We start from the raw sequence: 57,671 nt of genomic DNA, 5'->3' as shown, positions 1-57,671 counted from the left end.
AGGCTAAAGAACTATGGTCTCCATCACCAACATCTTCCCTAATGGCATTAACGATAATCAGGTCTAACTCTTTTTTAAATTGAGCTTGAGAAATCATGATTGAAATTTGTATTTAAGCTAAAATACTAAAAAGCTCTTCCATCAATAATAAATCGACTGCAAATACTACATTTGAACAAATATTTTATAATGACCATAAAGCTGATTGCTATTGGTAAAACGGATAGCACAGAACTACAGTATCTAATATCAAATTATTCAAGTCGATTGCGACATTACGTAAAATTTGAATTGGTGATAATTCCTGATTTAAAGAAATCAAAAAATCTTTCTGAAACCGAACAAAAAAGAAAAGAAGGCGAAGCACTTCTAAAATTAGTATCTCCTTCTGATGCACTAGTTTTATTAGATGAAAAAGGAAAACAATTTACTAGTATAGAATTCTCCCAACTACTACAGAAGCGAATGAATAGCGGACTTAAAAACCTAATTCTTGTTATTGGCGGTCCGTATGGATTTAGTGAAGAAGTATATAAAAGAGCAACTCAAAAAATCGGACTTTCAAAAATGACCTTTTCACATCAAATGGTACGTTTGTTTATTATAGAACAATTGTACAGAGGGTTCACTATTCTTAAGAATGAGCCTTATCACCATCAATAAATTCTTCAGATGGCATAATGCTATATTTTTCTAATAGGCCCTCAACCTTTTTTATTACTGCATGGTGAGGCATCTCAGTTTCATCATTTTTTTTAAGTGCTTTCACCATGTTATTTGAAACTTCTTTTAACTTATCTAATTCTTCTGAAATAAACTTTAATATTTCTTGCTGTCTCTCAGGTATCTTCTCAACTTTTAGCACGTATTGTAGGTCTTTAATATTCTTTATGTGTGAACCAAATACATGTGATTGATGCCATGCAATTTCCTCCAATTTTTTCTTCTGCTTCATAATTCTATTGATAATAGGATTCACAATAAAGAAAATCTCAAATAGAACGATTAACACAGAAAAAATAGCTAACTCCATTTCAATAATGCGCATTCCCTTAATATCTTCCTCTGATTTTTTTTGAAATTGCAAAACGATTTCATTCATGATAATAGTGAAACGGTCAACACGATAACGCATATCATTGAACTTGATGTCATCAATATCTTGCAAATCACTCAAATTCCACTTAAACCAGTTCACATAAGGTTCTAACCTTTCAAAATTGGCAGATATGCCCTCATTGTCCAAAGGGTCTATACCAAGATTATAACTTCCTTCTTGTAAAGCGGCATTCATTTGATATAGCTTGTTAAGTGTTAGCTTTAGCTCTGCATAATCACAATTGTGATATCGGCATGAATACACTTCGTTTAGAAGTCGTTGACTAAGCATGCGCTGACGACCTGCCAAATTCACAATCTTTGCCGTAGAACGTTGTTCATTTAGAGAATACTGAATAATGGACTGTATCGCTATGGTTAAGACAATAATGGACACTACCAACAAATAGTATGCTCGAAAACCCTTCTTAAAAACTTTTTTCTTGCCGATTTTCAACTGTAAGTTTCTTTAAATATTAAGAATTATCTTACAATTTAAGGTGAAAAAAATGTCTAAAACTAAAAATGTTGTCAAAGAGTACTATTTGCTTGTGAAAGCTCAGATTACTTGTTTGTTCAATATATGAAGCATGTTATTAATAGAGCACTCTAAACTTTATGGTATTCTTCACATTTTTCAAAGCCTTAATAACATCTTTATTATATTCCTTATCCAAATCAGAGATTACATAACCAACGTCACTATCGGTAGAAAGGTATTGCCCGGTAATATTCATCTCATATTTCGCTAAAACTTCATTGATTTTAGCCATTACCCCAGGTACATTTTTATGTATGTGTAAAAAGCGATGTGCGTTGTTCTGTTTTGGCAACCTTATATTTGGGAAGTTAACAGCATCAACCGTATTTCCTGAATTGATATAGTCCATTATTTTATTAGGTACAAAATCCGCAATATCTCGCTGTGCTTCTTCTGTACTACCACCAATATGAGGCGTTAAAATTACATTATCGAGTCCTTGTAACTCGGTATAAAATTCGCCATTGCTTCTTGGTTCTTCAGGGTATACATCAATCGCGGCCCCTCCCAGTTTACCACTTTTAAGCGCTTCTACTAAAGTAGGAATATCAACTACAAACCCTCGTGATAAATTAATAAGTATAGCACCGTCTCGCATTTGATTGATTTCGCGCTTGCCTATAAAATTCTTATTCGCTTTATTATCATCAATGTGTAAAGTAACTACATCTGAAACTGATAGCAAATCTTCTAAAGTAGCGCATTTTGTAGCATTACCCAGTGCCAAACGATCTGACACATCATAATAATAAACACGCATACCAATAGCTTCAGCTAAAACGGAAAGCTGTTTCCCTATATTTCCATAACCAACAATTCCAAGGTTTTTACCTCTAACTTCTTGAGAATTTAAAGCAGTCTTGAACCATTTACCATTATGAATTTCAGTACTACGCGCAAAAATGCTACGCTTTAGCATAATAATTTGACCCAACGCCATCTCAACTACTGACCGTGTGTTGCTGTATGGTGCATTAAAAGCAACTACACCTTTTTTCTTGGCAGTTTCTAAATCGATTTGCGTGGTACCAATACAAAAGGCTCCTACGACCAACAAGCGGTCCGCTGCTTCCAACACTTTTTTGGTCACCTGGGTTTTAGAACGAATTCCCAATACATGAACCCCCTTAATTCGTTCAACCAACTCTTCTTCAGGTATAGCATGCTTTACCAATTCGACTGAAAAGCCTTCTTCTGAAAGGTTATCAAAAGCATCAGGATGCACATTCTCTAACAACAAAATCTTTATTCTATTTTTAGGGTATGATATTTTTCTTGGTAAATCATTCACAAATAAAAACTCATTTAAATTAGGTGTAATATAATCAGCATTGTTGGCGGCTTTCTCACGATGTACGTTTTCTGTATAAGCAAAAAATTTATCTGCAATGCCCGCTTCACGCATAACATAATCACTATAACCATCACCAATCACCTGTACCTCACCTTCTAAATTAAGGCTTTTAAGACATTCTATCTTTCCATTATGTGATGAAAGTACATTGGCAGTGTCAAAACCAATAATATATCCATCATCATCAAACTCAAAAGTATTGGCATAAACCCGTTTTGAGGGAATATTATATTCTGCTACAATTGGGTCAATAAACTCTTTAAAACCACATGATATCACATAAATAACATCTCCATAATTTTCAAAGAAAGCTTTATTCTCTTCAATAGATTTTGATATTTTTTGCCTTAGCTCAGTTACTAAACTAGGCAAGTCAGTCTTATGGGCATTTAACAGTTGAATTCTTCTTTCTAAGGACTCAGTGAATGAAATATCGCCATCAATTCCCAGATTAGTAATCTCTTGAATTTCGGTTAGAACAGCATCTTTGTTTGACTTACCATTTAAAGTCATCTCTGCCAAAACGTCAAGTGCTTCCACACTTGTTAGTGTACTATCAAAATCAAAGACATATTTTCTAGCTGTCTCAACCATTATTGAAAAAATTTAAGCTTCAAAAATAAACATTAAATCGGTCGGCAATTTATGGTGAAGAAAAAAAGGTGTTTTAAAACATTTTTATCCGAAATCGATATAAAATCATCACAGAAATGGTCAAAAAATTCAGGATATGATATTTTCTAGCAGGTGAAATCAATCTTCAATAAAATCTGCTACCTCTTTTGAAAAAGCTACTGTTTTATAAGTTTCGTTATGATTGCCTAGAACTAATTTTAAAACTGCTCCCGGAATAGCTTTTTGTAATTCTTCTGGATCCCCGTTTTCCAAATCCTCATCTCCAGCTATAACAAGCACATTTAATTTTAATTCGGCCAATTCACTAACAGTTGTAACGGGTTGAAATTTCTGTTGTAAATGAAGTGAGCGAAAGTCGGCATTTATAGAAGTGGCATACGCTACAGCTCCTTCAGTCAATTCATTCACTTTCCCAGCAAAAGCTGCTGCAAACATATGTTTTCTATCCCAATTGGGGTCGGTAAAATCAATACCCATTCCTCCCAAAACTGCTTTTGTAATTCGGTTATCTTGGATTAAGAGTTTAGCCAATACAATACTACCACGAGAGTAGCCAACGGCACTATATTTTCTAATTTTTAAATTATCCATTAACAATATCAAATCTTTGACTTCTACATCATCAGCGTAGCTTTCATCCTTTTGGGGTTTATCAGAATCTCCATTGCCACGCAAATCAGGAATAATGACTTGATAACCATTTGCCAATAATGCTTTTTTCAATTCTGTCTTATGCCATGACTTCCCGTTTTGTATGAAGCCATGAATCAAAAGTATTGGTGCTCCTTTCCCTTCAATCGAATAAGCAATCTTAACCCCATCAAAAGAGGTCAAATAATTGGTTTGGGCAGTTGCTAATTGCTTAGATACAATTAAATGAATAAATAAAAAAAGAAATCCTAGTTTTCTCAAAATTTTTATTTTTAGACATTAAAACCACCTTCTAGTAGCTTTCAAATACAATCGGTATTCTTTTCCAAATAATTTAGTTAGAGCCTCTTCTTCTCTTCTAATTTGAAAATGATTCATATAATACACAAAGGCTGCGGCCGTAATTGTATTAAATGCATTACCGAGTTTTAGGCCAAAACCGATTAAAATCAACAACATGGCCAAATACATTGGGTTTCTGGTATACTTATAAATACCATTGATGACCAATTTTTTGGCTTTTAAGGGTTCGATAGGGTTTGTAGTAGTTCTAGCTTTGCGAAATTTCCAAAAGGCCATCAACATTAAAAAAGCAGCTAGGCTCCAAGCAAAATATTGAAGCTCTCTTCGTCCAAAAAAATCAAATTCCCCTACAGGTAAAAAAGCATCAAGTCCATACATCAATCCCCCAAAAACAAACATTACAATTGGTGGCGGTACTTTTATATTCATAACGGCTAAAATACTACATTAGCTTTCAAATTTTGTTGGATCAAAATGAAACTTGTTTTTGCTACACACAACACCAATAAGTTTAAAGAAGTAAAGCTTCTAATACCAGAACCTATTGAATTGGTCTCATTGGAAATGATTGGTTGTCACGATGAAATTCGAGAAACAGGGAAAACACTTGAAGAAAACGCTCAACTAAAAGCTGACTTTGTGACCAAAAATTATGGCTATCCGTGTTTTTCAGATGATACTGGCCTCTTGGTCGAGGCTTTAAATGGAGCCCCAGGGGTCTATACCGCTAGATATGGGGGTCAACAAAAGGATGCCAATGACAATATGGATAAACTTTTATCAGAGCTTGACCAAGTTTTAAATCGCAATGCTCATTTTAAAACGGTAATCGCGTTAAATATAAATGAAGAAACCCATTTTTTTAAGGGCATTGTAAATGGTCAAATAACGTATAAAAAACAAGGAAATAAGGGTTTTGGATACGACCCTATTTTCATTCCAGATGGTTATGAAAAAACTTTTGCCGAATTGCCGTTATCTGTCAAAAATAAAATTAGTCATCGCGGCCTTGCCATCCAAAAGCTGATTACCTTTCTTTCAGCGCTATAAGTGCCTGAAATGAAGTAATCTATAATTGGTACTGTCACGTAAATAATTAGCAGTACCTTTGCCCCTTAATTAACGCCGCCGGTATGGCAGGTGCTGCGCTGAGCAAGGGTTTATAAGTCAGAATCGCTCTATGCAACACACATATTTGCGAATACTTATAAACATACATGTCAAAATTTGAAAGTTTAGGACTGCAAAAGTCCTTATTGTCTGCCGTTGCAGATTTAGGGTTTAAAAATCCATCCGAAGTACAAGAAAAAGCTATCCCAATTTTACTGGAAAACGAAACTGATTTAGTTGCCCTAGCACAAACAGGTACAGGTAAAACTGCAGCTTTTGGCTTTCCGCTAATTCAAAAAATAGATTCAGCAAGTAGAACCACACAAGGTTTAATACTATCCCCCACTCGTGAGCTATGTCTGCAAATCACCAATGAAATGCAACTGTACTCAAAATATGAAAAAGGAGTAAATATCGTTGCTATCTACGGTGGAGCAAGTATTACAGATCAGGCACGCCAAATCAAAAGAGGTGCGCAAATAGTGGTTGCCACACCGGGTCGTATGAAAGATATGATTGGTAGAGGACTCGTTGATATTTCCAAAATTGATTACTGTATTCTTGATGAAGCGGATGAGATGTTGAATATGGGCTTCTTCGAGGATATTAAAGATATTCTCTCCAATACTCCCAAAGAAAAATCGACTTGGCTATTCTCGGCGACCATGCCAAAAGAAGTTTCTACGATTGCCAAAAAATTCATGCACAGCCCACAAGAGATTACAGTTGGTGCAAAAAATGCTGGAGCGAGCACTGTTCAACATGAGTACTATGTGGTCAGTGGACGAGATCGCTATCCGGCTTTGAAAAGACTGGCAGATGCCAATCCTGGAATCTTCTCCGTTGTTTTTTGTCGTACCAAGCGTGATACGCAACGTGTGGCCGAAAAATTAATTGAAGATGGTTATAACGCAGGTGCGCTACATGGTGATTTGAGCCAAAACCAGCGTGATTTGGTCATGAACTCTTTTCGCAAAAAACAGATACAGATGCTTGTAGCTACAGATGTAGCAGCAAGAGGTATTGATGTTGATGATATTACCCATGTTATTAACTACCAATTACCTGATGAAATTGAAACCTACACGCATAGAAGCGGTCGTACCGGTAGAGCAGGAAAATCAGGTATTTCTATGGTTATTGTCACTCGTAGTGAACTCCGCAAGATAAATGCCATTGAACGGAAAATAAAACAAGACTTTCTTGAAGTAAAAATTCCTACTGGAATCCAGATTTGTGAAATACAGCTATACCATCTAGTAAATAAAATAAAGGATACGAAAGTCAATGAAGATGTCAATGTTTACTTACCGGCTATTAATGACGTTCTGCATGGTATTGATCGTGATGAACTTATCAAAAAAATAGTTTCAGTTGAATTCACTCGCTTTTTCAATTATTACAATAAGACCAGAGACTTAAATTCTGATGATAGATCCAACAAAAGAGAGCGTGGCTCAAGGTCTGAATCCGGTGAATTACCCAAAGATGGTTCTGTACGCTATTTTATTAATGTAGGTGAGCGTGATAATTATGATTGGATGTCGCTCAAAGACTTTTTAAGGGATACTTTAGGTCTTGATAAAGACGATATATACAAAGTTGATACAAAAGATACTTTTTCATTTTTTAATACCGAAGCTAAGTTTACCCCACTTATTTTAGAAACCTTTTCAGACTTTAAAGTAGACGGACGTTTTGTAAATGTAGAAGTATCTAAAAGTCCAGGGGGAAGTCGTGGCGGCCGTGGAGGTGGCGGAAGAAGAGACCGTAATAGAGGTGGTGGAAGAAGAGATCGCAATTCTTCTTTCAAAGGCGGAAGAGGAAGCTCCGGTGGGTCAAGAAAGCCAAAGGGAAAAAGAAAACCTGGATTTTATTAGTTAAGATGTTCCCAAATCATGAGGGATAGCCATTTTGTTTTCTTTGTTTTGTATTTTTAGAATAGAAAATTGCTTCATGAAGAGACTTTTACCCTTTGTTTTTGCACTTTTTAGTGCTTTAGGTATTTCGCAAAACGAAGAAAATTCTCAAATAATTCAAGAGTTTAGGGCTACAGTCATTAATGCGCAAACCAACTTTCCCCTTGAAAGTGTGCACGTAATCAATTTAAATCAAGTAAAAGGTACAATTACAAATCAAGATGGAAAATTTGCTATTAATGCAGCTGTTAATGACACCTTGTACTTAACTTATTTAGGATTTAAACCCCAAAAGGTTAGAGTAACCAATGACATGTTCAAATTTGAAGATACTAAAATCTCATTGACAGAACTTGCTTATGCCCTGGAGGAAGTTATCGTAAGACCCTATCAATTGACTGGTTTTTTAGAAATTGATGTCAAAAACCTACCCATTAATACCTCCTATCAGTATAGTATATCAGGACTCAACAAAAGTTATGAAGCTGGCAATAAAAACCCTAGTGCGGTAACCAAAGTATTGGGTGCTATACTTAATCCTGCAGATTTATTGCGCAATTTATTTGGTAAAAAACCAAAACAAATGCGAAAGCTGAGACAGATGAAAGAAGATGATGATATTAGGGATTTATTAGCTTCTAAGTTTGACCGCGAGACACTTATTCAATTGCTTCAATTGGAAAAAATGGATATTGAAGACATCTTGAACAACTGTAACTATTCTAAATCATTTATACAGACTGCCAATGACCTGCAAATATTAGATGCCATCAGTAGTTGTTATGAAGAATATAAGGTACTGAATAGGAAATAGTTGGCTTATCCTCAAATAGTCAATAAATTATAGTGTTTTCATTAAATTTTAGTCTAAGGAAATAAATTTTATATTCTGACATGCATTTTATAGTTTTAGACAAATTCCTCAAAGATGAAAAAACTACTTATCGCTATGTCGATATTGACCTTTTTTTTTGGCTGTAAAAAAGTGAAAAAAGATGTTACCCAAAATGAAGAAGTTGCTGTTGTAACACCAGAGAATGAGGTCAAAAAAGATGTTCCCTTCTATTGGGAGGGAGCTAATATTTACTTTTTACTCACTGACCGTTTTAATAAAGGTAATCCAGAAAAAGAAGTTCATTTTAATCAAACGGATTCCACAGCTGTTTTAAGAGGGTTTGAAGGTGGCGACATTGCCGGAATATCCCAAAAAATTGATGAAGGTTATTTTACTGATTTGGGTATTAATGCCATTTGGTTTACACCTGTAGTTGAACAAGTTCATGGTTCCACCAATGAAGGTACCGGTAATACGTATGCATATCATGGTTATTGGGCAAAAGATTGGACATCGATTGACCCAAACTTTGGAACACGTAAAGACCTTGAAGATTTAGTAAAAAAAGCACATTCTAAAGGAATTCGTGTGCTATTAGATGTGGTACTTAACCACACAGGGCCAGTAACAGAAATAGACCCAGTTTGGCCAAAAGAATGGGTCCGTACCGACCCTACTTGTGAATTTACCACCTATGAAAACACAACGGCCTGTACATTAGTAGCCAATTTACCCGATATTTTGACCGAGTCTGACGAAGCTGTTGAATTACCCGATGCTCTATTAGCAAAATGGAAAGAAGAAGGTCGATTAAGTCAAGAGCTTGATGAGTTAAATCTGTTTTTTGAACGAACGGGATATCCAAGAGCTCCTAGGTTCTATATTATCAAATGGCTGACCGATTATATCCATGAATTTGGTGTAGATGGTTTCCGTGTAGATACCGTAAAGCATGTTAATGAAAACGCATGGTCGGAATTGAAGAAAGAGGCTGATTACGCTTTTGAAACTTGGAAAAAGAAGCATCCCGACCAAATATTGGATGACAATCCTTTTTATATGGTCGGGGAAGTTTACAACTATGGTATTTCAACAGGTAAGTTATTTGATTTTGGAGATAAGAAAATTGATTTTTTTGATCATGGATTTAAAAGTCTCATCAATTTTGAACTTAAAAATGATGCACAAAAAAATTATGAGTTCATCTTTAAAAAGTACAATAGATTATTAAATACCAAACTAAAAGAAAAAAGTGTTTTAAATTATTTAACATCGCATGATGACGGCAGTCCTTTTGACAAGGAACGTAAGAAACCTTATTACGCTGCCAACGTTCTTTTATTAACACCAGGGGCTTCACAAGTCTATTATGGTGATGAAACTTCACGGCCTCTTATTATTGAGGGAACTGAAGGTGATGCTACCTTACGCTCTTTTATGAATTGGGAAGACTTGGATAGCATTCCAGAAATTCAAAAGATTCATAAACACTGGCAAAAATTAGGGCAGTTTCGTGCAAACCATCCTGCCGTAGGTGCAGGAAAACATAAGCGATTGGCAAAGTCACCATATGTGTTTTCTAGAATGTATCTCAACGGAGACTATAAAGACAAGGTAGTTGTTGGCTTAAACTTGCCAAAGGGGAAAAAATCGCTTTGGGTAAAAGGTTTCTTTGGAAATGGCACCAAACTTTATGACACTTATTCTGATACTGAAGTTATGGTAAAAAACCACAAAGTGATTTTAGAAAATGACTTTGATATAGCTTTGCTTGAACTTATGGAATAGTTCTTAGAATCTTTTTTCTTTTTTATTAATATGAAACGCATACTTACAATCGGTTGCTTTGAAAATTGGCTATAGTACCAATTCTAAAAGCAACCAACTATATTTAGTTTTATACTACTTTTCCATTAAGATTTTAAGGCTAGACAATCCTTCTTCAAAATCTTTCCCCACCATTTTGTCCATACTCATGAATAACATCATAATACTCATTGGAAATTTATTTTTCCCAGAAAAGCCCCAAGTAACCTTGGTCTTACCATTAGATGTCTCATCAGTCTCAAAATAACAATCAGATTCAGACTTAAACGGCTTTAAAAAACGAAGTTCTCCCTCAATGCGTTCACCATCAATAATTTTTGTGATCTCTTGTTCACCTTCACCAACTTCTTTATTGCCCAGCCAATAACTTATTGAGCCCACTTCTCCATCAGAACCTTTAAACTCTTTTTTCATATTAGGGTCTTTTTTTGCCCATGGGCTCCATTCATCTTGTCTTTTAAGTGATCTTAAAACTGAAAAAACCTCATTCTTGGGCTTTTCAATTTCAATAGAACGTGAAACATCGTAAGTTTTCGGAGCCAACATAGCTAAAATCAATACAAGCAAAACTATGCCCGCAATGATATACAATACTGTAGTCATCTTGTTTATTTTTAATTGGTTGCGAATAAAAATACAAAAATCTTATTTGCATGGGTAAAACATAATAATTTGTCCTGCTCTCCAATTAGGCTTTATATTGAACGAGAATGCTTAATTTGTAATTTGTCATTAATGCCAATTCGTCTATGGCTAAAAGAAAAATTGTTGTTTTAACGGGAGCAGGAATGAGTGCCGAAAGTGGCCTTAAGACTTTTCGCGATGCCAATGGGTTATGGGAGGGCCATGATGTGATGCAAGTAGCTTCTCCTCAAGGTTTTGCTGCCAATCCAGAATTAGTACTCAAATTTTATAATCAGAGAAGAAAACAGTTATTAAATGTTCAACCGAATGAAGGCCATAAAGCTTTGGTGGTTCTAGCAAACCATTTTGAGGTGAAAGTGATTACTCAAAATGTGGACAACCTCCATGAACAGGCAGGAAGCACCCAAGTTATACATCTGCATGGAGAACTACTAAAAGTAAGAAGTACAGTAAATGAAAATTATATTTTAGATTGGCGAAATGATTTAAATTTAGGTGATTTAGATAAAGATGGTCATCAATTACGACCTCACATCGTTTGGTTCGGCGAAATGGTCCCTTTATTAGAAACGGCTATTGAGATTACGCAAACTGCTGATATTTTAATCATTATCGGAACTTCTATGCAAGTCTATCCAGCGGCAAGTTTAATCAATTATGTTCAACCTAATACTCCAATATATTTTATAGACCCAAAACCAAACGTTACAACTACAGATTTTGAAAACCTTACCATTATTGAACAATCTGCAACGGTAGGTCTACCCGAATTGGTAAGACTATTGAATCAAAATAAATAACATGACCGAAGACGAGCTCTTACAAAAATTAAATACGGGTCGGTTGTCTAAAAGGCAAATTGTGGGTCTTGTAGAGGAATTGGTAAAGTACCCAAGTTTGACAGAGTGTTTATTAAGAGAGATTTTTAGACAAGATAAATTGAACGAATTTAATGCAAGTTGGGTCTTTGATCATTTAATGCGCAAGCAATTGGCATATATACTGCCTCACATAAATGAATTTACTTCAAAATTAGAAAACTTGACTTCTGAATCTTGCATACGACCAATGGCTCATATTTGTCAAATGCTTTGTGAATCTTATTTCGTAAAAAATGATGCTGTTTTTAAAAATGAAATTAAGACTGCTCATCTTGAGCATCTGGTAAATGCCTGTTTTGACTGGCTTATCGGAGAACATAAAATGGCCGCTAAGGTATTCTCTATGACAAGCTTGCTTTATTTGGGTGAAAAGTTCGAATGGATACATCCTGAATTAAAAATAGTGCTTGAGAATACCATTGCTAAGGGCAGTGCTGGCTATAAACACCGAGCAAAGAAAACCCTATTAGCTCTTAATTCAAAGTCTCGAGCTGTTAACTAAAGTAGTATCTTTACCTTTTCCAAAAAACTAGGTCAATGTCTTTAAACCAACTAAACGCCATATCGCCAATTGATGGGCGTTATCGCAATAAAACTGAAGCTTTAGGTAATTACTTTTCAGAAGAAGCACTTATCAAATATAGGGTGCAAGTAGAAATTGAATATTTTATTGCACTATGTGAAATTCCATTGACCCAACTTTCAAATTTTGACAATTCTAAATTTCAAGATTTGCAGAAGATTTACCAAGATTTTTCTGCTGCTGATGCCTTAGCAATTAAAGAAATTGAGAAGACGACCAATCACGATGTAAAAGCAGTTGAGTATTTCATCAAACAAAAGTTTGATTTTTTAGGTTTACAAGAATACAAAGAGTTCATCCATTTTGGATTGACTTCTCAAGACATCAATAACACAGCTATTCCTTTTTCAATTAAAGCAGCGATGAATTATGTCTATGTTCCTCTTTATTTTGAAGTTTTTGAGAAGTTAAAGTCGTTGACAGCTGAATGGGAAACAATATCCATGTTAGCAAGAACACATGGCCAACCTGCCTCTCCTACAAGATTGGGCAAGGAGATTAACGTTTTTGTAGAGCGTTTAAAACAACAGTTTGATTTATTGAATGATATTCCTTCAGCAGCCAAATTTGGAGGTGCAACTGGTAATTATAATGCGCATAAAGTAGCATATCCAAATACGGATTGGAAAGCTTTTGGACAACAATTTGTGCAAGAAAAACTCGGATTGCATCACTCATTTCCTACTACACAGATTGAACATTATGACCATATGGCCGCATTATTTGATTGCTTAAAACGAATCAATACCATTATAATTGATTTGAACAGGGATATGTGGACGTATATATCAATGGATTATTTTAAACAAAAAATCAAAAAAGGAGAAGTCGGCTCTTCTGCTATGCCACATAAGGTGAATCCGATAGATTTTGAAAATTCAGAAGGTAATTTAGGTCTCGCGAATGCTATTTTTGAGCATCTATCAGCAAAATTGCCTGTTTCTAGATTACAGCGTGATTTAACAGATAGTACGGTATTGCGAAACGTTGGAGTACCGTTTGCACATACGGTAGTTGCCTTTCAATCTACCTTAAAAGGGTTGAACAAACTAGTTTTAAATGCCAATAAATTTGAACAAGACCTAGAAAATAATTGGGCTATTGTTGCTGAGGCAATTCAAACTATTCTGCGCAGAGAAGGATATCCAAACCCATACGAGGCATTAAAAGGATTGACACGTACCAATGAAAAAATCAATCAAAAGTCAATTGCTGATTTCATAGAAACTTTAGAGGTTTCAGATACTATTAAAATGGAATTAAAAAAAATAACCCCAGCGAATTACACTGGGGTTTAACTGGAATAAGATAAATTTTATACTATTTTGCATGCTTGATAACTTCCACTTCATGTGGGTAAGGAATTTCAATTCCTGCTTTATCAAGTGCTAATTTGCACTTTTCATAAGTTGCAAAATAAACATCCCAATAATCTTCAGGTTTTGAAAAAGGTCTAACTGCGAAATTGACCGAACTATCGGCAAGTTCTAAAACATTAACAGATGGTTCCGGGTCCTTTAAAACTTTTGGATTAGAAGTCAGAACGTCTAGCAATACTTCTTTCACTTTTTTAATATCTTCTTCATAAGCTACCCCTATTACAGCATCTACGCGTATCTTTCCTTCAGCGGTATAGTTCACAATATTACCATTGGCCATTGCTCCATTGGGTACAATAATCAGTTTGTTTTCTGGAGAAACCAACTTTGTAGTGAAGATTTCAATTTCCTTTACCGATCCAAGTTCTCCTTGTGCCTCAATTAAATCACCTATCCTGTACGGTTTAAATATCATAATTAGTACACCACCAGCAAAATTAGAAAGTGAGCCCTGTAAAGCTAAACCAACTGCTAAACCAGCTGCTGCAATCACCGCAGCCAAACTAGTAGTTTCAACACCTAAAGTTGAAATGACAGTTATAATTAAAAAGATTTTCAAGGCCCATGAAACAAGGTTCATTAAAAACTTTTGCAAAGACTGGTCATAACTTCCTTTGGCCATTACTTTGCGTAATACTCCAACGAGCTTTTTAATAATCCATGAACCAATGATGTAAATAAGAATGGCTCCGATTACTTTGGGACCATATTGGGTAATAAAATCAATTCCTTTGTCTATCCAGACTTGAGCATCTTCCATAGTTATATTTAATTTATTAGTGTTTTCAAAAAATGAGACACTAATATAATAATTAGGTCACGAACAATCTTAGGAAAATATAAAATCTATGGTGCAAAAAATCCTGAGCTACAAAAGTAGTTCAGGATTTAAAACTTAGTTAAGTTTAGACTATCCTTTTAAAAACTTTCCAATCTCGCCAAGGCCTTCACCTTTATAATCTGATTTTTGAATGGCTTGCATTAATTGCACCACATGGGCTGGGTTCATATCTTTACCTAGAACCCTTACTAAAGCAAAACCCTTGTCATCACTTGCTCCATAAATGATTACCTCGTCAATAGCATTATCATCTCCAAGATATTTAACCACTCCTTTGCCATATTGCGAATTGATTTTCATAAGTTCCACAAAATCATCATTCTTCAAAATCTCTTTTACCTTCGCTTTTTCCAACTTAAAATCTGCTGAATTAGATTCAGTTTTTCTAAAAGCAAGCAGATTAAACTTTTTCAAAGATTCCACCGCTTCCTTTTGACCGTTGGTCAAATCCACTTCATCCATTTTTAAAATACTCGCGGGAATATCTAAAGAAATAAAATTTGGGTTCTCTTGATTATCCACATAATATTCTTGTAGACTTTGTTGTGAAGCGCATGAACCTAGCAAAACTGCTATTAGCAACACCGCACCTTTAATTGATTTTTTCATTTTTATATTTTTTTGATTGACTTATTATATAAGTCATCATTTAAGTTGTTTTGTTACAATTAACTACGATAATTATTTACCTCCTTTAGCTTTTTTAAGTTGCTTCGGTAAATTCATTTTATTCGTTATCGTTCCAATTTTATTCAAATCAATATCACCGGTCATGGTCAACAAAACAGTTTCAAAATTAGGCCTGTTTTCTTTCTTACCCTTATCATCTATACCAGTAACAAACATTAACAATTCGGAAACATGATTAGAATTTCGGCCGTTTTTGATGTAAAATCTAACATTGGTATCGCCATCTTTCACTCGCATCATTTCATCAAGCGATGCGGATTTTACATATTTCTTCATTGTTGCCGCCATATCAGCTGATGCTGAAGCATCTTCGGATACAAAAATCTTGATATCATCAATACTCTTTGCTAGTTCTATAAATTCTAGGGTTTCCTTGTCCTGCTCATCGGCGGACATGCTAGCAACAATTCCTAACAGGCCTTTGTTGATAATAACCGTTCCTACATTTTCAGAATCTTGATATTTATCAAATATAGATTGTGAAATACCTATAAAGGGCAATAAACCGACTAATATTAAAGCTAAATATTTTTTCATGATGTTGTTTTTTGATTAATGAATCAGTGAGCAATTATTATTGACAATTGCTCACTGATTTCCTGTTGATTGATGATTGATTATTGCTTTTTACCTGCTTTATTCAATTCGTCAGGCAAATTCATTTTTTTGGTCAATGAATTGATTTTATTTAAATCAATATCGCCTGTTAATGAAAGTAATACAGTTTCAAACTTTCTATCGTTAACTTCTAAGTCTACATCTTTTAAACCGGTAACAAACATCAACAGTTCACTTACATGATTACTATCTTTACCCTCTTTGATATAAAACTTAACATTGGCGTCTTTGTCCTTAATACGCATCAATTCGGTAAGAGATGATTTTTTCAAATAACCATTTACGGAAGCCTTCATGTCTGCCCCAATAGACTGGTTATCTGTAGTAAACACCTTAAGGCTTTTTAAACTAGTGGCAATATCCACAAAGTCTTGCGCTTCTGGATCATCTACCTCAACATCAATCTTAGCCAATAGATTGAACATACTCTGGTTCACCACTACTGATGTTACGTCATCTAACTCTTCATACTTATCAAAAAGTGACTGTGAAAAACCAGATAATGGTAATACTGCTACTAATAGAATTAAAATATTCTTTCTCATTTTTTTATTATTAATTATTACTATAAACTTTTTGTTTTGCAACTTCAAATTCTTTTAGCAAGGCTACTTTTTCAGTGCCCTTTCCAAAATTTTCTGCTAAAAGGTTTAAAGCCTCTTTTGTTTGTTGATAGGCAACTCTTGCCTGTCTTTGCTCTTGGTAATTTTGATACGTGTTATTACCGAAATACACTCCAAAGGCTAACACTACTGCCGCCGCAACGGAAACCCATCTATAATTGAATTTTCTTCTAGGTTTTACGAGCTCCGAAAAGGGCGCTGCTTTTGTAAACTGCTCTTCTTTGGCTTTAGAGAAATATGTAAACATCGGTTGATATTGTTCAAGATGCGTTGCTACGCTATCTTTATTGAAATATACCCGCAGTACCTCTTCTTCAGCAACTGTTGCAGTCGCTTCAAAATACTTCTCTAATAATTCTTCTATGTGCTTATGCGATTCCATAGTTATGCTTTTTCATTAATTTTTCTCTTACCGTTTTTCTTGCTCTTGACAATGTTACACGCACTGCCGTCGGTTTCATATCCAACAAATCCGAGATTTCTTCAAAGTCATAGTCCTCAACATCTCTAAGCTGCAATACCATTTTTTGTTGTTCGGGCAATTCATCCATAATACGCTCTACCCAGCTAACACTATCTTCAGTTTCTAACTGTTTTTGTAACGAGGTATTTTCATCTTGGTAATTACTATGTACCAGTTTCAAATTACCCGCCTGCTTTGACTTTAAACGATCTAAGCAAAAATTCTTAGTCATTGTCATCGCAAAGGCTTCTATACTTTTATATTGAGCCATTGCTTCATTTTTTGACCATAGTCTCAATAAAATTTCTTGTGTCGCATCTTCAGCCTCTTCACGCGATACCAATAACCGCTTGGCCATACGATAAAGCTTATCCTTAAAGGGCATCACAAGATTTAAAAACTCTTTCTGTTGCATTTGGTGGTTGAATTGCTATAAATCATTTAATGGGCTACAACTTGAAGACGAAACATAACGAATATTGTTACAAATAGCATTAAAAGTTTATGAGATGTAAGTATTTTAGGGTTTTCGAAACTAAAGTTGTTATAGTATAACTACTAGTTTGGAATACTAATTGCTACTGAAATAAATAAAAGCTATGAGAAAAACTCTTTTTTTATTCATTGGATTAGGATTGCTGCTAAACGCATGCAACAACGACGATGATAATGGTTTAAATCCTACTTCTGCCGAAGTTACAGTTCAAAATTTTATGTGGCAGGCTATGAATGAATGGTATTTTTGGCAAGAAGATGTAGCTGATTTAGCAGATAATCGTTTTGTAAATAATCAAGAATATACAGAATACCTTCAAGCTGGCGGAGACCCAGAAAGTTTTATAGAAAGTCTACTTTTTGCAGAAGACCGCTTCACTTTTTATAATAAAGATTTTGAAGTGCTGCTGAATTCTTTATCAGGAATTCAAAAAAGTAATGGTCTTCAAACATTTTCTGTAGATCTCTTGTCTGATAATAGTGATGATAATCGCTTTTTATTTGTCCGAAATGTAATTCCTGGTTCTGATGCTGCAAATCAAGGAATTAAAAGAGGTGATGTTTTTTATGGTGTGGATGGAGTTCAGTTTACCTCTCAAAATATTTCTGATCTGCTTAGTCCAGATACATATACTTTAAACAGAGGCGAATTAGATGTTGTAAATAGATTGGTCAATACAACTTACGAAGAAGTGACTATTACGAAAGAAGAAAACTTTTTAGAACCCCCAATTAGATTAGCTACCACATTAGATATCAATGGAACAAAGATTGGGTATTTAATGTACCAGCGCTTTAATAGCGATTTTAATGAAGAGTTGAATGATGTTTTTGGGCAATTTGTTGCAGATGGGGTTACAGATTTGGTTTTAGACATGCGATACAACCCAGGTGGTTCTGTAAATACATCACGTCTTTTGGCAAGTATGATTTATGGTACAAATACTAACGAACTATATATTCGACAACGCTGGAACAATAAACAGCAAGCACGTTTTTCAGATGCGCAACTTGAAGACTTTTTTGCTGATCAAGTAAGTACGGGTATGCCTTTGAATTCTTTAAACCTAAGTAGGGTATTTGTACTAGCAACCGGGAGTTCAGCTTCGGCAAGCGAGCTAATCATGAACGGTTTAGATCCTTATGTAGAGGTTGTTCATATAGGAACAACTACTAGAGGTAAAAATGAGTTCTCTATTTCTTTAGTAGATGACCCTGATAATAGATATAGTTATACACCATCAAGAGTGGATAATATTAATCCAGATAACAAATGGATTATTCAACCCCTAGTGGGTAGAAATGAAAATTCTGTTGGATTTATTGATTATACGGCGGGGTTCTCTCCTGATTTTGAATTAAGAGAAGATGTTTTTGACCTTGGCTCTTTCGGTGACCCTAATGAGCCTTTACTTGCAAGGGCCATTGAAGAAATAACAAATGTTAGTAGCAAAAGTCTAACCAAAGAACAATTTTCCAAATCTCCAAATGAGGTTATCGAAATTGATTCTCAAGAAAGGGGAATCATGATTTTGGATAAGTCATTACAATAAATCGAAATTGAAATCGATTAAAAAGGCAGCTTGGTGTACCAAACTGCCTTTTTAATTATAAACTTACATTCAGTCCTAAATTGTAGTTTCTACCTCTAGTACTATAACCAATAATTTCTTGATAATCTTCATTAAAAATATTGGTGATGTTTATAAACAACTTCAATTTGTTGTTTTTAAATTGATGTCCAAAGTAAAAGTCAATTAACGAATAGGCATCAAGCGCTACATTTTGAAAAGTGCTGAAATCGGTATCTTCTCTGCTTCCAACATACTGATAAGTTATAGCGGTATTCGTTCTATCTGAAATCTTATAATTAAGGTTTGCATTAGCTCTGTGTTTAGGCAAACGAACTCGATTTCCTTCATTTAGCTCGGTAAAAGTATAATTTGCGGTAAAATTTAGGCCTAAAAACAATTCTGAAGCAATTTCAAACTCGACACCTTGTATTTTTGCTTCACCTTCTGCGTTAGTATACTGTGAGATGAAATTAGCTGGATCAATTGTTGTAAAAAGTACTGTATTCATCTCATTTCGGTTAAAATAAAGTCCACTAAAGCGTAACTTCTTTCCGAGGTTCCATTCAAAACCACTTTCCAATGTTCTATTCTCTTCTGCTTCTAGGTCAGGATTTCCAAACGTACCATCAAACAATTGAAATAGACTTGGTGCTATAAACGATGTGCTGTAGGAGCCTAAAAATTTGCCATATCCACTCCCTAGCCCAAAAGTATAAGAAGGATTAAAATTGTAGGTCAGTTGGCTGCCGTATTCACTATGCTTATTTAGTCTAGCACCGGCGTTTAGATTTAATCCAAATTCTGATACATAGACCATATTTGCATAGGGATCATTATTTGTATACGTCACTTCTTCTGCAAACAGAGTTTCGTTTTTTTGATAATTAAAACCAATAATGCTATATAACTGTTCACCAAAGACATATTTGTTAAAAATATCCACATTATATCCTTTTGACTCAAAGACTGATGGAAAATCTGAAATCGTTTCTCGGTCAATATTTGTGATACTGGCATTCATGGAGATACTTCCGTTTTGATATTTAAAACTCGGAGCTATTGCAAAACGAAGCTGTTCAGAAACAGATTTGTCATTAGTATCGGCAAACTGAAAAAGTGGAGCAGGAAAACCATCAATGTCATTCTTTATCTTATCAAAACTTCCAAATACTTTCAAATTGAATGCCTCAGAAAATCTGTACCCAAGCTTAATATTGGTATTAATTCTTGAAAAGGTATCTTCTTCTGTATTGACACCAGAAGCTGCTGATAGCCCATCGGTATATTGGTTTGCAAAACCAATGACATAACTAAACTTTTCTAATGTTCCATTAATGTTCAGTCCATTATTAAAATTAGAAATGGTTTTGTTATCATCATCTTGGCTAGCATTTGTACCTAGTATAGAACTCAGACTAAGCGCTACCTTTTCTTTAGATGCATTTTTTGTGGTAATGCTAATTACCGCTGTTGCCGCAGCATTACCATAGAGCGTACTTGCTGCACCCTTAATAATCTCAATGTTCTCAATAGTATTCAAATCTAACAACCTTAAATCAAAGTCATTGGCAATTTGTGATGGGTCATTTACTTGAATACCGTCAATTAGCACAAGTACCTGTCTATTGTTACCACCTCGAACAAAATAACTCAAATTTTGACCGGCTACACTCCTACTCCCATTAATTTCAATTCCGCTTTTTGAATTAATAAGTTCTGCTATCGATCTACCCTGATTTTGAACAATCTCAGCTGCGGTAATTTTAATTATTGTTTTACCTGAATTTTCACGTTTTAATGCAAAACGCGAATCACTTACCACCACTTCATCCAATTGCTGAATTGCCATCGAATCTGTTACTTGTTCTTGTGCTTCCATTTGTGCACAATAAAGAACTAGGGTAAAAAACCCTGCTACTACTTTTTTCATTTTTACTTTTAATTACTCGGAAGAACCATAGGTATCCCTACGCAAACTTTTATCCCGAAAGTTTAACATTTGTCGTTTGAATATGGCAGGTCTCCTGGCTCGTAATTTGCATTTTACCTTCCCACTAGAAAACTTTCTAGCAGTGGTTTGAAGTAAATACAACTTGCTTATACAAGAAAGATGCTGACTGATTCAGCATATACTCACAGTTGCGGGAACAGCTCTAGTTTTTCACTAGATTCCCTTTTAATCATATAAATTGAATTATATGAACCAAAATTCGCTGCGAATCTAATGATTTTGTTTAACCTTTCTACAAAAGTTAAATACCCTATTTTTGAAACCATGGAAAAAATGCTCTTAAAAGCAGTTCGTTTTTGTCTTATTCTGATGACGGTGGCATCTTGTAAAAAAGAATCCAAATCAACAAATACAGTAGTTGAGCAGAATGATGAACTAGTGCAATATGCAGTTGGTTTTGATATTGACAAGTCTGGAGATTTTCCTGTTATTCATGTAACGAACCCATGGCCAAATGCGAAACAACGTTTTACCTATGCATTTATTCCAAAAGATAGATTGTCCAAAATTACGTTTCAAAAAGAAGCGTACGATGCAGTTATAAGCACACCTATTCAAAACCTAGTTGTAACCTCAACTACACATATACCTGCTCTCGAGAGTTTAGGCGGCTTGAACAAATTGATAGGATTTCCAGACATAAGGTATATCTCGTCAATGCCAGCAAGACAACTAATAAATTCAGGTAAAATCAAAGAATTGGGCAGTAATCAATCACTAAATACCGAAATGGTGCTTGAAATGAGTCCCGACGCCGTGGTGGGATTTGCTATTGACAACCAAAATTCGACCTACGAGGTACTACAAAAATCGGGTATACCAATACTTTATAATGGGGATTGGACAGAGCAGACACCTTTAGGGAAAGCCGAATGGATTAAGTTTTTTGGAGTATTATTAGGAAAGGAAAAAGAAGCCGATAGTATTTTTAAGACGATAGCATCTTCTTATAATCAAGTTAAAGAACTTGCCAGAACAGCCAAAAAAAGACCTACAGTTTTAAGTGGTGCCCTATATAAAGATGTATGGTATTTACCCGCTGGAAAAAGCTGGGCTGCACAATTTTTAGCGGATGCCAATGCAGATTACCTTTGGGCTGATTCGGAAGGAACAGGTAGCCTCTCTTTGAGTTTAGAAACAGCTCTTGAAAAAGGGCAAGATGCTGAGTTCTGGATTTCTCCATCTCAATTCACTACATACGATGATTTAATTAATGCCAATAATCATTATTCTGAATTTGAAGCTTTTAAAAATAAACACTTATTCACCTTTTCAGCTACTAAAGGACCTACAGGAGGGTTACTCTATTATGAACTTGCCCCACAACGTCCAGATTTGGTACTAAAAGACCTAGTACATATTTTTCATCCAGAAGTACTGCCTAATCATGTCCTATACTTTTTCACCCCTTTGAAATGAAAATAGTAAAAGGTTCATATTCAGCATGGTTTTTTGCATTGCTTTTGATGCTAATTTTAGTCATGCTATTAAATATCAGTTTAGGTAGTGTTTCCATTCCATTTAAAGATACCATAAAGGTCATTTTTGGCGGCGAACTAGAAACGGCTTCGTGGGAATATATTGTTTTAAACTATCGCATTCCAAAAGCCTTAACCGCAATTTTGGTGGGTGGTGGATTAGCGGTAAGTGGCTTACTTATGCAAACTTTATTTCGGAATCCATTAGCAGGGCCTTTTGTCTTGGGAATAAGTTCTGGAGCAAGCCTTGGAGCCGCTCTTTTACTCATGGGAGCTTCACTTTTATCTGGTTTTGCACTAATGCAGTTTTTAAATGATGTATCATTGGTTATTGCTGCAAGCGCAGGCAGTGTATTGGTGCTTTTAGTAGTTATGGTAGTTGCGAACAGGGTTCGCGATACGATGACCTTACTTATTATCGGGTTGATGTTCGGAAGCATAACCGCAGCAATAGTTAGCGTGCTTGCCTATTTTTCTGATGCTGAACAGTTGCAACGTTTTATATTCTGGTCGTATGGTTCGGTAGGTAATTTATCGTGGAACCAATTGTCCATTTTGTTCAGTATCGTACTTATAGGATTACTATTCGCCATAGGAACCATTAAAAGTCTAAATGCCTTTTTACTTGGGGAGAACTATGCCAAAAGCCTTGGTATACCTCTGAAAAAGTCAAAGTATTTGATTATCACAGCAACAAGCTTATTAGCTGGAGGAATTACGGCCTTTGCAGGACCAATTGCTTTTATAGGTCTTGCAGTTCCGCACTTAACGCGACAGTTGTTTCATACCATGGAACATCGCATCCTTTTACCTGCAGTATTTTTGTATGGAGGCATTTTAATGCTTTTATGTGATTGTATCGCACAATTGCCAAATTCGGCAAATGTATTACCTATCAATGCCATTACCTCAATTATTGGTGCCCCCATTGTAATTTGGTTATTGGTAAAAAAACGAAAGCTTTTCTTTTAACTATGGCGTCAAAAGTTAACATCTCGGCACGAGAACTTCATATTGGCTATGGTACTCAACAAATAGCAAATACTATAAACTTCAAATTGAATGAGGGCCAATTATGCGGTGTTGTGGGAATCAACGGAATAGGAAAGTCCACCTTATTAAGAACCATGTGTAATCTACAGCCCGCTCTAAAAGGGGAAATAAAAATTAAGGATAAATCTCTTGATAATTTGACTTCTTTAGAACAGTCTAAACAACTAAGTGTTGTACTTACTGAAAGTATTGCTTCAAAAAACCTTACCGTGTCTGAATTAATAGCGCTCAGTCGACAGCCTTATACCAATTGGATTGGTTCTTTAACTGAGAAAGATAAAGAATTCATTCAGAACAGTTTAGACATTTTTGAACTAAACAACTTAAAAAAACAGAAGTGCTATGAACTTAGTGATGGTCAATTACAACGCGTACTCATCGCAAGAGCAATGGCACAAGATACGGCCGTTATTTTGTTGGATGAGCCTACAACTCATCTTGACCTTTACCATAAAGTTCAAATTCTAAAACTCTTAAAACAATTGGTTAAAGAACATCAAAAAACGATTCTATTCACCACTCATGAGATTAACTTGGCCATACAACTTTGTGACAAAATTCTATTGTTAGATGGAAAGAACAACCCTTTTGGTTCGCCATCTGAGTTGATTGAAAAAAAATATTTTGAGACTCTTTTTCCCTCAGAAACTGTTATTTTCGATACTAAAACCGGTTCCTTCAAAGTGAATAAGTAATTTTATTTACCATCTTTAAAAGTCATTTATCCATTATCTTTATCCATAGAAAAGTCGCCGAATGAGTACTGAGTTTGTTTATGTGATTATTGCCTTAATCTGTTTGGGATTGGGTGTGTTTTTAGGTCTGTATATTCAAAGATTAAAAACAAAATCCAATCAAAGTGAATTGGAAGCCGAGAACAGACAAATAAACGGTTCCATCACCACCTTGAATGAAAAGCTTCTTATTGAAAGTGAAGAAAAAAGACTATTGCAATCTGAGAAGGAAAAATTGGGTCAAGACTATGTTCGCTTAGAAAGTGTAAATGAAAATTTGCAAAGGGTGAATAGAGAGCAAAAAGAAGAAGTGGAAAAGTTACAAGAAAAATTTACCAAAGAATTTGAAAACTTGGCCAATAAAATTCTTGATGAAAAGAGCGAAAAATTCACAAAGCAGAATAAACTTAATATTGAGAGTATATTGACTCCTCTTGATAAAAAAATAAAAGAGTTTGAAAAAAAGGTTGAGGATACACAAAAAGAAAATATTACAATTCATTCAGCTTTAAAAGAGCAGTTATTGAATCTTCAAAACCAAAACCTTAAAATCACCCAAGAGGCTGAAAACTTGACAAAAGCCTTGAAAGGTGATAGTAAGATGCAGGGCAATTGGGGCGAATTAGTATTGGAACGGGTTCTAGAAAAATCAGGACTTGAAAAAGACCGTGAATATAGTGTTCAACAAAGCTTTCAGCGAGAAGATGGTTCTCGGGTCCTGCCAGATGTAATTATCAACTTACCGGATGGTAAAAAAATGATTGTGGATTCGAAGGTTTCATTGACAGATTATGAGCGTTATGTCAATGCCGACAATGAATTCAAAGAAAAACATCTTAAAGACCATATCAACTCGCTCAGAAAACATGTAGAACAACTTTCCTCCAAAAAGTACGAAGATTTGTATGAAATGGAGAGTCCTGATTTTGTACTCCTTTTTGTTCCCATAGAACCCGCTTTTGCAGTTGCAATTAATCAAGACAACTCTTTATACAATAAGGCCTTTGAACAAAATATTGTTATTGTGACTCCCTCAACATTATTGGCAACGCTGCGTACCATTGACACCATGTGGAACAATGAAAAGCAGCAAAAGAATGCCATTGAAATTGCCAGGCAAGCGGGTGCGCTTTATGACAAGTTTGAGGGTTTTGTAACTGATTTGACTAGAGTTGGTAAAAAAATGGACGAGGCCAAGATTGAATATCGCGGGGCGATGAATAAATTAGTAGAAGGTCGAGGCAATATTGTGACCAGTATAGAAAAATTAAAAAAAATGGGGGCAAAAGCAAAAAAGTCCATTCCTGAACCTATTTTGAAAAGAGCTGAGGAAGATGACTTTGAACAATCAAAATTAGAAATGTAAATGCGCAAGTTTCTTTTTATCCTTATTTCTGTTGTTATTCTTGGAATAGCGGGTTATTTCGCATTTGTGTACTATGTTCCGTTCAGTGAGGGCTATCGCTCTGGTGAACTCATCAAATTCAGTCGAAAAGGAGTGCTGGCAAAAACTTGGGAAGGCGAAATAAGTCAAGGTATTTCTGGAGCACAAATATTTGAGTTTTCGGTTGAAGATAGTCAAATGGAAGTCATTGAAAATCTAAAAGATTTTCAAGGTAAATATGTAAAGGTTACCTATAAAGAACTCTATTCCACTTTCTTTTGGTTGGGTGATACCAAATATTTTATCATTGCAGTTGAACCTGAAAAATCTCCTCATTTTGGCAACTAAATCCAAAAAGTTTAAAACTTCAAAAGAATCAAGGTTATCAATTACTGAGCTTATGCTTCCGTCCCATTCCAATTTTGGTGGAAAAGTGCACGGGGGACATATTCTTAGTTTAATGGATCAAATAGCTTTCGCCTGTGCATCAAAACACTCACAAGCGTATTGCGTCACTGCTTCGGTAAATCGGGTAGATTTTTTAAGCCCGATTGAGGTTGGCGAATTGGTGACACTAAAAGCATCTATAAATTACACCGGAAAAACTTCTATGGTTGTAGGGGTCCGAGTTGAATCTGAAAATGTCACTACTGGCGATACTAAGCATTGTAATTCCTCCTATTTTACAATGGTGGCAAAGGGTGAAGATGGAAAAAACCTGCCCGTGCCAGGATTAATTATAAAAGACAAACAAGGGATGCGACGTTTTGCACGTAGCAAGGAGCGCAAATTGTCTGCATTCAAACGCGATTCTAAATACGACACCAAAAATTTTAAGGTAAATGATTATTTGGAGTACTTAGGCGGTGAAAATGTAAAGATGGATTTAGATTGATACCGCCGCATCTTCGTCCATAAACCATACCAAATTACCAGATTCAGGATTCACTAAAGCGGCAGGGTACTTTTTGTAATCTCCTTTTTTGTTATGAATTTCATCAACTTTTTCAGCTTTCCCACTTCCCGTGACCAAAAAGGCTACTTCCTTTGCTATATTGATGACCTTTCCATTAATTGATACTCGCTGTTGACCAGAATCAGGATGCGCAGCAACCACACAATGGTCTTTTGAATTCCATAAATGTATGTTGTGCGGAAAAATAGAAGCGGTATGCCCATCATCACCCATGCCCAATAGCACTAAGTCGAACTGGGGAATAGTATCCAACCTATCTAAATTTATCTCAAGAAGGTTTGCGTATCGCATGGCCTCGCCCTTAGGGTCATTTTCCCCTAAGACCCGATGAATATTTTCTTTAGGAACATTAATTTTAGAAAACAAATGATCAACGGTCATTTTATAATTACTTTGCTCATCTGTGGGAGGTACACAACGCTCATCACCCCAATAAAAATGAATTTGTGACCAATCAATTTGATTTCCATATTCACTGGCTAAAACATCAAAAATCAGCTTAGGCGTACTTCCGCCAGAAAGAGCCACATGAAAAGCAGCTTTCTCCTTCACCAAATTGGCAAAATAACTTGAAAACTGTTTCGCTACGGCTGTTTTATTCTTATATATGTTGACTTCCATTTGTACCTTTTTTAGGTCTCGACTGCGCTCGACCTGACATAACTCCTAACTCCTAACTCCTAACTCCTAACTCCTAACAAATAACACAATATCCTGGGTCTTCCGCCAAATTAGAGCCAGGATTCCTCCAATAACCTATACCATCAATAAGCTCATCAGCATTTTCAGGGCCCCAGACTCCAGCCGCATACCCGTACATACGCACATCTTTGCCATTCTTCCAATATTCTAAGATGGGATCAACAAATTCCCAAGCGGCTTCGACCTCATCAGCTCTTGCATACAAAGTAGCATCACCTTGCATACAATCTAACAACAACCGCTCATAAGCCTCCATAACATGGGTTTGGGCTAAACTAGAGTAGTAAAAATCTAAATTTGCTCGCTCTACCTTAAATCCTTGTCCTGGTACCTTTACCCCAAACTTCATTAGAATTCCTTCATCCGGCTGAATTCTAATAACAAGCTTATTGTCTTTATTATTGATTCCTGAATCTTGAAAAATATGATGATGGGGTGATTTAAAATGAATTACTACTTCGGTAACCTTTGTGGGCATTCGTTTTGCTGTTCTCACATAAAAAGGCACATCTTTCCAACGCCAGTTATCAACAAAAAACTTGATTGCCGCATAAGTTTCAGTAGTTGAATCACTATCTACACCATCCTCTTCACGATATCCCTTTACTTTTTCTCCATTTATGGTAGATGCCATGTATTGCGCACGTATCGTATTATCGTGAAGCTCTTGGGCATCTGTCATTATTCGTAATGACTTTAAAGCCTTCACTTTCTCATTTCGAATTTCTTCCGGCTGATCTCCTATAGGCGGTTCCATTACAATTAAAGAAACTATTTGCAAAAGGTGGTTTTGGAACATATCACGAAGTGCTCCAGATTTATCATAATATCCTCCACGTTTTTCTACTCCGACACTCTCAGCATTCGTTATTTCTACATGATGAATATAATTTCTGTTCCACAACGGCTCAAAAATGGTGTTGGCAAAACGTGTCACCAATAAGTTTTGAACGGTTTCTTTACCAAGGTAATGGTCAATACGATAGATCTGAGGCTCAGTAAAATATTTTTGTAGCCCAGTATTCAAAGCTTTTGCAGTTTCAAGACTATAGCCAAAAGGTTTCTCAACAATCAATCGTTTCCAGCCATTATTCTGCGTGTTTAACCCGGCATCCGCTAAATTCTTTGCGATGGTTTCGTATAATGTAGGTGGCGTTGATAGATAATAAATGATATTTCCCTCGGTCTTGTATTTATTATTTAGGTCTTCAACACGTTTTCGTAATCGACTATAATCAGTATCATAAGCACCTCCCAAATCTTCATAAAAAAACTTATCCGAAAAACCCTGAATATAATTCTCTTTTAAATCTTCAAGCCTTGGTTTCAAATACTTACTTTCTAAAACCACTTTATTGCGGAATTCTTTATCGGTCATATCACTACGACTCGCACCTAAGACCACAAAATTTTCAGGTAATTGTCTCGCTAGATAAAGATTAAACAGTGAGGGAACCAATTTTCGAGCAGTCAAATCACCAGATGCGCCAAAAATTACCAGTAGTTGATTAGAAGTTTTTTTCATGAGTTGTAGCTTCATTATTTGAGCATAACGAATATAACGTTTATTTTAGGTAGCTCTTAGTAGAAAATACTTCCTTAGTATTGAATTAATATAAATACAATTATGGCAAACACATACGATTTTGGATTAGTAGGACTGGGCGTAATGGGGCGTAACTTCATCTTAAATGTCGCTGACAATGGATTTACCGCTTTTGGCAACGATTTAGATGAAGAAAAAGTCAATGCCTTGATTAAAGAAGGTGGAGAACCAGACAAAGTAAATGCTTCTACTGATGCCAAAATTTTTGTTGAGGCATTAAGTAAACCAAGAAAAATAATGCTTTTAGTACCAGCCGGAAAAATAGTTGATGCCGTTATTGAGAACCTATTGCCCTTATTAGATGAAGGTGATATTATTATCGATGGTGGAAATTCCTTTTATACTGACACTGACCGTCGTGAAGCCTATCTGAAGGATAAAGGTCTTAATTTCTTTGGTGCCGGTGTTTCAGGAGGAGCAAAAGGTGCGAGAAGGGGACCAAGCATTATGCCTGGTGGTTCAAGAGAAGCTTATCAACATGTAAAACCAATTTTTGAAGCAGTATCTGCAAAATATGAAGGAGAACCATGTGTTGCATATTTAGGACCAAAATCAGCAGGTAACTACGTGAAAATGGTGCATAACGGGATAGAGTATGGCCTAATGCAGCTAACTTCCGAAATATATAATTTACTAAAAAAAGCCGGTGGGCTGAGCAATGAAGAATTGCATCAAACTTTTGCGGCTTGGAACGAAAGTCGCCTACAATCATTTTTAGTGGAGATTACCTCGGAAATTCTCGCACAGAAAGATGATTTGACCGATGGAGATTTGGTTGATATGATTTTGGATAAAGCCAAACAAAAAGGTACCGGGAAATGGACTTCACAAAATGCGATGGATTTAGGTATTCCTGTCCCAACTATTGATATAGCGGTAAGTATGCGCGAAATCTCAGCTTTAAAAGAAGAACGGGTAGAAGCTGATGAGCTTTATGATAGGCCCACCCCTGAAAATGTAGTCAAGGCCTCTTTGGTTGCCAAAGCAGAAGAAGCATTATACTTTGCCTTTATAATGGCCTATGCCCAGGGCATGCACCAATTGGCAGATGCTTCAAAAGAATATGGCTACGAGCTTGATTTAGGAGAAATTGCCAAAATTTGGCGAGCTGGTTGTATTATAAGGGCTGCCCTATTGGCGGATATTACAGAGGCGTTTAAAGCAGATGATACCCTACCCAACTTATTATTATCACCAGCTTTTGTTGAAAAAGTTCAAGGAACTGTAAATGCTACAAGAGAACTAGTAGCCTATGGGGCTACCAATGGTATTCCATTACCAGGACTCTCAAATTCACTGACTTATTTTGATGCCTATACTTCGTCAAGATTGCCCTTAAACTTAATTCAAGGACAACGCGATTATTTCGGTTCGCATACCTACGAGCGTATTGATAGAGAAGGTATTTTTCACACGGAGTGGAAAGATTAAAAGAAATGGCCAAATTGCAATATCATGTTTACGTTATTGAACTTTCTAAAAAGGTATTTACGGAAAATAGAAAATTTCGAGAGGCCAATCCACAGTTTAATGGGGTATTACAATGCCTATATGTGGGAATGACCAGTAAAACACCAAAACAAAGATTCGAACAACATAAAACAGGCTATATTAACAAAAAAGGCCACAAGTTATCGGCAAATATTGTTGAGAAATATGGTATGTATTTACGCGGTAGTCTATTTCAACACATAGAGCCTACCACAAACAGAACAGAAGCTCTTCAATTAGAAAAAAAATTGGCCCTAGAATTGCGAAGAAAAGGATATGCCGTTTGGTTCAACTAAAATGGTATCTATCGAATTTAAAAAAAAACATTACCTTCTAACAAATTACTGAATACAAACATCATGAAGACAAAAATTATAATTGCGCTAATAGGAGTTATTTCAATAATATCCAGTTGGCAAAACAATGTGAATGCCCAAGAAAGTAAAAAGGGAATGGTAAAAGTTACGATACTATATCCGAACGGTGAAGATAAAACCTTCGATATGGATTATTATTCCAATAAACATATGCCTATGTTGAAAACCCTTATGGGCGACTCTTTAAAGTTTTACGAAATTGATAAAGGAATAAGTGGGCGTACACCTGATGAACCCATGCCCTACTTAGCGATTGGATATTTGTATTTTGATAAGCTTTCAGACTATCAAGAATCTTTTGGGCCTAATGCTGAAAAAATAGTTGGAGACATTCCCAATTACACCAATATTCAACCTATTCTTCAGATTAGTGAAGTATTGCATTGAATATTTAAATTACTCGTTTAAATACCTCTTGTACCGTAAGAAAGCATCTTCAACTAAAAAGCTTTTTTTCGATACTTTTTCTTTGGAAAAACTCTAACTGGAGGTTTTTTTTAAGAAAAAAACACAAAATTAACAACAGGTATTTTTAATAGTTAACCAATATTACGTCAAAGGTTATAATTCATCATTCAAATCCCCAACAAGATTAATTTCCGTTTTGTCATCAGTTAGTGTCAACTCTCTAATTTCCCCCAATCCTTCAAAATACCATTGAGCTCCCCCGATTTTTCCTAAATCAACGGTGAGTTCCTTTGAAAATGCTTCCTGTCCATCGACAAATACTTTTAAAATCTCATTTTTGACCTTCACTTGGCAACGAGTCCATTCATCAGTATTTGTTCCAAAAGCTGAAAAATCATGATTTTTACCTGAGACCATTTCATTATTGATAAAAAAAGACAAATCCCCCACACACCCAGGTATACTGAATGCTAACGATATTACTTCCCGTGTACCCGTAACGGTCATTCTAACATTGTGGCAAATACTACCTTCTTTAGTCTTAGACATTCTAAAAGAAGTGTTCAGCTCAAAATTTGCTCCATTTATATTTGGTTTAGATGATAAATGTGCCAAATAAAGACCTTCATTATCTATTTCTTGAAGCCTATTCCAAGTTTCTGGTATAACGTTTATTATTTCTTCACTATTTAGTTCATCAGGCTTTAAATACGACAACTCATCATTACCTAGTAACATACCTTGCCATCCTTCTGTAGGGATATATAAATTTCTCTCTTTTACTATTTGCCCATCAGCAATTAGTTTTGCTAAAAAGTATCCGGGTTGGTAATATGTTGAAGTGACCAGGCCCTTAGCATTTTTTAGTGGAATTTGTTTGCGAGAGTCCCAAGATTGTTGAATACAGATAGAATCATAGTCCAGATTACCATAATCATAACGAAAAACAACCGTGTTTGGATAACCTGAAGCGACTTTATCCAATTCAAACAAAACAGCTTCTGAAGTTGATTGGTTTTCCGCTGTAATCGTTTGTTTAGTGGCTACTTTTCCTTGTGACCAAATAACAAGTGACAACAAACCCAAGCCTAAAATGCCCAAGCCTAATTTCAAAAGTCTAGATTTAAGTCTAGTTCTCCCCAAGTTGTAATTCTTGCTGTTATATTGATTTTGAAAATGTCGCCAACTTTCAAATCCTATAAATTCTGAGAGAATATCAAATGTTGTTGTACTTGGACTAGCTAAGGTCCCAACCCTACCCCAAACTCTTTTCAATGTTGTCACACTCAACTGTTTTCCTGTGACTTCTAAAATTCTTTCGCTCAATTGAATAAAATCCTTATTTGTCCATGAGCTACCCGAACCCCATCCTAAATGATCCTCAATACTGAGTATAAGATGTTTCTTCATTCGTGAAATCGACTTTTCTATAAATCTACCTTGCATTTGGAAAAACAAATCAATTGAACAGGATTAAACCAAATTGAACAAGCACTATTTTATTAACAAAAACACTCATATGATACATTTGGTACCATCAAATTTAATTTTAAATCATAAAAAATTATCATCATGATCAAAAAACCCTTAGCAGTACTCTGTATTGTTCTAATTACATCAATGTATGGACAGACAAAAAAAATTAAAATCCCCTTTGCCAAAGAAGTGTGGCAGCACGATTCAGAAAAAGTTGAATTTGTAACACATAAATCAGTTGCTGCTGTGAAATCAAAAACAGGAGAAAGTTTTAATATCCAATTAAAAAACCATCAATTTACCAACGGCATTATTGAATATGACGTAGAATTTGTTGGAAGAGGCTTTCCTGGTATTGGTTTTCGATCTTCTGATGACCAAAAAAATGCGGAATTATTCTACATCAGATATTTTGGCACTGTTGACCCTTTAAGTCGTTATACCATGCAATATGCAACGGTAATTGATGGTGTAAATATGTGGGATATGACCGATGACTATCAAGGAGCTGCTAAGATATATGATCAAAGATGGAACCATATCAAATTGGTCATAAGTGAAAAACAAATGAAGGTTTTCGTAAATGACATGGATAGGGTGGCCTTACACATACCCAATTTAGAAGGTACTAGAGGGTCAGGAAATATTTACTTAACTGGTAATGTAATATATTCGAACCTATCCATTACACCCGAAGCGACTGAAAATTTACCTCAGACAGCAGGATATGATCCTACTTATAGTGATACCCGTTACTTAAGAAAATGGTCAGTTTCCACCCCTGTTGACCTACCTTTTAATAGAGATATTATGAAAAGTATCCCAACAAGTCCAGGCGTAGTAATAGACAGCACATTGCTAGATGATTCTAGTTGGAAATCGATAATGGCAGAACAACGTAACATGATTAACCTAACTAGACTATATGGTGCCACAGAAAATGGCAATCGCCGATTGGTTTGGCTTAAAACAAATATTAAATCTGAAACAGATCAAGTGCGTCGCTTAAAACTAGGTTTTAGTGATGAGGTATGGGTTTTCATTGATGGACAACCCCTTTACATTGACAAAAATTATTACGGTTCACCGGGAATGAAAGCACCAAGAGGACGATGTACCATCGATAACAGTGAAATTTCATTACCATTAAAAGCTGGAGATAACGAAATAGTAATCGGCTTGGCCAATTACTTTTTTGGATGGGGTCTTGTGGCAAGATTAGATAGTAACGACGGGCTTGAACTACAGTAAGTAATCCAAAATAAGGCCCTTAATGGGCCTTATTTACTCGATAATCAAGATTTAAAGCTCCGACGCCTGCGTCGAAATCAATGTTGGTTTTCCTTTTAATGCATCGTGTGCTTACCCTAAGGTTATTTACTTAAATACATCTTTCGTCTAGAGTATAAATTGTAAAAGTCATCATCTTTCAAACTATCAATAAAAAGGATGCTCTCACCAGTACTTTTCATCTCTGGTCCTAAATTCTTGTTGACATTCGGAAACTTATTGAATGAGAACACTGGCTGTTTGATTGCGTATCCTTCTAGTTCTGGTTTGAAATCAAAATCTTTCACTCTTTTCTCGCCTAGCATTACCTTGGTCGCATAGTTTACATAAGGTTCTTTGTAAGCCTTTGCGATAAAAGGAACTGTTCTGGAAGCTCTTGGGTTTGCTTCGATAATATAAACCATATCATCTTTTACAGCAAATTGAATATTAATCAAGCCTACTGTATTTAATGATAATGCAATCTTTTTAGTATGGTCTTTAATTTGTTGCATCACAAACTCACCTAGGTTAAATGGCGGTAAAGTGGCATTTGAATCTCCTGAATGAATACCACAAGGTTCAATATGCTCCATGATACCAATGATGTAAACATCTTCCCCATCACAAATAGCATCTGCTTCTGCTTCTATAGCACCATCTAAATAGTGATCTAAAAGTAATTTATTATTAGGGATGCTTCGGAGTAAGTCTACTACATGAGCCTCTAAATCTTCTTTATTGATGACAATCTTCATTCCTTGACCACCGAGCACATATGAAGGCCTAACCAATAATGGAAATCCTAATTCATCGGCCAATTCTAAAGCTTCGTCAGCACTTTCTGCAACGCCAAATCTTGGGTAAGGAATATCGTTTTCTTTTAATAAGGTAGAAAAGCTACCTCGGTCCTCCGCTAAATCCAGTGATTCAAAAGTAGTTCCAATAATTTTTATTCCATATTTAGATAACTTCTCTGCCAATTTTAAGGCGGTTTGCCCACCTAATTGTACAATAACACCTTCTGGTTTTTCATGCAGAATTATATCGTAAATATGTTCCCAAAAAACGGGTTCAAAGTAGAGTTTATCAGCCGTATCAAAGTCTGTAGATACGGTTTCAGGGTTGCAATTAATCATGATGGTTTCATAACCACATTCTGCAGCCGCTAAGACCCCGTGTACACAACAATAATCAAACTCTATACCCTGGCCGATACGATTTGGACCTGAGCCTAATACCACAATTTTCTTTCTATCAGTAACCTCACTATCATTAACCACAAAACGCTTGCCGTCTGCAGTTTCCATTTCTTCTTCAAACGTGGAATAGTAGTATGGTGTCATTGCCTTAAACTCCGCAGCACAGGTATCCACCAATTTATAGACTCTGTTAACATTCTGCTCGGTCCGTTTTTTGTGGACCTCACTTTCATAGCAATCCAGCATATGCGCGATTTGGCGATCTGCAAACCCTTTTTGTTTGGCTTCCAAAAGCAATGCTTTGGGTAGGCTTTCTACAGTATATTTAGAAATCTCTTGCTCTAGCAAATGAAGTTCTTCATATTGCTTTAAGAACCACATATCAATTTTTGTGATTTCATGAATTCGCGACAATGGAATCCCCAGTTGTATGGCGTCATATATTACAAATACCCTATCCCAGCTGGGAACGGTCAGCTTTTGTATAATGGTTTCATAATCTTTGTATCCTTTTCCGTCTGCTCCAAGTCCATTACGTTTAATTTCAAGAGATTGAGTCGCTTTGTGCAGGGCTTCTTGAAAAGAACGTCCAATTCCCATCACCTCACCAACAGCCTTCATTTGCAGTCCTAAAGTCCTGTCAGAACCTTCAAATTTATCAAAGTTCCATCTCGGGATTTTTACGATTACATAATCTAATGTCGGCTCAAAAAGTGCAGAAGTTGATTTTGTTATTTGGTTATCCAACTCATCCAACGAATAGCCGATTGCTAATTTAGCTGCAATTTTTGCAATAGGATATCCTGTGGCTTTAGAAGCCAAAGCAGATGAACGAGATACTCTAGGATTGATTTCAATGGCTATAATATCTTCTTTTTCATCTGGACTAACTGCAAACTGTACATTACATCCACCAGCAAAATCTCCAATGCTCCGCATCATATGAATGGCCATATCACGCATTCGTTGGTAGGTTCTATCAGACAAGGTCATTGCCGGAGCCACTGTTATGGAATCACCAGTATGGATTCCCATAGGATCCATGTTTTCAATGGCACAGATAATTACGACATTGTCATTTTTATCTCGAAGCAATTCTAACTCGTATTCCTTCCATCCCATCATGGCTTTATCTATCATCACTTCATGTATGGGCGAAACTTCAAGGCCATGGCTTAGTAAACCATCAAAATTTTCTGGTTCATATACGATAGATGCCCCTGCACCTCCAAGTGTAAAAGAGGCTCTAATAACTAAAGGAAAACCAAATTCTTGAGCAATCTCTTTCCCTTTTAGAAACGATGTGGCTGTAGCTTGTGGTGCCATTCCCACACCAATTTTGGTCATAAGTTCCCTAAATTTCTCACGGTCTTCCGTAATGTTGATAGCATCGATATCAACACCGATGATTTCAACACCAAAATCTTCCCAAATACCTTTATCATCTGCCTGTATACAGAGGTTTAATGCCGTTTGTCCACCCATAGTTGGCAATACGGCATCAATGTTCGGATGATTCTTAAGAATCTCAATAATCGATTTAGTATTTAGTGGTTTAAGATAAATATGATCGGCCATAACCGGGTCGGTCATTATGGTCGCTGGGTTACTATTTATCAAAATGGTCTCAATTCCATCTTCACGCAAAGATCTTAACGCTTGGGAACCAGAATAGTCAAACTCACATGCCTGGCCAATTACAATGGGACCAGAACCAATAATTAAAATCGATTTGAGATCGTCTCTTTTTGGCATTATAAATAAGGTTTCTCGTTATTCAAAATTTTTCAAATTTCGGCAAAAAAAAAGGTGCTAAACTTGAAAAAGTAGCACCTTTATTAAAAAGTTATTTACAGTCATTATTTTTTATGACGTGGTTCAGATGAAACAGTTAATTTCTTTCTTCCTTTTGCCCTTCTTCTAGCAAGAACCTTTCTGCCGTTAGCAGATGCCATACGCTCTCTAAAACCATGTTTGTTTCTTCTCTTTCTCTTTGATGGCTGATATGTTCTTTTCATTTCTAAGCTTATTTAGGAAAAAGCCTCAAGGCTTTCTGAAATTCTGCGCGCAAATATACGAAGACTTTTTACTTTGACAAGACTATTCAAAAATAATTTTGAATAGTTTTTAGTAGTTTTGCAAGCCGAGAAAAACTGCATTTCTTTGTGCGCAATCTAAACAGAAAAACACTTTAAAATGTTCAACAAAAATATAAAACTTGTCATTACTGCTCTTATAGTAGCTTATGCGGTTTACCAATTTATAGAAGGTTATATTGGCAATGGTATCTTTTTGGTACTATTCTCTCTGATTTTTGTTTTTTTATACTTTAGAAACGAAATCATTCTACTGGCTTTTTTACGCATGCGTAAACAAGATATGGTAGGTACCGAAAAATGGTTGACTAAAATCAAAAAACCTGAGAGCGCCTTAACAATCAAACAACAAGGATATTATAACTATTTACAAGGCATAATTTTTTCTCAAAAAAACTTGACTACTGCAGAAAAGTACTTCAAAAAAGCTTTGAAACTTGGTCTTAATATGGATTATGATGTAGCTATGGCAAAGTTGAGTTTAGCAGGTATCGCTATGCAAAAAAGAAGAAAACGTGAAGCTACTACCCTACTCCAAGAAGCAAAAAAATTAGATAAGAACAACATGTTGACGGATCAAATAAAAATGATGCAACAACAGATGAAGAAAATCTAAAATTGGTTTAAAATTATTTAGACTCTCTGTAGTAACCCTTATTAGGTATTTCAATAGTATACTTCTTACGAGAAGCATTGTTTAAATGTGGTTCACGCAGCCAGGGGTTATGTCGCTTTAATATTTTGTAATTGATTTCATATTCATTTGCATAGTCGGCCCAACTAGCAATAGGTCCATCAACTTCAACAGAGAATGTTGGAACGGCCTTATAAAAATCATCGTTTTCTACGTCAAAACCGTATTTATCAGGGTTTGAAATGATTTCTTTAATCGCCATTATTCTAAAAAGGTATCGTCCTGTTTCTTGACCTAAGAGTAAATCATAATAGTCATCTACCTTTTGTATTCCCATATATTTCTGGATTCCTCCAGGTCCAGCATTATAGGCAGCTGCGGTCAATGTCCAACTTCCAAAACGGCTTTTCCATTTATTTAAGTACTCACAGGCAACCTGAGTACTTTTCTCGACATGGTAACGCTCATCAACATTAGAATTCACTTCTAATCCATATTCTTTACCCGTAGCCTTCATTATTTGCCAAAAACCGGTAGCTCCTGCTGGTGACACTACGTTTTGGAGTCCACTCTCAGCAACTGCTAAATATTTAAAATCATCGGGGATACCGTTTTTTGCAAGAATAGGTTCTATTATGGGAAAGTACTTGTTGGCGCGCTTCATCAATAAAAGGGCATTAGATTGCCAATAGGTATTTACTAAAAACTCTCGATCTACGCGTTCCATTATCTCTGGATCACCGAATGGAACTTTTTCACCCGCAAAATTTAGATCTTCAGGAATATCTATTGCACTTATTCGATATCCATCGCTTACACTCTTATCAACTTGTTCTATTTGATTTGAAGCTTCTGTATTAGATTCCGATTTCATTTGAACCGCATAAATCAAACTTCCTATTACAACAACAAAACCAATTAGTGCCAGTATATTTTTTAAATGTCTCATCTTTTTCGTTTTCTCTTGCAAGATACTATAGAATTTTAAACTCTTTTATTCTAATATTAGTGTAGGCAAGTTCTCATTAAACCATTTTGCACGATGAATAATCATGGTATGTGTACCATTCTTAACTTGAATACAACTCGAAATATTAGCAATAGGAAAAACTGCATCCTTTTCTCCTTGAATATGAAGAAGGTTTGGCAACACTTCTTTCTGTTTCCAATTCACAATATTGTCAATGGACCAGTCTATGTAATACTTATCTCTTATAGAAAGATACTGCTCATAAAGTGCTAACCGTTTGGTCGCCGTTTCGCCAAAAGCATATTTGGCCAAAAGCTCTACGTTATTGACCAAACCGGTTGGTAATAGTTTATGGACTTTAGTATATTTTGCAAAAAGCATTCGCTTTGGAAGTTCTCTTTCTGATTTTACACTTGAAACAACAACTACCTTTTTCGTTCGTACGTGCCGTGCCATTTCTTGAACCAGAATGCCCCCAAAAGAAACGCCCAGTAAAACAGGTTCTTCATCAGAAATATATGCACACATTTTTTTTGCATAATCTTCTAAGGTTATTCCTCTATCGGGCTGAAACCATTTTAAATGATGTACTCGAAACTTATCTGGGTCGAGTTTAAGATTATCAAAAATTGAAGGGTTTGCGGCCATTCCGGGCATGAGGTAAACCGATGTCTTGTTATCGTTCATATTGCTCAAATGGTCTATTTCACTAGGAATTTAGCAAATTTTTAACTACTTTTGTCTCCCGTTTGTAAAGTACCTCACTTTTTTGCAAACATCAAACCGAAACTAAAAATATAAATTACGATACCAGAATACATCGTAATTTTTTTGTCTAAATCGAAAAGTAAACAAAAACTATATGACAGAGATGGAAATTAACGACAACAGTTTTTTGCGTCAATTCGAAGTTAAAGTGGATGGCCATTTAGCAAAGATTGAATATTCTTCTCAAGAACGGAAAGTGTTTTTAACCAAACTTGTGATTCCTGAAGAAATTACCCAAGATGGTTTTAAAGAGTCTTTTATCAAAGCCGTTTTGAACAATATTCAAGAGAAAAACTTAAGAGTGGTACCCACAAGTCCCCACATCGCGGGCTTTCTGAGGAAGAATCGACAGTACAAAGAAATGTTGCCGGTAGGTATCAGAATCTAACAAAATTTTAAACCTCTCTATCGAGAGGTTTTTTTATGCTTTATTGCGAGCGAAGCGAAGGAATACTTTCAAAATCAATCTTAAATTACCAAACTCCTTTTAAAAACTAACTGCTTCCGTTACCAACTCAAAGCGCACCAAACCATCTTCATCAATCTCAGTTAATTCAACCTTGTGAAGCGTATTTACTAAATCTGGATTCCAAGGTGTTTTCACTTTTACATAGTTTTCTGTGAAACCATGAATATATCCTGATTTATTCTCGCCCTCAAAAAGCACGGTTCTCTTAGTGCCTAGCTGACTTTCATAAAAAGCACGTCGTTTTTTTACAGATAAACCTCGAAGCATCTTACTTCGTTTGCTTCTTACATTCTTTGGTACAACATCCAACATTTCTGCAGCAGCTGTATTATCTCGTTCAGAGTAAGTAAAAACATGTAGGTAAGAGATGTTCAATTCATTTAAAAAATGATATGTTTCTAAAAAATGTTCTTCGGTTTCACCAGGAAAACCTACAATGACATCTACACCAATGCAAGCATGTGGCATCATCTCTTTTATTTTAGCGACTCTATCAACATAAAGATTGCTCAAATAACGTCTTCGCATTATTTTTAAGATGGCATCGCTACCACTTTGTAGTGGAATATGAAAATGTGGAACAAAAGAATTACTCTGCGCTACAAAACCAATGGTCTCATTTTTTAAAAGATTTGGTTCTATGGAAGAAATTCGAAGTCTATGAATGCCTTCAACATTATCTAAAGCTTTAACTAGTTCCAAAAAAGTATGCTCATGCTTTTTGTTGCCAAACTCGCCTTTGCCATAATCACCAATATTAACACCTGTTAAAACAATTTCTTTAATTCCTTTAGAAGAAATCTCAGCTGCATTTTTGAGCACATTTGATAAGGAATCACTACGCGAAATTCCTCTAGCCAACGGAATAGTGCAATAGGTACATTTATAGTCGCAACCGTCTTGCACCTTTAAAAAAGCTCTTGTTCTATCACCAATCGCATAACTCCCCACATAAAAATCGGCATCTTCAATTTCACAAGAATGAACTTCACCATGGTCATTCTTTGAAAGGTCGTTGAGGTAATCGGTAATCTTAAATTTTTCAGTAGCACCCAATACCAAATCAACCCCATCAACCGCGGCAAGTTCTTCTGGTTTTAGTTGCGCGTAGCAGCCCACAGCGGCGACAAAAGCTTCAGGATTTGATTTTTGCGCCTGCTTTACAATCGTCTTAAAGCGCTTATCTGCATTTTCAGTAACAGAGCATGTGTTAATAACATAAATATCTGCTACCTCATTAAAATCAACACGGTCAAAACCTTCTCCTTCAAAATTTCTAGCAATTGTAGATGTCTCAGAGAAGTTCAATTTACAACCTAAGGTGTAAAAAGCAACTTTCTTTCTTGTATCAAATTTATTTTGATATTTCATTACCTACCCATTTTTGCGAATGCAAAGATAGCAAATAGCCCAAAGTCAAAATAGTTTGCATATTATTGGAAGAAGTTGGTACTTATACTCTTGAAAACTTGTAAAAAATAATGGGACTTTGTTAGCTGTTGCTAAAAGGAATCAAAACTCCACTTAGCATATTGATAACGAAGCTTAATATTTACGCCACTTTTTTGTCAGTTCAAAAACATGGTTTAAAATGTTAGCCTCAATGGCGTCAAACTCGACATTTCTTCTAGCCATCATTACTTTGGCCGCTTCAAAAGCTTTTTTAGGCATATAGGCACTAAAACCAGAAGCACCACCCCAGCTAAAACTAGGTATGAAATTTCTGGGAAAACCTGGGGTATATACGTTTACATTAACCCCGATGACCGTACCAGTATTGAACATGGTATTGATTGCTGTTTTACTATGATCACCCATCATCAGACCGCAAAATTGAAGTCCTGTTTGGTCAAATCTTTCAGAAGCATAGTTCCATATGCGAACTTTTGCATAGTTATTCTTTAGGTTTGAATTGTTAGAATCCGCACCTATATTGCACCATTCCCCCAAAACTGAGTTTCCCAAATAACCATCGTGCCCTTTGCTGGAATATCCAAAGATTACCGAATTGTTAATCTCACCACAGACCTTGCCATATGGTCCAATAGTAGTTGCTCCATATATTTTGGCACCCATTTTAATGACCGCTTTTTCACAGAGAGCCAGCGCACCACGAATCATATTGCCTTCCATTACCAATGAATCCTTACCTAAGTAAATAGGGCCATTCGAAGCATTTAGAATACTATGCTCAACATCTGCACCTTCTTCTAAAAATATATTTTCTGGTGCAATTACCCGATTGGTATCTGAAATCGGAGCGCTCTTTCTACCTCTTGTAATAAAATCAAAATCTTCTTGTAGCGCTTCTTGATTCTTTGAGAAAATATCCCAAGTGTTTTTTACAGTAATAATCGCTTCTTCAAACAGAATAACTCTAAAATCATTGAGCTGAAAGACTTTATGAGCATCAGTTGTAGCATATGCTATGACCTCATCATGCCAAACTAATGCTTCATTACCTTTTAATTGTTTAATGGCTTCTACGAATTTCTTATTCGGAAGAAAAGAAGCTAGAATAACTATATTTTCAGGCTCAACTTGTATTGGAAATTTATCAGACAGATAGTCTTCCGTCAATGCACTGATTTTACAATTTAGAAAACGTTCCCACTTCTCACGTATGGTCAGTATTCCTATCCTTATATCTGCAATTGGACGAGTAAATGTAAATGGAAGTAAATTTTCGCGATAATTGCCGTCAGAAAGTATAAAGTTCATTTCTAGTTGTTTCAATACTGTAAAAATAAAAAACGCCTTCGCTATAAAACGAAGGCGCTCAAAATATATTTTCAAAAAAGTCTATTCAGACTTCTCTTCTTTCTTGAACTTCTTGTATTTGTTCTTGAACTTATCAATTCTACCCGCAGTATCGATAAGTTTCGTCTTACCAGTATAGAAAGGATGTGATGTTCTAGAAATCTCTAGTTTGATTAATGGATATTCAACACCATCAATGGTGATATTTTCTTTGGCCTCAGCTGTTGATTTTGTAATAAAAACATCTTCATTTGACATGTCTTTAAAAGCAACTAACCTATAATCTTCGGGGTGTATACCTGTTTTCATTATAAATAAATTTTCAGCACCCATTCCAACAGGCACCTAATTGAGGCTGCAAATTTAGTCAAAATTTGAACAAACACAACTTAGAAGACCAAAAAAAGAAAAAAATGTACCTTTAGTTGTAACATTAAACCATTAACATTAACTAACTAGAGTAATCAACCATAAACATAAATTTAAGATGGAAGAAAATCAACCCAAAATTGGAAAATTTTCATGGACCTACGGTATAATTTTAGGTGTCGTAGGTATCATATTTAATGTAATGCTAATGATGGCCGGCATGCATTATGAACAAACATTACCAATTCAATTAATTGGTATCTCATTACTGGCAGTAGTAGTATTGTTCGCTATTTCACAATTTAAAAAAGCAAATGGTGGATTTTTAAAGCTCAGTGAAGCATTAAAAATCGGAGCAGCAACAGCTGTGGTTGGTGCTATTATCGGTTTAGTCTATTACTTTTTATTGACCAATGTTATCGAACCTGATTTCATGGATAAAGCCGGAGAGATTGCCAAAGTAAAGGCATTTAAAGATAACCCTAGCCTTACCCAAGAGCAATGGGATCAAGGAATGGAAATGCAAAAAAAGTTTGCTTATTTAGCCTATCCTTTTATTTTAATTATTCAAACCATTTTAGGGCTTATAGCCGGATTAATTGGTGGTCTTATTATGAAAAAAGAACAATCGACTTACTAAATCAGAAAATAGTATTTTTGAAGGGAAATCTATTTTAAGCAATGCAATTATCCATTGTAATTCCCTTACTTAACGAAGAAGAATCATTAAAAGAGCTATATGGTTGGATTGCAGAAGTCATGCAATCCAATCATTTTTTATTTGAGGTAATTTTTATTGATGATGGTAGTTCGGATCATTCTTGGAACGTTATTCAAGAATTATCTACCCAAAATAAAAATGTAAAAGGCATTCGTTTTCATAGAAATTTTGGCAAATCGCAGGCCTTACATGCGGGTTTTAAAGAAGCAACAGGCGAAGTAGTTATTACTATGGATGCTGACCTTCAAGATAATCCGGAAGAGATTCCAGAATTATACGAGCTGGTTTCTAAAAACGATTTTGATATTGTCTCAGGTTGGAAGAAAAAGAGATATGATTCTTTTTTATCAAAAAACTTACCCTCAAAACTCTTCAATTGGGCCGCCAGAAGAACATCTGGTGTGCAATTACACGATTTTAACTGCGGGTTAAAAGCCTTTAAAAATGAGGTTATAAAAACTATTGAGGTTTCAGGAGAAATGCATCGCTACATACCTGTTCTAGCAAAAAATGCCGGCTACCAAAAAATAGGCGAAAAAGTTGTTCGACATCAAGCCAGAAAATATGGCAGCACTAAATTCGGAATCGAGCGCTTTATTAATGGATTTTTAGATTTAGTTACAATTTGGTTTGTCACAAAATTTGGAAAAAGACCAATGCACCTCTTCGGTGCTTTAGGTGTGCTTATGTTCTTTATTGGTTTTTCTTTTTCGATTTATCTAGGAATTGACAAGCTTTTTCTCAATCCCACAGGACGTTTAATTACCGACAGACCCCAATTCTATATTGCTCTGGCAAGTATGATCATTGGAACCCAATTGTTTTTAGCAGGGTTTTTGGGAGAAATTATGATTCGTTTCAAAAAAGCAACCGAAAACTACAAAATATCTGAAACCTTAAACACTTAGCGTTTCAAAGCAAAAAATCCTTTTATATCTCTTCCATCAATTAATTCAAGATGATACCAATAATCGTCCGCTGGCATATTCTTGTTTTGATAGCGTCCATCCCACCCAGATTGGCCATCTCTAAATGATGTAATCAATTTTCCATAGCGATCATAAATGGAAACTTTATAATCAGGAAAATAGCTAGAATTACTTAACGTCCACATATCATTAAAACCATCATTGTTTGGTGTAAAAAAATTAGGCATAGCACCTACGATAATTTCTTCTTCATAAATAGAACAACCATTATCAACCACCAAATCATATAACCCAGGTAAAATGTTATTAAAAACATTAGATTCTTGAAAATTAAGCCCTCCATCAATAGAAAAAGTAGTGTTTTCACCTGATTGATTTATACCTAGAATAACACTCACTTGATTGTTACGGCGAAAATCTTGTACAATGACATTCTCAACTTCTATCCCAATTTCTGGTAAAACTTCAACGGTTTGGATGTAAACACAGGTTCCCGTCGAAAATACTACGTCATAAATACCAGGTTCTTTTACTGTTATTTCTTGTTGCATTATTCCAAAATTCCATAAGTAGTCATCAAACCCATCTGGTGCATTTAAATTAGCTAAGCCATCGCACAAATAAACTAATTTTGTTTCTTCATGGTCTGGCGATTCTACAACAACCAATTCAACTTTTCCTATGAACGCACAATCATGGTCTTCTTCAATTCTAAAAAATAATTCTGGAATATTTGATGCGCTAAAACTATAGTCTTCCAACTTCAATTGATTTAACTCAAAAAGAGCATCATCCTCATTAATATATAATGATATTTCCGTGTCTCCAAAATCCTCAGAAAGCTGTTCAATCACTCTTGAAAGGTTTGCTATAATCATATTGTCCCTGAAACGACCATCACAAATGTACAAGGTATCATAAAGTCTTAAATTAGACATAGGTTGTGTAATTAGCGTAATTTCGATCAAGGAAAAACATTCTAAGCCTGTTGAAACCTTCGCATATATTATATTATCTGCCGCATCATTTCGATAACCTAATGGAGATAGTTCGTTTTGATTCATGATAGCATTTGCCTCAGTGTCAAAAAAGAAAACATCAAGATTTTCAATACCATTATCAAATATTGGAATAGCCTCTTCAAGATTAAATGAAGTTATTCCGTCATCAATACCATCAATATCGCATTGTACAAGCTCGACCTCAGTTAAGACATTGGGCGCTGGTTTTATATCAACATATTCAATAAATTGACGGGGGTTTCCATTGCTATATTCAACATTAATAACAACCTTATAAATTCCTGCCTTAGAAAAGATGTGCTCTCCGATTATATTATTTGAAAAATTAAGAGCTCCAGAATCAGGATCTCCAAAGTTCCATGAAATATCCGTGATATTATTATTCCCATCTGGAGTGAAGGTGGTGGTATCACCCAAACAATAATTTTCAATATTAATGATTGTTTCAAAAAAAGACTGAATGTATGGAGGTAATCCAAATCTTCCCTCTCTTCCCCCTAAATCAACAGTAAACTTTTCTGAATTGGTCAACCGCGCATCTTTATTTGGTTCCCTTATTACAGATAGCCTTGCATTGGGTATTGAATGATAGATTCTTTTATCAATTCCTATTTGCAATGCTCCAGCTACAAAAAAGCCTGTATTGTTTTGAAAATCTAGAACAACCTTTCCTTCTGAAAAAAAATTTGCACTTTCTAAATTATACTGTATAACTTTAATATTTTCGAGATTATTATCTCTGTTATAATTTACTCCCGAGGCATAAAGCATTTTTGAGTTCGAAGAGAATTCCAGACCATAATAAGCGCGTCTATGAGATAATGCTTCAACCGGATTACTTACTATACCGGTAGTTGCATCAAAGTCAAAAATAAATAAACTTGAGTCATATTTTGGTTCTTGAATAAGGTATGACATTGCCAATTTAGTGCCGTCTGGTGATAGTTTTAAAGAACCTCTGCCATTTCTAAAATCAGTAATGGATGGTCCTAATATTGAAATTATTGGATTAGTATCAACACCGTTCTCATCAACCTTATAGCTATAGAACCGGTCTCTAAAATGCGTAACTACCCAAAAATAATTTTCATTAAAATTCAAAATCCCAGAAACTTTTTCAGATCCTATTGGCAGTAAGGGTAAATTCTTTTCCAAAACACCACCTCTGCCATTATTAAGTGATATATCTATAACCGTATAATTAAAACCATTATTTTGACCTAAGTCAGCTAACAGTGCATCATCAGTCGTAAAAACATAGTAAATCGTATTATTGACGGGGTTAGGAACAATTAACGCAGTTTGAGATCCAGAGGAACTCCCCTTTATACCTTCTCCATTTGGCATTATCTCATGATTCGCATTCCAAATGGTGTTACCATTAGTATAAAACAATAAACTTCCGTTTGGGTCAGAAATTGAGGCACTACCTTCTACACTATTTAATTGGCCATCTAAATGCGGTATAGGTATTCCTGAATTAAAGTTTAATCCTGCAGCTTCTCCAAAATACCAATTAGCAGCTTCTAGTTGGGAGAAACTATTAATCGTAAAAAATAATGTTGCCAGAATTAAAATGGTTCTCATAACTTAGAAACATAATAAAAAAAGGCATCATTACCCAATTTACCGGTCATTTTAATATTTTTTTACTTTGAGCGTTATTAAGTGCGAATATTCTGATGTAATTTTAGATTAAATTAAAAGAAAACGATTTTTATGGATTCTATTACCGCTACTGCCAAGTCATGGCTAACTGATTTCTTTGATACAGCTACTAAAAAAGAGATTGAAAATTTAATACAAACGGATACCGAAGAACTAAAAGAACGGTTTTATAAAGACTTAGAATTTGGTACTGGTGGTATGCGCGGTATTATGGGTGTTGGCACTAATAGAATCAATAAATACACCTTAGGCAAAAGTACCCAAGGGCTCAGCAATTATTTGAATCAAACATTTCCACATGATGAGCTAAAAGTGGTCATTGCCTACGATTGCCGTCACAATAGCGATAGCTTATCACAGGTAGTTGCAGAGGTTCTCTCTGCTAATGGAATTAAAGTTTTTCGTTTTTCAGCTCTTAGAACCACTCCTGAGCTTTCTTTTGCTGTAAGGCATTTAAACTGTCATGCAGGCATTGTCTTGACCGCTTCACATAACCCCCCTGAATATAATGGATATAAGGTTTATTGGGGCGATGGAGGACAAATTGTGCCACCTGAGGATGGGGAAATCATTGCGGAAATTGATTCGCTTTCTTTTGAAGATATCAAATTCACTGCAAATCACAATTTAATCGAGTCGATTGATACTGAAGTTGATGAAGCTTTCTTTAATGAATCTGTAAAAAACGGAAACTTTGATGCTGACGGTAAAGACAATTTTAAAATTGTTTTCACTTCTATTCATGGAACTTCAATTACGGCCATTCCTGAGGTTTTAAAACGTGCTGGATATAAAAATGTAACCGTAATTCAAGAACAAGCAGAACCAGACGGAAATTTCCCTACCGTAAAATCTCCTAATCCAGAAGAACCTGAAGCATTGGCAATGGCCATTGCAAAAGCAGAAGAAATTGATGCTGACATGGTCGTGGGTACAGACCCAGATAGCGACCGATTAGGAATCGCAGTTCGCAATCTCGAAGGCGAAATGGAATTGCTCAATGGAAATCAAACCATGGTTTTAATGACTAAATTTTTGTTAGACCAACATAAAGCAAAAGGTTTAAAAGGCAATGAATTTATAGCTTCAACCATAGTTTCAACACCTATGATGGCTCAAATGGCAGAAGCTTATGGAGTTGAATGCAAAACATCATTAACTGGTTTTAAATGGATTGGTAAAATGATCAAAGACTTTCCGGCATCTACCTTTGTTGGTGGTGGTGAAGAAAGTTTTGGATATATGGTAGGTGATTTTGTTCGCGATAAAGATGCCGTAACCTCCACCCTATTGGCTTGCGAAATTGCGGCACAGGCAAAAGCTAATGGCAGCTCATTTTATAAAGATTTGATTGATTGTTATGTGCAATTTGGTTTCTATAAGGAAAAACTAATCTCAATTACAAAAAAAGGTATGAGCGGAGCAGATGAAATCAAACAAATGTTAAAAGATTTCAAGGAAAATCCTGTAGAATCTGTTCAGGGCTCAAAAGTACTTTGGATTGAAGACTACAATACCTCCATATCAAAAAATGTGCAAACTGGTGAAGAAAAATCAATTGATTTACCAAAATCCAATGTATTGATTTATGAAACGGAGGATGGCACTCGTATTGCAGCCAGACCTAGTGGTACAGAGCCTAAAGTGAAATTTTACATGAGCACTAACACAATTTTAACCAAAGCCGAGGATTTTAAATCCGTAAATTCGCAGCTAGATTCTAAATTAGAAGGAATCGTGGCAGAATTGAATTTATAGTGAATGAATTACTTTAAAAAGATTTTACGGTTTGCTAAGCCGTATAAATCGTTTGCATTACTAAATATCTTGTTCAATATTTTATACTCGATATTCAACGTATTATCGATTATAATTTTTATCCCGACTTTAGGAATATTGTTTGGAACACAAGAAGAAGTCGCAGAAGCTCCAATTTATAATGGATTAGGAAACCTTCAATCTTATCTCACAGACTCTTTAAATTACTTTTTAACTGTAAAAGTAAATGAAGAAGGGCCAGTGGCGGCATTAGTCTTCATATGTATAACCAGCATCATTATCTTTTTTCTTAAAAATGCCTTTAGGTATGCAGCAATGTATGTACTTGCTTATTTGAGAACTGGAATGGTAAAGGACATTCAAGATAAGTTATATTTTAAGACTTTAGACTTGCCAATTGGGTACTTTACAGAAACAAGAAAAGGCGATTTACTTGCAAGAATGACCTCTGATGTTAAAGAAGTAGAAGGATCCATCATTAATTCTTTAGAATCATTGGCAAGAGAGCCTATTACAATACTTATTGTTTTAATTTCAATGTTGGCTATTAGTCCACAATTAACCTTATTTGTTTTTATCTTTTTGCCTATAGCTGGCTTCTTGATTTCTGTAGTTGGTAAGCGCCTAAAAGCCCAATCTCTAGAGGCCCAAAAAGAAACAGGGACTTTCTTATCCTTTTTAGAAGAAACTTTAGGGGCATTAAAAATTATCAAAGGGTTTAATGCAGAAGAACGACTTTCGTCGAAATTTACTGACTCTACTTTTCGATTTAAAAAATTGATGACTGCTGTTTTGCAACGTAAAGGTCTCGCGTCTCCATTCAGTGAATTTTTGGGTGTGGCAGTTGTAATCACAGTTCTTTGGTATGGTGGAAGCCTTGTTCTAGGCAATGAGAGTACACTTACCCCTCAAGAATTCATGGGCTATATTGGGCTTTTCTACACTATTATCAATCCCGTAAAGGCTATTACCACGGTCAATTACAATATTAAAAAGGGTAATGCCTCGGCCGAACGTATTTTTGAAGTTCTAGATAAAGAGAATACCATAAAAGATGCTTCAAATGCACTTTCGATTGATAGCTTAGAATCTAATCTCAAGCTCAATAACATTTCGTTCAAGTATGAAGATGATTATGTTTTACAAGACTTCAATTTAAAAGTAAATAAAGGTCATACTGTAGCATTGGTTGGGCAGTCAGGCAGTGGCAAAAGTACCATTGCAAATTTGGTCACTCGCTTTTATGATGTTAATGAAGGCGAAATTTTTATTGATGATGTCAATATTAAAAATATCAAAAAGAAATCGTTGCGAAATTTAATGGGTTTGGTAACACAAGATTCCATATTATTCAATGATACAGTAAAGAACAATATCGGTCTAGGTAAAGAAAGTGCAACAGATGAAGAAATCATAGAAGCTGCCAAAATAGCCAATGCCCATAATTTTATTATGGAACTTCCGAAGGGCTATGACACTAATATTGGTGATGGCGGAAACAAGTTAAGTGGAGGGCAAAAACAACGTCTTTCAATAGCCCGTGCTGTTTTAAAAAACCCTCCAATAATGATTTTAGATGAAGCTACTTCCGCATTAGATACAGAAAGCGAACGTCTAGTACAAGATGCTTTAGAGAAGATGATGCGCAATAGAACTTCTATTGTAATTGCCCATCGTCTTTCTACCATACAAAATGCAGATTCCATAGTTGTACTCAGCAAAGGTAAAATCGTTGAACAAGGCACTCATGATGAGCTTATGAAATCAGCTAAAGGATATAAAAAATTGGTTGAAATGCAGACCCTTTCATAATAAACATAGGTTAGCTCTAGTTCAAAAACCTGTATTGAAAAAAGCCTTTGAATAATTTATAAGAAATCTGTCTTAGGCAGTTAAACCTTTTTATAACTTCGTAGTCAAAGCACCAAACATCTTCATTTGATTGCTGAAGAAGCCTTAGTCAACGAGCTAAAAAACAAAGAGACACAAACAAAAGCCTTTGAGGTATTGGTCAATACCTACAAAGAACGTTTGTATTGGCATATTAGAAGAATTGTGTTGAACCATGATGACGCTGATGATGTATTGCAAAATACCTTTATAAAGGTTTATAAAAGTATTGAAGGGTTTAAGGGTCAGAGCAAACTATATTCTTGGATGTATCGTATTGCAACCAATGAGTCGTTAACTTTTTTAAAACAAAAATCACGTAAGCTCGGGGTTACTAGTGCAGAAATGCAGGAGCAACTAGTAGAAAACTTGCAAGCCGATGTGTATTTTGAAGGTGAGGAAATACAATTGAAATTACAAAAGGCTTTAGCAACACTACCCGAAAAGCAAAAACTAGTGTTCAATATGAAGTATTATCAAGAAATGAAATATGAAGAGATTTCCGATATATTGGAAACTTCCGTAGGAGGTTTAAAAGCCTCTTATCATTTGGCCGTTAAAAAAATTGAAACGTATCTTAGAGCAGATTAAACCTTTTGAAGGTTTGAATGTCAAATAATTGAGATGAAAAAGAACCACAAAAATAAATTCAAAACCCCCGAAGGTTATTTTGATAGCTTCAATGAGCGATTACTAGATAAAATCGTGAAAGAAGAATCTGTTATTCCTCCTGATGATGGTTTCTCTGCTCCAGATGGGTATTTTGAATATGTTCATGATGAAGTTTACAAAAAAATACAACCCAAGGTTATACAACTCAAAAATTACCGTAAGTATTATTTTGCAGCTGCATCAATAGCAGCTATTGTGATTTTGACCCTATTCTTCAATCAAAATAATAGTCAAAGTTTTGGTTTTGATGATTTAGCTAATGCTGAAATTGATGCCTATTTTGAAAGTAATGACCTAAATTTTTCAACCTATGAATTAGCAGAAGTAGTAACTTTTGAAAATTTAAGCATTATGAATATTGCAGAATCAGAAAACTCAATTGATGAAGATATTTTACTAGAGTATTTAGATGAAAACGTTGATGAAATTGAGGACTTAAATTTAAATTATGATGAATTTGAATAGACTTTTAATCATATTATTCTTAATACTGACAACCCATAGCGTAGTTGCGCAAGGTCAGGTACGAAACAGAATAAAGACTTTAAAGGTTGCTTACATCACTGAGCAATTGGGTCTAACAAGTGATGAAGCTCAGCGATTTTGGCCTGTTTATAATGACCATGAGAAGAAAATGGAACGTATTAGAAGTTTTGAGAGAGAACAGTTTCAAGGTGTTCAGACAGATATGTTCGTAGTCTCTGATAAAGAGGCAGATGATCTAGTTTCAAAGTTTCTTTCATTACAAACAGAAAAGAACCAAATAGAACAAAAGTTTGTCACAGATTTACGTCAAGTGATATCCGCTAAAAAAATTATCCTATTGTTTAGAGCAGAGAATAATTTCAAAAAAAGGCTATTACAGCAGTATAGAAATAAACGTGGGCAGCGTTAGCATTAGGTTCAAAAAATCGATAAAAGACATTAAAAAGGAGCTAATTGGCTCCTTTTTTGATTAAACCATCTTCCAAATTCATGGTCTTAGTTATATAAACCCAATAAAAATCTACATTATGAAAAATTTAAAAACAGTTTTACTGACTATGGCTCTTTTAGGTGCAATGATAAGTTCAAACGCCCAGAGAAAAGTTGTACGAGTCTATCCTAAACATGGTACTGTAGTGACTACCGTTATAAAACCTAAAGTTATCGTACATAAAAGAACTAACTTCTATTTTGCCGATGGTATTTGGTACAGAGCAAGGGGTAGAAAATATGTTGTTTGTGCGGCTCCGGTTGGGGTTAAGGTAAGAAAGCTACCTAGAGGTAATAAAGTTGTCGTTGTAAATGGAAGAAAATTATATAAGTATAAAGGAATTTGGTACAAAAAAACAGGACGAAACTATATCGTCGTTAACGTTTAGTTTTTTGGTTGGATTATTAATTGTAAGTCTAAGGAGCGGTACTAATCGCTCCTTTTTTACTTAAAAACCAAGCGAGCAATTCGGTACTTCCCTGCAGCATAGGCAATACTATCGTTTAAAAATCGAATAGTATAAAACCCTTCTTCGCTTAATGTTTTCCATGAAACTCCCCCATTATCAGAATAATCAATACCCGTGAAGCCGACAGTAACAAGGTCATTACCTCCAGAATTAGGAATATACTGAACACAGCTTTTGTAACCAGGGGGTTGCTCATCGGCAATTGTTTTCCATGTTTTCCCACCATCAGTCGTCAGGATTTTATTGAAAATATTCGCATCAGGTTCTGTAAAATCGCCTCCTACCGCGAATCCAAGGTTTTCATCATAAAAATCAATGGAATAAATCCCCTGGGTTTCTTTCTCATTGATTATTGGGGTTTGCATGGTATTCCACGTTTCCCCTCTGTCTTCAGAAATATAAATACGTCCAGACGTTGTTATTATCCAAACAATTTCTCCTTGTATTTCGATATTGGTATTGCTTGCGGCAAAAGCACCCTCTCCGTCAATACCCTTTGGTAAATTGCTGCATGATAACTTATTCCATGTTTGTCCTCCATCTTTGGTTATAATAATAGATAGACAGCCATTGACTTCATCGCCAATAGCAATTCCCTCCAAATCATTCCAAAATTTCATGGCATCATAAAATACCCCTTCGCCTTCTTCTTTATAAACCAATTCCATTTGCCCATTCTTAGCTGTCTTATAAAGCAATGCGGGGCTTTCAATAGAGAGCATAAAAAAATCTGTCGAAGTATGTGCCACAGCTCTAAAAGCTGGAATTTTAGTATGATACTTCATGGTATTGGTTCGTATCTTTCCTGTAGGTATATCAACCGTGCCAAATATGCCTTTACTACCCGCAAATGCTAGAGTTTTATTGTCTAAGTATTCAATAGCTCTTATACTCACTGAATCTTCAAATACAGTCTTGATATTTACAGCGTTATAGTAATGAGACTTGGACTCAGATTGACAGCCCAAAACCAAACAGACCAAAGCGAGTAAAAAGAAGTGTTGTTTCATATTATCAAAAATAAGCAACAAACCCTACCTTTGCGTTCTTATTTAAATTACATGCGTTTACATAGAAATCTCGTGTTTGCCGTTATTGATGCCCTTGGCATGATTTTCAATGAAAATGAGTACGCCGATAAAGTGATTGAAAAGGTCTTGAGATATGATAAACGTTGGGGTGCCCGTGATCGAGGGTTTATTGCAGAGACTACCTATGATATAGTTCGCTGGAAACGTCTGTATTCAGAGATTGCTGAAGTAAATGAACCTTATTCACGCCAAAATCTGTTTCGCCTTTTTGCAGTTTGGTGCGTTCTACGGGGCATTCAGTTACCTGATTGGAAACAATTAGAAGAAACCCCTGAACGTAGAATTAAAGGACGCTTCGATGAGCTATCTAAAATCAGAAAATATAGAGAATCAGTGCCTGATTGGATGGATGAATTGGGGGAGAAAGCATTGGGTACAGAACTTTGGACTAAAGAAATTGCTGCACTCAACGCACAGGCCGAAGTTATTTTACGTACTAATACCTTAAAAACTAGCAAGCAAGAGCTACGACAGTTATTAAAAGCAGAAGAAATTGAAACAGAAACCATTTCTGGAGTGAAAGATGCTTTGAAATTAGTCGAACGTAAAAATGTATTCGTTACCCAAGCCTTCAAAAATGGGTTGTTTGAAGTTCAGGATGCATCTTCTCAATTAGTTGCGCCTTTTTTAGAAGTGGCCCCCGGTCAACGGGTTATTGATGCTTGCGCCGGCGCCGGTGGTAAAACCCTGCATTTAGCTTCTTTATTGGAAAACAAAGGTCAACTTATCGCCATGGACATTTATGAAAGTAAGCTTAAAAAACTAAAAGTAAGAACCCGAAGAAACGGCGTTCATAATGTTGAGGGTCGTGCTATTGATTCCACCAAGGTTATTAAAAAGCTACATAAATCTGCAGATAGGTTACTATTAGATGCCCCATGCTCGGGATTAGGTGTAATTAGACGTAATCCAGATTCTAAGTGGAAATTACAACCTGAGTTTTTGGAAAAAATTAAAGGTGTACAACACGACATTCTCCGTAAATATTCAAAAATGGTGAAACCCGGGGGTAAAATGGTTTACGCCACCTGTTCTATTCTACCTGAAGAAAATTCAAAGCAAGTAAGCTCTTTTTTGGCCTCAGAAGAAGGGCAAGCTTTCACATTTGAAAAAGAACGAAATATCTATGCATCCGAGCATGGGTTTGATGGGTTTTACATGGCATTACTTACCAGAAAGTAGTTTTTAGAAATCTTACATTCTAAGAAGTTTGACTTTAGATTATTTGATTTCTATAACTTTGTGTTATGGACAAAAAGGTATCATTAGAAGAGTTTTACAAAAGTGGACATAAATATGTTCCAGAAAGTGTAAAGTCTGGCATAGGGCATTTTAATGTGTTTAAGTTAGATGAATTCGCAGGCCCTAAGCCTAAAGCAATGCCATTTAGTCGTAGGGACTACTTTAAAATAAGCTTGGTAAAAGGAAAAAGTAGGGTTCATTATGCGGATAAAATTGTCAATGTAGATCAACAGGTTATCGTGTTTTCAAATCCGCAGATACCCTATAATTGGGAAATGATCGACGAGCAATTAACGGGTTATTTTTGCGTATTTACGGAAGCCTTTTTTCATCAATATGGCAACCTTAATCAATATCCTGTATTTCAACCTAATGGGAGTCCGGTTTTTCAATTAACAGATATTCAATTAAAGGCTATAACCCCCATTTTTCAACGTATGTTTACCGAAATAGAATCTGACTACACCTTCAAATATGACATACTTAGAAACTTAGTTTTTGAATTGATCCATAGTGCTTTAAAACTGCAGCCTGCTAATCTTGCTGTCAATATACATTCAAATGCGTCTGAGCGCATTTCTGGATTGTTCATGGAACTATTAGAACGACAGTTCCCCATTGAAAGTCCTATGCAACGTATGCAGTTGCGAGTTGCTTCAGATTTTGCGAAATATTTAGGTGTTCACGTAAACCATTTGAACAGGGCTTTGAAAGAAAGTTTGCAAAAAAGCACTTCGAATCTAATTGCCGAAAGAGTAATTCAAGAAGCTAAGATATTGGTAAGGCACACCAATTGGAACATTTCAGAAATTGGAAATTCACTTGGTTTTGAAGAGACAGCTCATTTTTCTAACTTCTTTAAAAAACATGCCAATCATTCTCCTATTTCCTATAGAAAATTAGAAATTATTTGATTTTTACAACTATTGGTTTCTTCCTTGCAAATCCTAACTAGCGGAAACATAGAACTTTGCTGTATTCAAATATTAATGTTAAAAAAGGAATACTATGAGTACTAAAAAAATAGCCTTAGTGACAGGCGGTAGTAGGGGTTTAGGAAAAGACATGGCTCTAAGCCTAGCAAAAAAAGGACTAGATGTCGTTATTACCTATAATTCTAATTCCGAGGCTGCAAATGAAACCATTAATGAAATCAAGTCACAAAAAGGTAGTGCAATTGCCTTGCAATTGGACACAAGAAGTGTAAGTGGTTTTGAAAATTTCAAAAAAGGACTCCAACAAGTTTTGGAAACAGAATTGAGCACAGGTAAAATCGATTTTTTGATTAACAATGCTGGTTTTGGGCATAATGGCTCAGTAGCTGAAACTACAGAGCAAGCGTTTGATGACTTAATGAACGTACATCTTAAAGGTGTATATTTTTTGACCCAGACTTTATTAGATATGATAAATGATGGTGGTGGTATTGTTAATATTTCTAGCGGGTTGACTCGTTTTTCTTTCCCTGGTTATTCAGCATATGCATCTATAAAAGGAGCTATTGAAGTCTATTCACAATACCTGGCCAAAGAATTGGGAGAACGAAAGATTAAAGCAAATACGGTAGCACCCGGAGCCATCAACACCGAGTTTCATAACGATCGCTTTGAACAGGCTCCGCAGTTAATTGAAATGATCGAAGGAATGACGGCCTTAGGTCGAATGGGAGAAAGTGACGATATCGGCGGTGTAGTAGCATTCTTGTGCAGTGAAGATGCCAAATGGGTCAATGGCCAACGCATTGAAGTTTCTGGCGGAATGCTAATTTAAGTTTTTTCTGAATAAAGAAGAGGCCCGAAAATCGGGCTTCTTCTTTTAATCAACTTCTAATCAGCCAGTCTTTTTAAGAGTTGGGTACTCTACCCCCAACTGTTCTAAATATGTGTCATATTTAGTCTCATCATAATAGAATT

Annotated in this window: 58 protein-coding genes and 1 riboswitch (2 of these 59 cut by a window edge); of the genes, 32 read left to right on the top strand and 26 right to left on the bottom strand. The window is 35.5% G+C overall.

Going from position 1 to position 57,671, the window contains the following annotated elements:
- Positions 1–97: the 5' portion of a carboxylating nicotinate-nucleotide diphosphorylase gene (gene nadC / locus RM706_RS09290; protein ID WP_311350783.1), read on the bottom strand. 761 nt of this gene lie to the left of the window's left edge; the window shows 97 of its 858 coding nt (coding positions 1–97); it begins with the start codon at positions 95–97; the stop codon falls past the left edge of the window.
- 92 nt (positions 98–189) lie between these two features.
- Here nadC and rlmH point away from each other — a divergent pair, with 92 nt between their 5' ends.
- A complete protein-coding gene (gene rlmH / locus RM706_RS09285; protein ID WP_311350782.1) occupies positions 190–663 on the top strand; it encodes a 23S rRNA (pseudouridine(1915)-N(3))-methyltransferase RlmH in 474 nt (157 codons plus the stop codon).
- Here rlmH and RM706_RS09280 read toward each other — a convergent pair.
- From RM706_RS09280 to RM706_RS09265, 4 genes are all read right to left on the bottom strand, one after another.
- Positions 635–1,555 carry a type IV pili methyl-accepting chemotaxis transducer N-terminal domain-containing protein gene (locus RM706_RS09280; protein ID WP_311350781.1) on the bottom strand — a complete coding sequence of 307 codons (921 nt, stop codon included), beginning with the start codon at positions 1,553–1,555 and terminating at the stop codon, positions 635–637. The two genes, rlmH and RM706_RS09280, sit on opposite strands and share 29 nt — an antisense overlap.
- A 139-nt stretch (positions 1,556–1,694) precedes the next feature.
- A complete protein-coding gene (gene serA, locus RM706_RS09275) occupies positions 1,695–3,587 on the bottom strand; it encodes a phosphoglycerate dehydrogenase (protein ID WP_311350780.1) in 1,893 nt (630 codons plus the stop codon).
- A 159-nt stretch (positions 3,588–3,746) separates the two neighbouring features.
- Positions 3,747–4,541: an alpha/beta fold hydrolase gene (locus RM706_RS09270; protein WP_311350779.1), complete on the bottom strand. Its 795-nt coding sequence runs from the start codon at positions 4,539–4,541 to the stop codon at positions 3,747–3,749.
- 18 nt (positions 4,542–4,559) lie between these two features.
- Positions 4,560–5,012 carry a methyltransferase family protein gene (locus RM706_RS09265; RefSeq protein WP_311350778.1) on the bottom strand — a complete coding sequence of 151 codons (453 nt, stop codon included), beginning with the start codon at positions 5,010–5,012 and terminating at the stop codon, positions 4,560–4,562.
- Between the two features lie 45 nt (positions 5,013–5,057).
- Between RM706_RS09265 and RM706_RS09260 the strand changes: the two genes are divergently transcribed.
- The 4 genes from RM706_RS09260 to RM706_RS09245 all read left to right on the top strand — a co-directional run bounded on the left by RM706_RS09260 (position 5,058) and on the right by RM706_RS09245 (position 10,235).
- A complete protein-coding gene (locus RM706_RS09260) occupies positions 5,058–5,633 on the top strand; it encodes a non-canonical purine NTP diphosphatase (RefSeq protein ID WP_311350777.1) in 576 nt (191 codons plus the stop codon).
- A gap of 167 nt (positions 5,634–5,800) precedes the next feature.
- Positions 5,801–7,573, top strand: a complete 1,773-nt coding sequence (locus RM706_RS09255; RefSeq protein WP_311350776.1) for a DEAD/DEAH box helicase — start codon at positions 5,801–5,803, stop codon at positions 7,571–7,573.
- Positions 7,574–7,649: 76 nt separating this feature from the next.
- Positions 7,650–8,426, top strand: a complete 777-nt coding sequence (locus RM706_RS09250; protein WP_311350775.1) for a carboxypeptidase-like regulatory domain-containing protein — start codon at positions 7,650–7,652, stop codon at positions 8,424–8,426.
- Between the two features lie 114 nt (positions 8,427–8,540).
- Entirely contained in the window at positions 8,541–10,235 is a 1,695-nt protein-coding gene (locus RM706_RS09245) for an alpha-amylase family glycosyl hydrolase (RefSeq protein WP_311350774.1), read from the top strand.
- 114 nt (positions 10,236–10,349) lie between these two features.
- Here RM706_RS09245 and RM706_RS09240 read toward each other — a convergent pair whose 3' ends face one another.
- Positions 10,350–10,877: an SRPBCC family protein gene (locus tag RM706_RS09240; protein ID WP_311350773.1), complete on the bottom strand. Its 528-nt coding sequence runs from the start codon at positions 10,875–10,877 to the stop codon at positions 10,350–10,352.
- Between the two features lie 146 nt (positions 10,878–11,023).
- On the opposite strand from RM706_RS09240, the gene RM706_RS09235 reads away from it, so the two are divergent.
- Genes RM706_RS09235 through purB form a run of 3 tightly spaced genes read left to right on the top strand, consistent with a single transcriptional unit; the run spans position 11,024 to position 13,681 of the window.
- Entirely contained in the window at positions 11,024–11,719 is a 696-nt protein-coding gene (locus RM706_RS09235; protein ID WP_311350772.1) for an SIR2 family NAD-dependent protein deacylase, read from the top strand.
- Between the two features lies 1 nt (position 11,720).
- Positions 11,721–12,302: an adenylosuccinate lyase gene (locus RM706_RS09230; protein ID WP_311350771.1), complete on the top strand. Its 582-nt coding sequence runs from the start codon at positions 11,721–11,723 to the stop codon at positions 12,300–12,302.
- A gap of 35 nt (positions 12,303–12,337) precedes the next feature.
- On the top strand, positions 12,338–13,681 hold the full coding sequence (gene purB, locus RM706_RS09225; RefSeq protein ID WP_311350770.1) for an adenylosuccinate lyase: 1,344 nt from the start codon (positions 12,338–12,340) through the stop codon (positions 13,679–13,681).
- A 22-nt stretch (positions 13,682–13,703) separates the two neighbouring features.
- Here the strand turns inward: purB and RM706_RS09220 are convergent, their stop codons facing one another.
- The 6 genes from RM706_RS09220 to RM706_RS09195 form a co-directional block, all read right to left on the bottom strand.
- On the bottom strand, positions 13,704–14,522 hold the full coding sequence (locus RM706_RS09220) for a mechanosensitive ion channel family protein (RefSeq protein ID WP_311350769.1): 819 nt from the start codon (positions 14,520–14,522) through the stop codon (positions 13,704–13,706).
- A 150-nt stretch (positions 14,523–14,672) separates the two neighbouring features.
- The gene (locus tag RM706_RS09215; RefSeq protein WP_311350768.1) at positions 14,673–15,212 is read right to left on the bottom strand and encodes a GFO_1091 family lipoprotein; all 540 of its coding nucleotides are present in this window, start codon (positions 15,210–15,212) and stop codon (positions 14,673–14,675) included.
- 72 nt (positions 15,213–15,284) lie between these two features.
- On the bottom strand, positions 15,285–15,830 hold the full coding sequence (locus RM706_RS09210; RefSeq protein WP_311350767.1) for a DUF4252 domain-containing protein: 546 nt from the start codon (positions 15,828–15,830) through the stop codon (positions 15,285–15,287).
- Between the two features lie 80 nt (positions 15,831–15,910).
- Positions 15,911–16,456: a DUF4252 domain-containing protein gene (locus tag RM706_RS09205; protein ID WP_311350766.1), complete on the bottom strand. Its 546-nt coding sequence runs from the start codon at positions 16,454–16,456 to the stop codon at positions 15,911–15,913.
- Positions 16,457–16,466: 10 nt separating this feature from the next.
- Positions 16,467–16,916 (bottom strand): PG0215 family putative anti-sigma factor, encoded by a 450-nt coding sequence (locus RM706_RS09200; RefSeq protein WP_311350765.1) that lies wholly within the window; start codon positions 16,914–16,916, stop codon positions 16,467–16,469.
- Positions 16,903–17,412, bottom strand: coding sequence for an RNA polymerase sigma factor (locus RM706_RS09195; protein WP_311350764.1), 510 nt, complete (start codon positions 17,410–17,412; stop codon positions 16,903–16,905). The genes RM706_RS09200 and RM706_RS09195 overlap by 14 nt, the downstream gene beginning before the upstream one ends.
- A gap of 184 nt (positions 17,413–17,596) precedes the next feature.
- On the opposite strand from RM706_RS09195, the gene RM706_RS09190 reads away from it, so the two are divergent.
- Positions 17,597–19,045, top strand: coding sequence for a GFO_1087 family putative carboxy terminal peptidase (locus RM706_RS09190; RefSeq protein WP_311350763.1), 1,449 nt, complete (start codon positions 17,597–17,599; stop codon positions 19,043–19,045).
- A 55-nt stretch (positions 19,046–19,100) separates the two neighbouring features.
- Here the strand turns inward: RM706_RS09190 and RM706_RS09185 are convergent, their stop codons facing one another.
- Positions 19,101–20,996, bottom strand: coding sequence for a TonB-dependent receptor plug domain-containing protein (locus tag RM706_RS09185; RefSeq protein ID WP_311350762.1), 1,896 nt, complete (start codon positions 20,994–20,996; stop codon positions 19,101–19,103).
- Between the two features lie 67 nt (positions 20,997–21,063).
- Positions 21,064–21,289: riboswitch (cobalamin riboswitch) on the bottom strand.
- A 1-nt stretch (position 21,290) separates the two neighbouring features.
- Here RM706_RS09185 and RM706_RS09180 point away from each other — a divergent pair.
- The 6 genes from RM706_RS09180 (at position 21,291) to RM706_RS09155 (ending at position 26,621) form a co-directional block, all read left to right on the top strand.
- A complete protein-coding gene (locus RM706_RS09180; protein ID WP_311350761.1) occupies positions 21,291–22,496 on the top strand; it encodes an ABC transporter substrate-binding protein in 1,206 nt (401 codons plus the stop codon).
- A complete protein-coding gene (locus RM706_RS09175; protein ID WP_311350760.1) occupies positions 22,493–23,527 on the top strand; it encodes a FecCD family ABC transporter permease in 1,035 nt (344 codons plus the stop codon). Before RM706_RS09180 ends, RM706_RS09175 begins: the two co-directional genes overlap by 4 nt.
- Positions 23,528–23,529: 2 nt before the next feature.
- The gene (locus tag RM706_RS09170) at positions 23,530–24,303 is read left to right on the top strand and encodes an ABC transporter ATP-binding protein (RefSeq protein ID WP_311350759.1); all 774 of its coding nucleotides are present in this window, start codon (positions 23,530–23,532) and stop codon (positions 24,301–24,303) included.
- Between the two features lie 61 nt (positions 24,304–24,364).
- Complete coding sequence (locus tag RM706_RS09165; RefSeq protein ID WP_311350758.1) at positions 24,365–25,708, top strand: DNA recombination protein RmuC; 1,344 nt, start codon at positions 24,365–24,367, stop codon at positions 25,706–25,708.
- Positions 25,709–26,074, top strand: coding sequence for a 6-phosphogluconate dehydrogenase (locus RM706_RS09160; protein WP_311350757.1), 366 nt, complete (start codon positions 25,709–25,711; stop codon positions 26,072–26,074). It begins immediately after the preceding gene.
- Positions 26,075–26,126: 52 nt separating this feature from the next.
- Positions 26,127–26,621 carry an acyl-CoA thioesterase gene (locus tag RM706_RS09155; RefSeq protein WP_311352009.1) on the top strand — a complete coding sequence of 165 codons (495 nt, stop codon included), beginning with the start codon at positions 26,127–26,129 and terminating at the stop codon, positions 26,619–26,621.
- On the opposite strand, the gene pgl is transcribed toward RM706_RS09155, so the two are convergent.
- Positions 26,613–27,323: a 6-phosphogluconolactonase gene (pgl, locus tag RM706_RS09150; RefSeq protein ID WP_311350756.1), complete on the bottom strand. Its 711-nt coding sequence runs from the start codon at positions 27,321–27,323 to the stop codon at positions 26,613–26,615. The two genes, RM706_RS09155 and pgl, sit on opposite strands and share 9 nt — an antisense overlap.
- 73 nt (positions 27,324–27,396) lie before the next feature.
- A complete protein-coding gene (gene zwf / locus RM706_RS09145; protein WP_311350755.1) occupies positions 27,397–28,929 on the bottom strand; it encodes a glucose-6-phosphate dehydrogenase in 1,533 nt (510 codons plus the stop codon).
- 102 nt (positions 28,930–29,031) lie between these two features.
- On the opposite strand from zwf, the gene gndA reads away from it, so the two are divergent.
- The 3 genes from gndA to RM706_RS09130 all read left to right on the top strand — a co-directional run bounded on the left by gndA (position 29,032) and on the right by RM706_RS09130 (position 31,265).
- Positions 29,032–30,441: an NADP-dependent phosphogluconate dehydrogenase gene (gene gndA / locus RM706_RS09140; RefSeq protein ID WP_311350754.1), complete on the top strand. Its 1,410-nt coding sequence runs from the start codon at positions 29,032–29,034 to the stop codon at positions 30,439–30,441.
- Between the two features lie 5 nt (positions 30,442–30,446).
- A complete protein-coding gene (locus RM706_RS09135; protein WP_311350753.1) occupies positions 30,447–30,797 on the top strand; it encodes a GIY-YIG nuclease family protein in 351 nt (116 codons plus the stop codon).
- Positions 30,798–30,860: 63 nt separating this feature from the next.
- On the top strand, positions 30,861–31,265 hold the full coding sequence (locus RM706_RS09130; protein WP_311350752.1) for an EthD family reductase: 405 nt from the start codon (positions 30,861–30,863) through the stop codon (positions 31,263–31,265).
- Between the two features lie 174 nt (positions 31,266–31,439).
- Here the strand turns inward: RM706_RS09130 and RM706_RS09125 are convergent, their stop codons facing one another.
- Positions 31,440–32,696, bottom strand: a complete 1,257-nt coding sequence (locus tag RM706_RS09125) for a hypothetical protein (protein ID WP_311350751.1) — start codon at positions 32,694–32,696, stop codon at positions 31,440–31,442.
- Between the two features lie 162 nt (positions 32,697–32,858).
- Between RM706_RS09125 and RM706_RS09120 the strand changes: the two genes are divergently transcribed.
- Positions 32,859–34,013: a hypothetical protein gene (locus RM706_RS09120; RefSeq protein WP_311350750.1), complete on the top strand. Its 1,155-nt coding sequence runs from the start codon at positions 32,859–32,861 to the stop codon at positions 34,011–34,013.
- A 122-nt stretch (positions 34,014–34,135) separates the two neighbouring features.
- On the opposite strand, the gene carB is transcribed toward RM706_RS09120, so the two are convergent.
- The gene (carB, locus tag RM706_RS09115; RefSeq protein WP_311350749.1) at positions 34,136–36,988 is read right to left on the bottom strand and encodes a carbamoyl-phosphate synthase large subunit; all 2,853 of its coding nucleotides are present in this window, start codon (positions 36,986–36,988) and stop codon (positions 34,136–34,138) included.
- Positions 36,989–37,092: 104 nt separating this feature from the next.
- Positions 37,093–37,251: a 50S ribosomal protein L34 gene (gene rpmH, locus RM706_RS09110; RefSeq protein WP_311350748.1), complete on the bottom strand. Its 159-nt coding sequence runs from the start codon at positions 37,249–37,251 to the stop codon at positions 37,093–37,095.
- Between the two features lie 178 nt (positions 37,252–37,429).
- Here rpmH and RM706_RS09105 point away from each other — a divergent pair, with 178 nt between their 5' ends.
- Complete coding sequence (locus RM706_RS09105) at positions 37,430–37,945, top strand: DUF2892 domain-containing protein (protein ID WP_311350747.1); 516 nt, start codon at positions 37,430–37,432, stop codon at positions 37,943–37,945.
- A gap of 13 nt (positions 37,946–37,958) precedes the next feature.
- On the opposite strand, the gene RM706_RS09100 is transcribed toward RM706_RS09105, so the two are convergent.
- A complete protein-coding gene (locus tag RM706_RS09100) occupies positions 37,959–38,912 on the bottom strand; it encodes a lytic transglycosylase domain-containing protein (protein WP_311350746.1) in 954 nt (317 codons plus the stop codon).
- 45 nt (positions 38,913–38,957) lie between these two features.
- A complete protein-coding gene (locus RM706_RS09095; protein ID WP_311350745.1) occupies positions 38,958–39,620 on the bottom strand; it encodes an alpha/beta fold hydrolase in 663 nt (220 codons plus the stop codon).
- A 175-nt stretch (positions 39,621–39,795) separates the two neighbouring features.
- Here RM706_RS09095 and RM706_RS09090 point away from each other — a divergent pair, with 175 nt between their 5' ends.
- Positions 39,796–40,089 carry a GNAT family N-acetyltransferase gene (locus RM706_RS09090; RefSeq protein ID WP_311350744.1) on the top strand — a complete coding sequence of 98 codons (294 nt, stop codon included), beginning with the start codon at positions 39,796–39,798 and terminating at the stop codon, positions 40,087–40,089.
- 99 nt (positions 40,090–40,188) lie between these two features.
- Here RM706_RS09090 and mtaB read toward each other — a convergent pair whose 3' ends face one another.
- The 3 genes from mtaB to RM706_RS09075 form a co-directional block, all read right to left on the bottom strand.
- On the bottom strand, positions 40,189–41,541 hold the full coding sequence (gene mtaB, locus RM706_RS09085; RefSeq protein WP_311350743.1) for a tRNA (N(6)-L-threonylcarbamoyladenosine(37)-C(2))-methylthiotransferase MtaB: 1,353 nt from the start codon (positions 41,539–41,541) through the stop codon (positions 40,189–40,191).
- A gap of 174 nt (positions 41,542–41,715) precedes the next feature.
- Positions 41,716–42,891, bottom strand: coding sequence for a GlmU family protein (locus RM706_RS09080; RefSeq protein WP_311350742.1), 1,176 nt, complete (start codon positions 42,889–42,891; stop codon positions 41,716–41,718).
- A gap of 81 nt (positions 42,892–42,972) precedes the next feature.
- Positions 42,973–43,239 carry a type B 50S ribosomal protein L31 gene (locus tag RM706_RS09075; protein ID WP_311350741.1) on the bottom strand — a complete coding sequence of 89 codons (267 nt, stop codon included), beginning with the start codon at positions 43,237–43,239 and terminating at the stop codon, positions 42,973–42,975.
- Between the two features lie 178 nt (positions 43,240–43,417).
- Between RM706_RS09075 and RM706_RS09070 the strand changes: the two genes are divergently transcribed.
- Positions 43,418–43,939 (top strand): DUF4199 domain-containing protein, encoded by a 522-nt coding sequence (locus RM706_RS09070; RefSeq protein ID WP_311350740.1) that lies wholly within the window; start codon positions 43,418–43,420, stop codon positions 43,937–43,939.
- Between the two features lie 41 nt (positions 43,940–43,980).
- Positions 43,981–44,928: a glycosyltransferase family 2 protein gene (locus tag RM706_RS09065; protein ID WP_311350739.1), complete on the top strand. Its 948-nt coding sequence runs from the start codon at positions 43,981–43,983 to the stop codon at positions 44,926–44,928.
- Here the strand turns inward: RM706_RS09065 and RM706_RS09060 are convergent.
- Positions 44,925–47,558: a T9SS type B sorting domain-containing protein gene (locus RM706_RS09060; protein ID WP_311350738.1), complete on the bottom strand. Its 2,634-nt coding sequence runs from the start codon at positions 47,556–47,558 to the stop codon at positions 44,925–44,927. The two genes, RM706_RS09065 and RM706_RS09060, sit on opposite strands and share 4 nt — an antisense overlap.
- Positions 47,559–47,690: 132 nt before the next feature.
- Between RM706_RS09060 and RM706_RS09055 the strand changes: the two genes are divergently transcribed.
- The 6 genes from RM706_RS09055 (at position 47,691) to RM706_RS09030 (ending at position 53,344) form a co-directional block, all read left to right on the top strand.
- Entirely contained in the window at positions 47,691–49,397 is a 1,707-nt protein-coding gene (locus tag RM706_RS09055; protein ID WP_311350737.1) for a phospho-sugar mutase, read from the top strand.
- A 3-nt stretch (positions 49,398–49,400) separates the two neighbouring features.
- A complete protein-coding gene (locus tag RM706_RS09050) occupies positions 49,401–51,230 on the top strand; it encodes an ABC transporter ATP-binding protein (RefSeq protein ID WP_311350736.1) in 1,830 nt (609 codons plus the stop codon).
- A gap of 126 nt (positions 51,231–51,356) precedes the next feature.
- Positions 51,357–51,899, top strand: coding sequence for an RNA polymerase sigma factor (locus RM706_RS09045; RefSeq protein WP_311350735.1), 543 nt, complete (start codon positions 51,357–51,359; stop codon positions 51,897–51,899).
- Between the two features lie 33 nt (positions 51,900–51,932).
- Positions 51,933–52,445 (top strand): hypothetical protein, encoded by a 513-nt coding sequence (locus RM706_RS09040; RefSeq protein WP_311350734.1) that lies wholly within the window; start codon positions 51,933–51,935, stop codon positions 52,443–52,445.
- A complete protein-coding gene (locus tag RM706_RS09035) occupies positions 52,432–52,875 on the top strand; it encodes a hypothetical protein (RefSeq protein ID WP_311350733.1) in 444 nt (147 codons plus the stop codon). Before RM706_RS09040 ends, RM706_RS09035 begins: the two co-directional genes overlap by 14 nt.
- 118 nt (positions 52,876–52,993) lie before the next feature.
- Complete coding sequence (locus RM706_RS09030; RefSeq protein ID WP_311350732.1) at positions 52,994–53,344, top strand: DUF6515 family protein; 351 nt, start codon at positions 52,994–52,996, stop codon at positions 53,342–53,344.
- A 56-nt stretch (positions 53,345–53,400) separates the two neighbouring features.
- On the opposite strand, the gene RM706_RS09025 is transcribed toward RM706_RS09030, so the two are convergent.
- A complete protein-coding gene (locus RM706_RS09025) occupies positions 53,401–54,435 on the bottom strand; it encodes a WD40/YVTN/BNR-like repeat-containing protein (RefSeq protein WP_311350731.1) in 1,035 nt (344 codons plus the stop codon).
- Positions 54,436–54,486: 51 nt separating this feature from the next.
- Between RM706_RS09025 and RM706_RS09020 the strand changes: the two genes are divergently transcribed.
- From RM706_RS09020 to RM706_RS09010, 3 genes are all read left to right on the top strand, one after another.
- Positions 54,487–55,698 carry an RsmB/NOP family class I SAM-dependent RNA methyltransferase gene (locus RM706_RS09020; RefSeq protein WP_311350730.1) on the top strand — a complete coding sequence of 404 codons (1,212 nt, stop codon included), beginning with the start codon at positions 54,487–54,489 and terminating at the stop codon, positions 55,696–55,698.
- 65 nt (positions 55,699–55,763) lie between these two features.
- Entirely contained in the window at positions 55,764–56,672 is a 909-nt protein-coding gene (locus tag RM706_RS09015; RefSeq protein WP_311350729.1) for a helix-turn-helix domain-containing protein, read from the top strand.
- A gap of 94 nt (positions 56,673–56,766) precedes the next feature.
- Positions 56,767–57,528 (top strand): SDR family NAD(P)-dependent oxidoreductase, encoded by a 762-nt coding sequence (locus tag RM706_RS09010; protein WP_311350728.1) that lies wholly within the window; start codon positions 56,767–56,769, stop codon positions 57,526–57,528.
- 60 nt (positions 57,529–57,588) lie between these two features.
- Here RM706_RS09010 and RM706_RS09005 read toward each other — a convergent pair whose 3' ends face one another.
- A protein-coding gene (locus RM706_RS09005; RefSeq protein WP_311350727.1) for a zinc-binding metallopeptidase family protein crosses the window boundary here: on the bottom strand, positions 57,589–57,671 show its 3' portion. It continues 1,510 nt past the right edge of the window; the window shows 83 of its 1,593 coding nt (coding positions 1,511–1,593); its start codon lies off the right edge, out of view; the stop codon is at positions 57,589–57,591.

Source organism: Croceitalea rosinachiae, from assembly GCF_031846445.1.
GTDB lineage: Bacteria > Bacteroidota > Bacteroidia > Flavobacteriales > Flavobacteriaceae > Croceitalea > Croceitalea rosinachiae.
This window is presented reverse-complemented; position numbering and strand designations above follow the sequence as displayed.

Bases quoted from the DNA above. Each gene is read 5' to 3' on its own strand.
- rlmH (WP_311350782.1), top strand. From the start codon at position 190: ATGACCATAAAGCTGATTGCTATTGGTAAAACGGATAGCACAGAACTA.
- serA (WP_311350780.1), bottom strand. From the start codon at position 3,587: ATGGTTGAGACAGCTAGAAAATATGTCTTTGATTTTGATAGTACACTA.
- RM706_RS09265 (WP_311350778.1), bottom strand. From the start codon at position 5,012: ATGAATATAAAAGTACCGCCACCAATTGTAATGTTTGTTTTTGGGGGA.
- RM706_RS09260 (WP_311350777.1), top strand. From the start codon at position 5,058: ATGAAACTTGTTTTTGCTACACACAACACCAATAAGTTTAAAGAAGTA.
- RM706_RS09255 (WP_311350776.1), top strand. From the start codon at position 5,801: ATGTCAAAATTTGAAAGTTTAGGACTGCAAAAGTCCTTATTGTCTGCC.
- RM706_RS09250 (WP_311350775.1), top strand. From the start codon at position 7,650: ATGAAGAGACTTTTACCCTTTGTTTTTGCACTTTTTAGTGCTTTAGGT.
- RM706_RS09245 (WP_311350774.1), top strand. From the start codon at position 8,541: ATGAAAAAACTACTTATCGCTATGTCGATATTGACCTTTTTTTTTGGC.
- RM706_RS09240 (WP_311350773.1), bottom strand. From the start codon at position 10,877: ATGACTACAGTATTGTATATCATTGCGGGCATAGTTTTGCTTGTATTG.
- RM706_RS09235 (WP_311350772.1), top strand. From the start codon at position 11,024: ATGGCTAAAAGAAAAATTGTTGTTTTAACGGGAGCAGGAATGAGTGCC.
- RM706_RS09230 (WP_311350771.1), top strand. From the start codon at position 11,721: ATGACCGAAGACGAGCTCTTACAAAAATTAAATACGGGTCGGTTGTCT.
- purB (WP_311350770.1), top strand. From the start codon at position 12,338: ATGTCTTTAAACCAACTAAACGCCATATCGCCAATTGATGGGCGTTAT.
- RM706_RS09220 (WP_311350769.1), bottom strand. From the start codon at position 14,522: ATGGAAGATGCTCAAGTCTGGATAGACAAAGGAATTGATTTTATTACC.
- RM706_RS09215 (WP_311350768.1), bottom strand. From the start codon at position 15,212: ATGAAAAAATCAATTAAAGGTGCGGTGTTGCTAATAGCAGTTTTGCTA.
- RM706_RS09210 (WP_311350767.1), bottom strand. From the start codon at position 15,830: ATGAAAAAATATTTAGCTTTAATATTAGTCGGTTTATTGCCCTTTATA.
- RM706_RS09205 (WP_311350766.1), bottom strand. From the start codon at position 16,456: ATGAGAAAGAATATTTTAATTCTATTAGTAGCAGTATTACCATTATCT.
- RM706_RS09200 (WP_311350765.1), bottom strand. From the start codon at position 16,916: ATGGAATCGCATAAGCACATAGAAGAATTATTAGAGAAGTATTTTGAA.
- RM706_RS09195 (WP_311350764.1), bottom strand. From the start codon at position 17,412: ATGCAACAGAAAGAGTTTTTAAATCTTGTGATGCCCTTTAAGGATAAG.
- RM706_RS09190 (WP_311350763.1), top strand. From the start codon at position 17,597: ATGAGAAAAACTCTTTTTTTATTCATTGGATTAGGATTGCTGCTAAAC.
- RM706_RS09185 (WP_311350762.1), bottom strand. From the start codon at position 20,996: ATGAAAAAAGTAGTAGCAGGGTTTTTTACCCTAGTTCTTTATTGTGCA.
- RM706_RS09180 (WP_311350761.1), top strand. From the start codon at position 21,291: ATGATTTTGTTTAACCTTTCTACAAAAGTTAAATACCCTATTTTTGAA.
- RM706_RS09175 (WP_311350760.1), top strand. From the start codon at position 22,493: ATGAAAATAGTAAAAGGTTCATATTCAGCATGGTTTTTTGCATTGCTT.
- RM706_RS09170 (WP_311350759.1), top strand. From the start codon at position 23,530: ATGGCGTCAAAAGTTAACATCTCGGCACGAGAACTTCATATTGGCTAT.
- RM706_RS09165 (WP_311350758.1), top strand. From the start codon at position 24,365: ATGAGTACTGAGTTTGTTTATGTGATTATTGCCTTAATCTGTTTGGGA.
- RM706_RS09160 (WP_311350757.1), top strand. From the start codon at position 25,709: ATGCGCAAGTTTCTTTTTATCCTTATTTCTGTTGTTATTCTTGGAATA.
- RM706_RS09155 (WP_311352009.1), top strand. From the start codon at position 26,127: ATGCTTCCGTCCCATTCCAATTTTGGTGGAAAAGTGCACGGGGGACAT.
- pgl (WP_311350756.1), bottom strand. From the start codon at position 27,323: ATGGAAGTCAACATATATAAGAATAAAACAGCCGTAGCGAAACAGTTT.
- zwf (WP_311350755.1), bottom strand. From the start codon at position 28,929: ATGAAAAAAACTTCTAATCAACTACTGGTAATTTTTGGCGCATCTGGT.
- gndA (WP_311350754.1), top strand. From the start codon at position 29,032: ATGGCAAACACATACGATTTTGGATTAGTAGGACTGGGCGTAATGGGG.
- RM706_RS09135 (WP_311350753.1), top strand. From the start codon at position 30,447: ATGGCCAAATTGCAATATCATGTTTACGTTATTGAACTTTCTAAAAAG.
- RM706_RS09130 (WP_311350752.1), top strand. From the start codon at position 30,861: ATGAAGACAAAAATTATAATTGCGCTAATAGGAGTTATTTCAATAATA.
- RM706_RS09125 (WP_311350751.1), bottom strand. From the start codon at position 32,696: ATGAAGAAACATCTTATACTCAGTATTGAGGATCATTTAGGATGGGGT.
- RM706_RS09120 (WP_311350750.1), top strand. From the start codon at position 32,859: ATGATCAAAAAACCCTTAGCAGTACTCTGTATTGTTCTAATTACATCA.
- carB (WP_311350749.1), bottom strand. From the start codon at position 36,988: ATGCCAAAAAGAGACGATCTCAAATCGATTTTAATTATTGGTTCTGGT.
- rpmH (WP_311350748.1), bottom strand. From the start codon at position 37,251: ATGAAAAGAACATATCAGCCATCAAAGAGAAAGAGAAGAAACAAACAT.
- RM706_RS09105 (WP_311350747.1), top strand. From the start codon at position 37,430: ATGTTCAACAAAAATATAAAACTTGTCATTACTGCTCTTATAGTAGCT.
- RM706_RS09100 (WP_311350746.1), bottom strand. From the start codon at position 38,912: ATGAGACATTTAAAAAATATACTGGCACTAATTGGTTTTGTTGTTGTA.
- RM706_RS09095 (WP_311350745.1), bottom strand. From the start codon at position 39,620: ATGAACGATAACAAGACATCGGTTTACCTCATGCCCGGAATGGCCGCA.
- RM706_RS09090 (WP_311350744.1), top strand. From the start codon at position 39,796: ATGACAGAGATGGAAATTAACGACAACAGTTTTTTGCGTCAATTCGAA.
- mtaB (WP_311350743.1), bottom strand. From the start codon at position 41,541: ATGAAATATCAAAATAAATTTGATACAAGAAAGAAAGTTGCTTTTTAC.
- RM706_RS09080 (WP_311350742.1), bottom strand. From the start codon at position 42,891: ATGAACTTTATACTTTCTGACGGCAATTATCGCGAAAATTTACTTCCA.
- RM706_RS09075 (WP_311350741.1), bottom strand. From the start codon at position 43,239: ATGAAAACAGGTATACACCCCGAAGATTATAGGTTAGTTGCTTTTAAA.
- RM706_RS09070 (WP_311350740.1), top strand. From the start codon at position 43,418: ATGGAAGAAAATCAACCCAAAATTGGAAAATTTTCATGGACCTACGGT.
- RM706_RS09065 (WP_311350739.1), top strand. From the start codon at position 43,981: ATGCAATTATCCATTGTAATTCCCTTACTTAACGAAGAAGAATCATTA.
- RM706_RS09060 (WP_311350738.1), bottom strand. From the start codon at position 47,558: ATGAGAACCATTTTAATTCTGGCAACATTATTTTTTACGATTAATAGT.
- RM706_RS09055 (WP_311350737.1), top strand. From the start codon at position 47,691: ATGGATTCTATTACCGCTACTGCCAAGTCATGGCTAACTGATTTCTTT.
- RM706_RS09050 (WP_311350736.1), top strand. From the start codon at position 49,401: ATGAATTACTTTAAAAAGATTTTACGGTTTGCTAAGCCGTATAAATCG.
- RM706_RS09040 (WP_311350734.1), top strand. From the start codon at position 51,933: ATGAAAAAGAACCACAAAAATAAATTCAAAACCCCCGAAGGTTATTTT.
- RM706_RS09035 (WP_311350733.1), top strand. From the start codon at position 52,432: ATGAATTTGAATAGACTTTTAATCATATTATTCTTAATACTGACAACC.
- RM706_RS09030 (WP_311350732.1), top strand. From the start codon at position 52,994: ATGAAAAATTTAAAAACAGTTTTACTGACTATGGCTCTTTTAGGTGCA.
- RM706_RS09025 (WP_311350731.1), bottom strand. From the start codon at position 54,435: ATGAAACAACACTTCTTTTTACTCGCTTTGGTCTGTTTGGTTTTGGGC.
- RM706_RS09020 (WP_311350730.1), top strand. From the start codon at position 54,487: ATGCGTTTACATAGAAATCTCGTGTTTGCCGTTATTGATGCCCTTGGC.
- RM706_RS09015 (WP_311350729.1), top strand. From the start codon at position 55,764: ATGGACAAAAAGGTATCATTAGAAGAGTTTTACAAAAGTGGACATAAA.
- RM706_RS09010 (WP_311350728.1), top strand. From the start codon at position 56,767: ATGAGTACTAAAAAAATAGCCTTAGTGACAGGCGGTAGTAGGGGTTTA.